Here is a 57,167-nt window from a genome sequence, read left to right as displayed (position 1 = left end):
GGCGCGGTACCGGGTGGGGCTGGTGTGCACGCACGCGGGGGGCGCCGAGCCCCGGACGCGGCCGCACCGGGTCGAGTACGACGACGTCATGGCCGACATCCTGCGGGTGACCGTGGGGCTGGCGGAGCGGGCCGTGTCGCTGGGGGTGCCCCGGGAGTCCGTGCTGATCGATCCCGGGCACGACTTCGGGAAGAACACGCGCCACAGTCTGGAGGCGACCCGGCGGCTGGGGGAGATGGTGGACACGGGGTGGCCGGTGCTGGTGTCGCTGTCCAACAAGGACTTCGTCGGGGAGACGCTGGACAGGCCGGTGAAGGAGCGGGTCGTGGGGACGCTCGCCACGACCGCGGTGTCGGCGTGGCTGGGGGCTCAGGTGTACCGGGTGCACGAGGTGGCCGAGACCAGGCAGGTGCTCGACATGGTGGGCGCGATCGCCGGGCATCGCGCTCCGGCGGTGGCCCGGCGGGGGCTGGCGTAGCGGTTCCGCCCGACCGGGAAGCGGAGGACGCGCCCCCGCTTCCCCCTCACGGGTGGGCGGGCGCGGTCAGCGGCCCGCCTCCTTCGACACCAGGGCCACCGCCTCGTCCACGTCGTCGGTGACGTGGAAGAGGGTCAGGTCCTTCTCCGCAGCCTTGCCCTGGGCGACGAGCGTGTGGGTGAGCCAGTCGACCAGGCCGCTCCAGTAGGACTCGCCGAAGAGGACGATCGGGAAGCGGGTCACCTTCTGGGTCTGGACCAGGGTGAGGGCCTCGAAGAGTTCGTCGAGGGTGCCGAGGCCGCCGGGGAGGACCACGAAGCCCTGCGCGTACTTGACGAACATCATCTTCCGGACGAAGAAGTAGCGGAAGTTGAGGCCGATGTCGACGTACGGGTTGAGGCCCTGTTCGAAGGGCAGCTCGATGCCCAGTCCGACGGATGTGCCGCCCGCTTCGAGGGCGCCCTTGTTGGCCGCCTCCATGGCCCCGGGGCCACCGCCGGTGATGACGGCGAAGCCCGCCTCCACGAGGCCGCGGCCGAGCCGGACGCCCGCCTCGTACTCGGGCGAGTCGACCGGCGTCCGGGCGGAGCCGAAGACGCTGATGGCGGCCGGGAGTTCGGCGAGCGTGCCGAATCCCTCGATGAACTCGGACTGGATGCGCAGGACCCGCCAGGGGTCGGTGTGGACCCAGTCCGAGGGGCCGCCCGCGTCCAGCAGTCGTTGGTCGGTCGTGCTCGCCTGCACCTGGGTGCGTCTGCGCAGCACCGGCCCAAGCCGCTGCTCCTCCGGTGGCTGGTTCTTGCCCTCGGGGTTGCCGGTCGCCATGTCCGCTCCCTCCGCCGTGCTGGTGGTTCGGTTCAGCGTAGATCCACGCGGGTCACGGACGGGGGACGCGAGCGTGTCCCCCCGCGATCCGTCACCGACGCGTTCCGATGCCCGCCGATATGCGGTGATTCATCTCCAGCGGTCCACCGGCCGAATCCCTGTGGCGCCTCACGCCGTGAGCCAGGCCCGCAGGCGCTCCTCCCCCGCGAGGATCTTGGCAGTCTCCACGCGCTCGTCCCGCTTGTGGGCCAGGTGCGGGTTGCCGGGGCCGTAGTTGACCGCGGGGACGCCGAGCGCGCTGAAGCGGGAGACGTCCGTCCAGCCGTACTTGGGCGAGGGGATGCCGCCGACCGCCTCGATGAAGGCGGCGGCCGCCGGGTGGGAGAGGCCGGGCAGCGCGCCGGGGCTGTGGTCGTCGACCACGAACTCCTCGACGCCGCAGTCGGCGAACACCTCGCGGACGTGGGCGACGGCCTCGTCCTCCGTACGGTCGGGCGCGTAGCGGAAGTTGACCGTGATCACGCACTCGTCGGGGATGACGTTGCCGGCGACGCCACCCGAGACACCGACCGCGTTGAGGCCCTCGCGGTACTCCAGGCCGTCGATGACCGGGTAGCGGGGCTGGTACTCGGCGAGGCGGGCGAGGATCGGGGCGGCCGCGTGGATGGCGTTGGAGCCCATCCAGCCGCGGGCGGAGTGGGCGCGCTCGCCCTTGGTCCGCAGCAGGACCCGCAGGGTGCCCTGGCAGCCGCCCTCGACCTGGCCGTCGGAGGGCTCCAGGAGGACCGCGAAGTCGCCCTCCAGCCACTCGGGGTGCGCCTCGGAGATGTGCTTCAGGCCGTTCAGCTCGGCGGCGACCTCCTCGTTGTCGTAGAAGACGAAGGTCAGGTCGCGGTTCGGGGACGGCACCGTGGCCGCGATGCGCAGCTGGACCGCGACGCCGGACTTCATGTCGCAGGTGCCGCAGCCCCACAGGACGCCGTCCTCGTCGAGGCGGGAGGGGACGTTGTCCGCGATGGGCACGGTGTCGATGTGGCCGGCCAGGATCACCCGCTCCGCCCGCCCCAGGTGCGTACGCGCGACGACGTTGTTGCCGTAGCGCTCGACCGTGAGGTGCGGCAGGGCGCGCAGCGCGGTCTCGATCGCATCCGCGAGCGGCTTCTCGGTGCCGCTCTCGGAGGGGAAGTCCACGAGCTGCGCGGTCAGCCGCGCGGCGTCCAGCGTGAGGTCAATCGGGGTCTCGGCCATGCCCTCGACCCTAACGCGCCGCCCCCGCGGTCCCGGCCGCCGACCGGTTCGGGCGCCCGCCGAGAGGTTGTCCACAACCCGGGGCGCGTTCCCGTTACCCTCCAGTACCTTGTACGGCGTGCCAGAGTCGTACACCGTTTCTCCTCATCCCGGCCCTCGTCGGCGCGGTGGCTGCTTCCTGCGTTTCGCGGCGGCGTTCGTCGTGCTGCTCGCGCTGGGGGCGTATCTGACCATGCAGTACCTGACCGGGGGCAACGGCACACCCAAGTGCAAGGTGGTGTCGGCCGACGACAGGAGGACGTCGTACGAGTTCACCCCCGAGCAGGCGGCGAACGCGGCGACGATCTCGGCCGTCGGTACCTCCCGCGACCTGCCCGAGCGGGCCGTGACGATCGCGCTGGCGACCGCCCTCCAGGAGTCCGGGCTGCGCAACATCGCGCACGGCGACCGCGACTCGCTGGGGCTGTTCCAGCAGCGCCCGTCGCAGGGCTGGGGCACCGAGCGGCAGATCCAGGACCCCGTGTACGCGGCGGGCGAGTTCTACGAGCACCTGGTGAAGGTCGCGGACTACGAGAAGCTGCCGCTGACCGTGGCCGCCCAGAAGGTGCAGCGCAGCGGCTACCCGGACGCCTACGCCAAGCACGAGCCGGACGCCGCGCTGCTGGCCGCCGCGCTGACCGGCCGGGCGGCGGCCACGCTGACCTGCGAGGGGCGCCTGGAGGCGTCCGCGACGGCGTACGGCGGCGGCCCCGAGGCGGTGCGCGGCGCCCTCGCGCGGGACTTCGGAAAGAAGATGTTCGAGACGGCCGGGGCCGTGGTGAAGTCCTCGGGCTCCGCCGCCTCCGCGACCGCCTCGGGTGCCTCCAGCGCCCCGCCGGCGGCCGGGGGCGGTCCGAGCCCGGCGGTCCCGGCACTGACGATCCCCGTCTCGGACGCCGGGGGCCCCGACGCCATGCGGCGGCGCGGCTGGGAGCTGGCGCACTGGGCGGTGGCGAACTCCTCCCGGCTGGGCGTCGAGCGCGTCTCCTACGCCGGGCGGGAGTGGGTCGCCGAGGGCCGGGCCGGCGCGTGGCGCAAGGCCGCGGCGGCGGGCGGCTCCACGGCCGAGGTCCGCATCGTCACCGGACGGTAGGGGTCCCGAGACCCCGGGACCCCTCTGGGCGGCGGGTCCGAATCGTCCCTGGACAGCGGGGGTGAGGGCTCACCCGTCGGGGGTATGCGCGGCGCGTCGGGTGGACGCGGCACGCGGGTTTTCCCCTGCTCGTCTCCGCCTCTTCGAAATCCTTGGGAGTACGGGGCCGTAAGGATTCGGCAGACAGTCGGACCGCATGCCGTTCATGCGCTTATGTCCGCATTCGATAATGCGACGCATTGCCAACTCTTTACGTCGGGCCGCCGCAACCTTCGCGGAGTTCGAGCGGTAGTCACTGCGTCCGAGCCCGGAACGATCACGCCGGCAGCCATTCGGCGGTCAACACCCGGGAACGGCCGGACACTTCACCGTTCTCTTCCGTCAAAGGAGCACCATGTCCCTCCCCCTGACCCGCCGGATCGCCAATGCCGCGCTGCTCACCGCAGCGGGAGCGGCCTCCGTGGTCGGTGCGGCCGGCTCCGCGAGCGCGGCGCCCGAACTCCCGGCCACCCCGGACCTGGGCGGTCTGTCCGCCGTGGACGGGGCGAACGCCGGCAACACCGTGGACGGCGCGACGCAGAGCGTCACCGGCGTCGCGAGCAACGTGGGCGGCAAGGCGGCCAAGGAGACCCTGCCGAGCGTGAGCAAGACCGGCGGCAAGACCGTCAAGAAGACGACCCCCGTGGCCCAGAAGACCGCCGGGGACACCGCGGGCACCGCCGGGGCGGCCCTGGGTGACGCGGCCAAGGGCGCGACGAAGGGCGGGCTGCCGACGGACTCCGTCGCGAAGGGCGGCCTGCCGACGGGCAAGCTGCCGGCCAAGAGCCCGCTCGGCTGACTCGGCGCCGACTGGGCCTGACACCCGCTCCAGCCGCCGAAGGGGCCCGGGGTTTCCCCCGGGCCCCTTCGGTCGTGCCGTGCGGGTTACGCCCCGGTGAGCCGGGCCACCGCCGCCGCGACCCGCTCGTCCGTGGCGGTGAAGGCGACACGGACGTGGTGCTCGCCCGCGGAGCCGTAGAAGTCACCGGGGGCCACGAGGACGCCCAGGTCGGCGAGGTGGGCCACCGTGGTCCAGCAGGACTCGTCGCGGGTGGCCCAGAGGTAGAGGCTGGCCTCGCTGTGCTCGATGCGGAAGCCGTGGCGCTCCAGGGCGTCGCGCAGGGCGGCGCGGCGGGCGGCGTAGCGGTCGCGCTGTTCGCGGACGTGGGCGTCGTCGCCGAGGGCGGCGACCACGGCGGCCTGGGTGGGGGCGGAGGTCATCATGCCGCCGTGCTTGCGGATCTGCAGGAGCGGGTTCAGGACGGCCGGGTCGCCCACCAGGAAGGCCGCGCGGTAGCCGGCCAGATTGGAGCGCTTGGAGAGGGAGTGGACGGCCACGATGCCCTCGTACGAACCACCGTTGACGTCCGGGTGCAGGACCGAGACGGGGTCCGCCTCCCAGCCCAGCTCCAGATAGCACTCGTCGGAGAAGAGCAGGACGCCGTGCTCGCGGGCCCAGGCCACGATCCGGGTCAGCTCCTCCTGCGAGAGGACCTTGCCGGTGGGGTTGGACGGCGAGTTCAGCCAGAGGAGCTTCAGGCCCTCGGGGTCGAGCTCCGTCGGGTCGTCGTAGACCTCGTACCCGGCGCGGGCGAGGCGGGCGCCCACCTCGTACGTCGGGTAGGCGAGGCGCGGGTACGCGACCCGGTCGCCGGGGCCGAGGCCCAGTTGGGTGGGGAGCCAGGCGACCAGTTCCTTGGAGCCGACGATCGGCAGGACGTGGCGGTGGGTGATCCCCCGGGCGCCGAGGCGGCGCTCGGCCCAGCCGGTGATCGCGTCCCGCAGCTCGGGGGTGCCCCAGACGGTCGGGTAGCCCGGTGAGTCGGCGGCGGCCACCAGCGCCTTCTGGACCAGCTCGGGCACCGGGTCGACCGGGGTGCCCACCGAGAGGTCGACGATGCCACCGGGATGGGCGGCGGCCGTCGCCTTGTACGGCTCCAGCTTGTCCCAGGGGAAGGTCGGGAGACGATCGCTGACTGCGGACACGGGATCTGGCTCACTTTCTCGTACGTACGTTCCCATGTGCTGGGACGTGGGCGTACGCACTGCTCGTACGGCGAACGCCTCGGTCCCGTACGGCGATCATGTGATCGGACCGTACGGGACCGAGGCGGCGCTGGGCGCGGGCCGCCGGCCGGGCGGGCCCGCGGCGTCGCTGCCTCAGGCCTGCGGCGGCAGGGCGGCGATGAAGGGGTGGTCGCGCTCGATCAGACCGAGCTTGCTCGCACCGCCGGGAGAGCCGAGCTCGTCGAAGAACTCGACGTTCGCCTTGTAGTAGTCCTTCCACTCCTCCGGAGTGTCGTCCTCGTAGAAGATCGCCTCGACCGGGCACACCGGCTCACAGGCACCGCAGTCGACGCATTCATCCGGGTGGATGTAGAGGGATCGCTGACCCTCGTAGATGCAGTCGACCGGGCACTCCTCGATGCACGCCTTGTCCTTGACGTCGACACAAGGCTGCGCGATGACGTAGGTCACGCTGTCGTTCCTCCTCGATAGGGCGCTGGCGGGCCTCCTCAGGCTCCGCCGCCTGGCGCGCGGGAGCGCGGCGTCGTCGATGCCCGCACCTAGTATCTCCGTTCCTGGGCATGATCCGAACAGGAGGGGTGAACTGACCTGTGGAAATCTCTGCCGGTGGACGTCTCGAGATCCGTGTCTCCGCCGCTGACGTGGGAAAACGCGTCTCCGTGCGGCGGGTTGCCGAGGAGGCCGTCGCGGGTCGGAAATTCACCGACACGGTTGGTGTTCTCACATCATGGGACGACGGCGTGCTGCTGATCACCCGCAGGGACGGGGAGCGCGTGCGGATCGAGGAGTCGTCGCTGGTGGCGGGGAAAGTGGTGCCCGCCGCGCCCGCCCGCCGACGGGGGCCCGCGGCCTCGTACGGGGAACTGGCGCGTGTCTCCGCGCGTGCCTGGCAGCCCGTCGAGCGGGAGACGCTCGGCGGCTGGGAGCTGCGGGCCGCCTCCGGCTTCACCCGCCGCGCCAACTCGGTGCTGCCCCTCGGTGACCCCGGCATACCCCTGGACGAGGCGCTGACGGCCGTACGCGGCTGGTACGCGGCCCGGGGGCTGCCCGCCTACCTTCAGCTCGCCACGGGCGCCGAGGGCACCCAGGAGCTGCTCTGCGCGGAGGTCGAGGACCGCGGGTGGACCCGGGAGGTCACCGCCGAGCTGTGGATCGGGGCGCTCGCGCCGGTCGCGGACCGGGAGGCGCCCGGGGTACGGCTGTCCCGGACGGCGGACGAGGCGTGGCTCGGCCGCTACCGGCGCAAGGGGGTCGGCGAGGTCGCGCTGAAGGTGCTCGGCAGCGGGCCCTCGGTGTGGTTCGCGACGGTGCCGGGGGCCGAGGGGGCCGCGCCCGCGGCGATCGGACGGTGCGTCGTGGACGGGCGGTGGGCCGGTTTCGCGGCCGTGGAGGTCGATCCGGCACGGCGCAGGGAGGGGCTCGCGACGACCGTGATGGCCGCGCTGGCCCAGCGGGCGCTGGACGAGGGGGCCTCGGCGGGCTGGCTCCAGGTCGAGACGGACAACGCGGGCGGGCGGGCGCTGTACGACGGCATGGGCTTCGCCGCGCACCATGCGTATCACCACTATCGGGCGCCGGGGGACGGCGCGACCGAGGGCGGGGCGTCCGAGGGGGCCGGGGGTAGGGCGCCTGAGGGGACCGGGGGCCGTTCCGATTCGTCCCGGCCGTCATGAGCGGGCAGCACCCCGACATGCGTGCGCCCCTGCCTCCGGAGCCGGAGCGGGCCGCCGAGGTGCTGCGGCGGTTCGCCACGGAGGCGCGGGCCGAGCGGCCCGACCTCGCGACGCTCTGTCTGCTCGTGGGCGCCGCGGGCGACGGGACCCTGGACGACGCCGGCCTCGACGCCGCGCAGATCGAACTCGACCGGCTCGCGGGGCTGCTGCCGTACCGTCCCGGCGGGCCGCGCGCGTGGGCGCTCGCGCTGGCGGGGCTGCTCGGGAACCGGTGCGGGTTCCGCGGCTCCGCCGCGGACTACCAGCGGCTGGAGTCGTCGCTGCTGCACCGGGTGCTGGACCGGCGGCGTGGCCTGCCGATCCTGTTGTCGGTGGTGTGGATGGAGGTGGCCCGGCGGGCGGGCGCTCCGGTGTACGGGGTAGCGCTGCCCGGGCACTTCGTCGTGGGGTTCGGGCCGGCCGAGGACCAGGTGCTGGCCGATCCGTTCGACGGGGGGCGGGTGCTCAGCGGGAGCGACGCGGAGACGCTCGTCGCAGGGGCGACGGGGGGTCCGCTGGAGCCGGGGATGCTGCGGCCGGCCGATCCGCTGGACGTGGTGCTGCGGGTCCTGAACAACGTGCGGGCGTGGGCCGCGGCCCGGCCGGAGCGGTCGGATGTGGCCCTGTGGGCGATCGAGTTGTCACTCGCCCTGCCCTCGCACCCGGCGCGGCTGCGGTACGAGTGGGCGCAGTTGCTGGTGCTGCGGGGGGACTTCCTGCGCGGCGCCGCCGAGTTGGAGGCGTACGCGGAGGTGGTGGCCGGGGTGGACGAGGCCGCGGCGGAGCGGGTGCGGCGGCAGGCGGGGGCGGCTCGGGCGCGGCTGAACTGAGGGGCCGGCTGAGGGCCGGGTGCGTGTCCTCGCCGTAGGGGCGTGGGTGCGTGTCCTCGCCGTTGGGGCGTGGGTGCGTTGACGGCCGCGGGTGCGTCGTGGCCGGCCGCGCAGTTCCCCGCGCCGCTGGGTGGCTGCCCCCGGCTGGCGTGGGAGAGGTGCAGGGTCTGGGGTCGATGCCCCGTTCGCCGGTCAGGACCGCGGCGTACGGCGTCGCGGCGGCAGTGCCGGCGGTCCTGTGGCCGCATGGCAGGAGTCATACCGGCAGGGGTGACACACAGGCAGGGGGCGCCCGGGGTCGCCGGGTGCCCCCTGCCTCGCGGGCTCCGTCAGGTCGGGTTCGTGTCGATCACGGCGACCCGGTCGGTCTTGCTCTTCAGGGCCAGGCGGAGGGCGCCGTAGACGTCCTTGGCGTTGACCGGGGTCTTCGCGCCGTTGGCCCGGGTGATCAGGACGCCGTCGAAGGTGCCGCCGTAGAGCTCCTCCAGGGCCTTCTCGTTGTAGGAGTCGACGAGCTTGCCGTCGACGGCCTTGACGGTGAGGAACTTCCACAGGGAGTTCTCGGGGCTCAGCCGGACGGCGTGCGCGGCGTCCGTCTGCACGGTCACGATGCCGGACATCGCGGGCTGCGCGAACTCCTTCATGAACCGGTCGACCTCGGCCTTGTCGACCGACGGCTCCTTGGCGGTGGTCGGCAGGCTCACGGCGGGCGTCGTACCGGTCTCGATCTGCGTGCGGTACGCCTTCTCGACGGCCTCGGAGGACTGGTCTACGGCGAGGCCCTTGCCGGCCTTGCCGTAGACGGCGACGGCCTTGCCCGGCTCGTACTTCACCGTGCCGTCGCTCGCCGAGCCGGAGCTGCCCGCGGCGCGCTCCAGCGCGGCCCGGAGCTTCTCCGCGTCTACCGGCATGACGGGCTCGACGACCCGCTTCTGCCCGAAGAGGGAGCCGATCACGGAGACCGGGTTGTAGTCGCTGACGGCGGCGACGCGGACCGTGTCCTGCATGTCGAACTGCAGTCCGGCCTGGTCCGGGCGGAGCGTGACCGTCCCACCGTCGACCGTGAGCTTCAGCTCCTTGTTCGTGTAGTCGCCGAAGGCCTTGTCCAGCTTGTTGACGGCCTCGTCTCGGGTGCCGCCGCCGATGTCGACGCCGAGGACGGTGGTGCCCTTGGGGACGTCGGAGTGGTTCATGAGGAGACCGGCGCCGTAGACACCGCCGGCGAGGACGACCACGCCGCCGCCGAGGAGCGCGAGCTTGCTGCGGCCCTTCTTCTTGGCCGGCTTCGCGGCCTTCGGGGCCTTGCCCCCGGCGGGCTTCTGCTGCTGGGCGCCGGGGTCGGGCAGCTTCGGCGGGGTGTGCCGGGTCGCGCCGTCGCCGCTGCCCGGGCCGAAGGGGGCGCCCTGCGCGCCCGGGGGCACGACGGGGATGCCGCTGGTCAGGGTGTGCCCGGACGGGTTGTCCAGGGGGCCGGGGCCGCCGTAGCCGGGGGCACCGGACCCGTCGACGGGACGCTGCGGGGTGAGGACCGCGGTGTCGTCGCTGAGTCCGCCGCCGGGGCGGGCGTAGTCCGCGCCGACCGGGGAGGTGAAGTCGGCGGCCGGGCCGAACGGGTCGTTCGGGTCCGCGGGCGGGCCGAGGGGGCTGTCACCGGTGACCGGGCCGCCGGTGGGACCGGACGGGCCGCCCGGCGCGGAAGGGCCGCGACCGGTGCCGTTGTCCGAGAAGTACGGCAGGTCCTCGCGGTCGGACGTGGCGGCGGCGAGCGCGGCCGACACGTCGAAGGAGCCGGTGCCGCCGCCGTGGCCGGGAGCCACCGGTCCGGCGCCGGTGGCACCGGGGAGCCCGGCGCCGTTCGTGCCGCCGGGTCGGGGGGCGCCGCTCGCGCCGGGGCGGGGACCGCCGCCGGGCTGGGCGGGGCCGGGGGTGCCGGCAGGCCGGCCCGCGCCGTTGCCGGCGCCGGGGCGGGGGGCCGGGCCGCCGGCCACGGCCGCCGCGCCGGCGGAGAATCCCGCGCCGTTGCTGCCGCCGCCGCTCGGGCCCTTCGGCGCGGGTGCGCTCTTGCGTGGCGCGAACCAGTCGCTCGTCGGCTTGTCGTCGGCCGCCGGGGCCGGCTCCGGCGCGGGCGCCGGGGTGTCCGTCAGCACGGGCATGGCCGTGGTGCCGGTGGTCTCCGACTCGGAGCCGGCGTCGTCCGCCGCGCTCTCGCCGTCACCGACCGGCTTGCGCACGACGACCGGCGGGATGGGCCGGGACCCGGGGATGTTGATCCGGACCCGCGTCGTCAGTGTGGTCTCGGTCTTGGGGCCGTCCGGCCGCTCGCCTGCGGCCGACCGGGCCGCGTCGGCACCGGCCTCGGTGGCCATGGGTGTGCCGTACGGCGGTGTCCCCGACGGGTACGCGGTGCTGCCGCGCCCATTGGCCCCGGAGGACGAAGTGTCAGTTTCACGACTCAAGGCAGGTTCTCCCGGTTTGCTCCGCCGCCCGTCACGACCTCAACTCAGCGGGCAGCTCGGCGGCGCGCACCACCATACTGGCCACTTCCGGCGCGTATCCCACGACCGCGTGGGAAACCCACACGGGACCCGCACCCCCCGACCGCGGCGAAGTGGTACGTCACTTCCCAAGTCGGGCGTCCGACCCGGCCGGTTGCCGCCCCCACCCAAGGGTGGCGCACATCACAGCCACAGCCATGCCGCCGAGCAGGAAGAGATACGAGCCGACTCCCGCGGCGAAGAGGAAGTCGCCCTCCGGCCGGGTGGAGGTCAGCAGCACCACGGAGATCATCCAGCCGGCGGCCGGCGCAACGGCCCCCGCCCTGCCGCCCGTCACCAGGGCCCCGCCCAGGAAGAGCCCGGCGGCGGCGATCAGCGCCAGCAGCAATCCGAGGGGGAACCAGGCCGCTTGGGCGAGCCCGCCGGCCACGCCGGTCACGGCTCCCAGCAGGAAGAGGCCCAGGTAGGCGGCGATCCGCGGGAGCGAGGGCAGGCTCAACGGCTGGGCGAGCATGCTGCCTTGTCCGCCCGTGGGCGGCTGGGTCGGCTTCATCGCGCGACCACCTCTCGGCCGTCGCGCGGAGACGCCACTCGTTCGTCATACACAGTCGTACGCATCACAGGCCCGTTCCGTTCTGGACTTCCTCGAAAGACCTGCCGCCGATCCCTGCGAACAAGTCGCTCTCCCGGCCGCCGCCTTCGCGTCCGCCGCGCACCAACTCGTAGTACTCCGTGGTGAGGAGGGGCTGTGCCAGCTCGTTGGAGAGGGCGAAGTAGGGTTCGGCGACCTCGATCTGGGTGGCGTGGGCGCGCATCGCGGCGGCCTTCGCCGCCGCGAAGCCGGTGCCGTCGATCTCGGTGGTGACGATGTGGTCGTCCACCACTCCCGGCACGTCGGTGACGGCGGCGGCCCGCTCGAACGGGAGCCGTCCGGGTTCGGCGAGATCGCGGTGGAGCCGGGCGAAGCCCTCGGCGACCACACCGCGCGGCACCCGGTTCCAGTAGACCTTGGCGATCTCCCAGGGGGCGCCCAGGTCGGGGCGGAAGCCGGGGTCGGCGGCCAGGTCGGCGGCGCGCATGGCGACGCGGTGGGCCTGGATGTGGTCGGGGTGGCCGTAGCCGCCGTCCGGGTCGTAGGTCACCAGGACCTGGGGGCGCACCTCGCGGATGATCTCCACGAGGTGGGCGGCGGCCTCGTCGACGTCGGCGGACCAGAAGGCGCCGGGCCGCTGGTTCTGCTCGACGCCCATCATCCCGGAGTCGCGGTAGCGGCCCGGGCCGCCGAGGAAGCGGTGGTCGGTGACGCCGAGTTCCTTCATGGCCTCGGCCAGCTCGCCCACCCGGTAGGGGCCCAGGGCGTCGTCGCGGTCGGGCGCGAGATGGGCGAGGTGGGGCGGGATGACCTCGCCCTCCTCGCCGAGGGTGCAGGTCACCAGCGTCACCCGCGCTCCCTCGGCCGCGTACTTGGCCATGGTCGCGCCGTTGTTGATCGACTCGTCGTCCGGGTGCGCGTGCACCAGGAGCAGTCGGCGAGCGGGCAGATCGGTCATGGGCCCACCCTACGAGGCGCCCGGTCCGTGGCCGCGCGGGGCGCGGGTGTTCACGGGAACGGGCGCGAGGGCGGGCCCGGGGCGGTCCGCGGTCTCAGAACTTGATGCTGCCGATCATGCCCGCGATGTTGGTGGTCAGCTCGCTGATCGTCGGCGCGATGGTCGAGGAGGCGAGGTAGAACCCGAGCAGGATGCAGATGATCGCGTGTGGTGCCTTCAGCCCTGACTTCTTGATCAGGATGAAGACGATGATCGCCAGCAGCACCACCGCCGAAATCGAGAGTGCCACGGCGGCTCACCTCCAAAAAGTTCCCTGGGACCTGGGGAGTGAAGCAGTTGTCGAACGGCGACGGTGAGGACGTCGTCGGACGATGACGCGGGTGACGCAGTTGTGAATCCGTACAGCGGCCAGCAGGTTCATACCCACTCAGCGGTAGTGATCATAACTATCCAAACGCGCGCATCGATCGGCGCACGGCCGCACAAGGGGGCGCATGGCCAATATGGTCGGGGCATGACGACCGAGCCCGAGTCCTTCCCCCGTCGGCACGCCCGGACACAGCGTTTCAGTCTCGGCGCGCCGCGCGCGTTCTCCGTCGCTCCCGATGGTTCCCGTGTCGTGTTCCTGCGTTCCTCGTCCGGTACCGACCGGGCCAACAAGCTGTGGGTACTGGACCTTCCGGACGGCGGTGGCGGGCAGGGCGGGACGGGAGTGCCCGCGACCGGGGGCCGGGAGAGGGTGGCGGCCGACCCGCGGACGCTGCTGCACGGGTCCTCCGAGGAGCTGTCGGCCGAGGAGCGGGCGCGGCGCGAGCGCAGCCGTGAGGGGGGCGCCGGAATCGTCGGCTATGCCACCGACGCGGCCGTGGAGTTGGCGTCTTTCGCCTTGTCAGGGCGGCTTTTCGTGGCGGAGTTGCGAGCCGGTACGGCGCGTGGACTCGACGTCCCCGGGCCGGTGATCGACCCGCGCCCCTCCCCCGACGGCCGGTACGTCGCGTACGTCGCCCGCGGCACGCTGCGGGTGGTGGGGGCGGAGGGCGGCGACGACCGGGCGCTCACCGAGGAGGGGACGGAGAACGTCACCCACGGTCTGGCGGAGTTCATCGCGGCCGAGGAGATGGGCCGTTCACGTGGTTTCTGGTGGTCGCCGGAGTCGGACCGGCTCCTCGTGGCGCGCGTGGACGACACGCCGGTGCGCCGGTGGTGGATCTCGGACCCCGCGGAGCCGGGCAGGGATCCGCGGCGTGTGGCGTATCCGGCGGCCGGCACCTGCAACGCGGAGGTCCGGCTCTTCGTGATCGACCTCTCCGGGACCCGGACGGAGGTCGTGTGGGACCGGGCGCGCTACCCGTATCTGGCGCATGTGCACTGGTCAGCGGCGGGTGCGCCCTTGCTCCTCGTACAGGCGCGGGACCAGCGCAGCCAGCTGTTCCTGGCGGTGGACCCGGACACCGGGGCGACCCGGATGGTGCATGCCGATGAAGATCCACATTGGCTTGATCTTTTCCCTGGGGTGCCCTCCTGGAGTCCGTCGGGACAGCTCGTGCGTGTCGCGGACGAGGGCGGCGCGCGGGTGCTGGCGGTGGGCGAACGCCCGTTGACGGGGCCGCAGTTGCACGTCCGGGCGGTGCTGGACGTGTCCGACGACGATGTGCTGGTCTCGGCGTCGGCTGGCGAGGCGGCCGCGGAGCCGGAGATCGGCCAGGTGCACGTCTACCGGGTGAACGAACTGGGGGTGGAGCGGATCTCCGAGGAGCCCGGGGTGCACTCGGCGGTGCGTTCCGGCGGTGTGACGGTCCTCGTCTCCGCCGTGCCGGACCGGGCGGGAGCCCTGGTGCGGGTACTGCGGGAGGGCAAGCAGGTGGCCACCGTGGCGACTTGCGCGGAGAATCCTGGTCTGTCCCCGCGCGTGCGGTTCACACAGGGGGGCGCACGCCGCGTACCGTGCGCCCTGCTTATGCCGAGGGACTACGACGGCGTCACTCCCCTGCCGGTCCTCATGGATCCCTACGGCGGTCCCCACGGCCCCCGGGTGCTGGCGGCGCACAACGCGCACCTCACCTCGCAGTGGTTCGCCGACCAGGGTTTCGCGGTGGTCGTCGCCGACGGGCGGGGCACGCCGGGCCGCTCCCCCGCGTGGGAGAAGGCGATCGACGGCGACTTGACGCTCTCCCTGGACGACCAGGTGGACGCGCTGCAGGACCTCGCCCGGTCGCACCCGCTGGACCTGTCGCGGGTGGCGATCCGCGGTTGGTCGTTCGGCGGCTGGCTGGCCGCCCTGGCCGTGCTGCGCCGCCCGGACGTCTTCCACGCCGGCATCGCGGGCGCCCCGGTCACCGACTGGCGGCTCTACGACACGCACTACACGGAGCGGTACCTCGGTGACCCCGCCGCGAGCCCGGAGGCGTACACGCGCAGTTCGCTGGTGACCGACGGCGGGCTCTCCTCGCCCGCGCCGTCACACCGCCCGCTGATGATCGTGCACGGCACGGCGGACGACAACGTCGTCTTCGCCCACGCGCTGCGGCTGTCCTCCGCGCTCCTCGCGGCCGGCCGGCCGCACGAGGTGCTGCCGCTCTCCGGGGTCACGCACATGACCCCGCAGGAACAGGTGGCGGAGAATCTGCTGCTGCTCCAGGTGGACTTCCTGAAGCGGTCGCTGGGTCTGGAGTAGCCCGGCGGGCAGCGGACACGGCAACGGGCCGGGGCGACATGGCGCGCCCCGGCCCGTTTACGGCACCCGCACGGCCGTACGCTGTTCAGCTTCGCCCGTCCGTATATCGGAACGACGTCAGCCAAGTTGCCTGCGTGTTAACGCGGTTGGTGTGCGTTTGTATGGTTATCCGGCCCCCTCGGCCCGATCGTCCAGCGGTTCCTCCGGCGGTACGACCTGCTTCTCCTCCGCGAAGTGACAGGCGGAGTCATGGGCCGCCGGGCCCGTGGTGTGCCGGAAGTCCGCCGGTACCGCGAGCGGGGGCACCTCCTGGGCGCACTTCTCCCGGGCCTTCCAGCAGCGGGTGCGGAAGCGGCACCCGGACGGAATGTTCGTCGGGGAGGGCACATCGCCGAAGAGGATGATCCGCTCGCGGTGTTCCCGGGCCTCGGGGTCGGGGACGGGCACGGCGGACAGCAGGGCCTGGGTGTAGGGGTGGGTGGGGTGGTCGTAGATCTCGGCGTCGCGGCCGATCTCGACGATCCGGCCCAGGTACATCACGCCCACCCGGTCGGAGATGTGCCGCACGATCGACAGGTCGTGCGCGATGAAGACGTAGCTCAGCCCGAACTCGCCCTGGAGCCGCTCCAGCAGGTTGATCACCTGGGCCTGGACGGACACGTCGAGGGCGGACACCGGTTCGTCGGCCACGATGATCTCGGGGCGGAGCGCCAGTCCGCGGGCGATGCCGATGCGCTGGCGCTGGCCGCCGGAGAACTGGTGCGGATAGCGGTTGACGTACTCGGGGTTGAGGCCGACCACGTCGAGGAGTTCCCGCACCCTGCGCCGCCGGTCCCCCTTGGGCGCGACCTCGGGATGGATGTCGTACGGCTCGCCGATGATGTCGCCGACGGTCATCCGGGGGTTGAGGGAGGTGTACGGGTCCTGGAAGACCATCTGGATGTTGCGTCGGACCGCCCTCAAGGCCCTGCCGGAGAGCCGGGTGAGGTCCTCGCCCTTGTACTTGATCGTTCCCGCCGTCGGCCGCTCCAGGTTGACCAGCATCCTGGCCACCGTCGACTTGCCGCAGCCGGACTCGCCGACGATGCCGAGGGTCTCCCCCGGGGCGAGCGTGAAGTCCACCCCGTCCACGGCCTTGACGGCGCCGACCTGCTTCTTGAACAGGATGCCCTGGGTCAGTGGGAAATGCTTGACCAGTCCGCTGACCTCCAGGATCGGCTCAACCGTCGGCATGGCCTTCGGCTCGGTCATCGACTCGGTCATCGAGGCACTCCCTCCAGAAGTGGCAGGCGCTCGCCCGGGGGCCGTCCGACGGGGTCACGTCGTACAGCGGGGGTACGTCGGTGCGGCACACGTCGCGGGCCATCGGGCAGCGCGGGTGGAAGGCACAACCGGGCGGGATGGCGGTGAGGTTGGGCGGGAGGCCCTTGATGGCGTAGAGCTCCTGGCCCTTCTGGTCCAGGCGCGGGATGGAGTCGAGCAGACCGCGGGTGTACGGGTGGGCCGGGGCCTTGTAGATGTCGTGGACGGGGGCGGACTCCACGATGCGGCCGGCGTACATGACGGCGATGCGGTCGGCGACGTCCGCGACGACGCCGAGGTCGTGGGTGATGAGGATGAGGCCCATGTCCAGCTCGCGCCGCAACTCCGCGAGGAGATCCATGACCTGGGCCTGGACGGTGACGTCGAGTGCCGTGGTCGGTTCGTCGGCGATGATCAGGGACGGTTCCAGGGCCAGCGCCATCGCGATCATGATGCGCTGGCGCATACCGCCGGAGAACTGGTGGGGGTAGTCCCGTACGCGGTCCTTCGCGGCCGGGATGCGGACCCGGTCCATCAGCTCGACGGCCTTGGCGCGGGCGTCCTTCTTCGACATGCCCCGGTGCACGACGAACATCTCGCCGAGCTGGTCGCCGACGTTCAGGACGGGGTTGAGGGCGGAGAGCGCGTCCTGGAAGATCATCGCCATCTCGGCGCCGCGGACCTTGCGGCGTTCGTCCTCCTTGAGCGTGAGCAGGTCCCGGCCCTTGAAGAGGATCTCGCCGCCGGTGATCCGCCCCGGCGGCATGTCGAGGATCCCCATGATCGCCTGCGCGGTGACCGACTTCCCGGACCCCGACTCCCCGAGCACCGCGAGCGTCTCCCCCGCGTCCACCGCGTACTCGACCCCGTTGACGGCCCTGGCGATCCCGTCCCGCGTCCTGAACTCCACCCGCAGATCACGCACGTCGAGCAGCATGACGACGGCTCACCTCAGTTTCGGGTCGAGGGCGTCGCGGACCGCGTCGCCGAGCATGATGAACGCCAGGACGGTGATCGCGAGGGCGCCGGAGGGCCACAGCAGGGCGTGCGGGGCGTTGCGGATGTAGGGCGAGGCGGCGGAGATGTCGATGCCCCAGGAGACGCTGGGCGGCTTCAGGCCCACGCCGAGGTAGGACAGCGTGGCCTCCAGGGCGATGTACGTGCCGAGCGCGATGGTGGCGACGACGATGACCGGGGCCACGGCGTTCGGGGCGATGTGCCGCAGCAGCATCCGGGAGTTGGAGGCGCCGAGCGCGCGGGCGGCCTGGACGTAGTCGTTCTGCTTGGCGGTGATGACGGAGCCGCGGGCGATGCGGGAGATCTGCGGCCAGCCCAGCAGCACCATGAACCCGATCACCGGCCAGACGCTGTTGCTGGTCACCACCGACAGCAGCACCAGACCGCCCAGCACCACCGGGATCGCGAAGAAGACGTCGGTGATCCGGGACAGGAACGAGTCGGAGATCCCGCCGAAGAAGCCGGCGAGCCCGCCGAGCACCGACCCGAGGAGCGCGACCCCGAGCGTGGCGCAGACGCCGACGGCGATGGAGATCCGCGCCCCGTACACGGTCCGCGTGTACACGTCGCAGCCCTGGCCGTCGAAGCCGAAGGGGTGTCCCGGCTGCGATCCCTCCTGGGCCTTGGAGAGGTCGCACTCGAGGGGGTTGCCGGAGGCGATCAGCGACGGCCACAGGGAGATGACGACCAGGAAGAGGATCACGAGCCCGGAGATGATGAAGACGGGGTTGCGGCGCAGATCCCGCCAGGCGTCCGACCACAGGCTGCGGGGCTTGCCGTCGGAGCCGCCGCCGTCCGGCCCCGGTCTCTTCTCCAAGGTCTCCCCCTCGGTGGTGGCGAGGTCCATCGCGCCGCCCATCCCGGTCGCGGCGATCGCTCCGTCCTCGGCGGCGCGGTCCCCGCCGGTCACATGCGGCCGCTGTCGCTCAGGCATAGCGGATCCTCGGGTCGAGTACGGCGTAGAGGAGGTCGACGAGCAGGTTGGCGAGGAGGAACACCAGGACGAGGACGGTCACGAAGCCGACGACGGTCTGGGTGTTCTGGCGGAGGATGCCCTGGTAGAGCTGGTAGCCGACGCCGTGGATGTTGAAGATCCGCTCGGTGACGATGGCGCCGCCCATCAGGGCGCCGATGTCCGTGCCGATGAAGGTGACCACCGGGATCAGGGAGTTGCGCAGCAGGTGCTTGCGGATCACCCGGTGCCGGGGCAGGCCCTTGGCGACGGCCGTGCGGACGTAGTCGCCGCGGGCGTTCTCCGCGATCGAGGTACGGGTCAGCCGGGTGACGTAGGCGAGGGAGACGGAGGCGAGGACGAGTCCGGGGACGATCAGCTCGTCGAAGGGGGCCTCGGAGGAGACCGACGGGCGGATCCAGCCCCACTCCACACCGAGCAGCAGCTGGAGCAGCAGACCGGTGACGAAGGTGGGGATCGAGATGACGACCAGGGTGGTCAGCAGGACACCGGTGTCGATGGGCCGGCCGCGCCGCAGGCCGGTGACGACGCCGAGCGTGATGCCGATGACGATCTCGAAGAGGATCGCGACGATCGTCAGCCGGATGGTGACCGGGAAGGCGGAGGCCATCAGCTCGGTGACCTCCTGCCCGTTGAAGGCGGTGCCGAAGTCGCCGGTGAAGACATTGCCCATGTAGGTCAGGTATTGCTGCCACACGGGCTTGTCGAGGCCGAACTCCCTCCGGAGCTGGGCGGCCGTGGCCGGGTCGCACTCCCGGTCGCCGCACAGGCCCGCGATGGGGTCGCCCATCACGTTCACCATCAGGAAGATCAGGAGGGTGGCGCCCACGAAGACCGGGATCATCTGCAGCAGGCGCCGGATCACATACCGTCCCATGCGGACTCCGGGGGTAGTGGGCGGGCGCCGGGGCGCCCGCCCGGACGGCTCAGCCGACCTTGATCTGGTCGTAGACCGGCACGCTGAAGGGGTTCAGGGAGACGTTGGACAGCCGCTCCGAGTAGCCGGCGCTGCCGTTCTGGTACCAGAGCGGGATGGCGGCCATGTTGTCCCGGACGACCTCCTCGGCCTGCTGGAACTTCTCCACGGCCTTCGCGGAGTCCTCCTCGGCGTTGGCCTCGTCGACGAGCTTGTCGAAGTCGGCGTTCGACCACTTGCCGTCGTTGGAGGAGGCGTTGGTGTAGTACAGCGGCTGGAGGAAGTTCTGGATGAGCGGGTAGTCCATCTGCCAGCCCGCGCGGAAGGGGCCGCTCATCTTCCGCTGGGTGATCTGGTTGCGGTAGTCGGCGAAGGTGCCGACGGGGTTGCCCACGCACGCCTTGTCGTTGTCGAGGGCGTTGTTGATGGAGTTGCAGACGGCGTCGACCCACTGCTTGTGGGAGCCGGTGTCCGCGTTGTACGTGATCTTGACCTGCCCGCCGGGGAGGCCGCCGCCCTCCTTGATCAGCTGCTTGGCCGCGTCCGCGTCGTACTGGCAGGCGTCGCCGCACAGCCCGTCCTTGAAGCCGCCCTCCTCGCCGAGCACGGGTGAGGTCCAGTCGGTGGCGGGGGTGCGGGTCTTCTGGAAGATGGTGTCGGTGATCTGCTCCCGGTTGATCGCGCGGGACAGGCCCTCGCGGACCTTCTCCATGCCGGGCTTGTTCCACGCCTTGTCGTAGAACGGGAAGGACAGGGTCTGGATGATGCCGGCCGGGGTGTTGATGTACCGGTCGCCGAGGTCGGCCTGGACGTTCTTCAGCTGGGCGGCGGGCACGTCGTCGACGAGGTCGAGGTTGCCGGCCATCAGGTCGGTGTAGGCGGTGTTGTTGTCCGTGTACACCTTCAGGTCGACGCCGCCGTTCTGGGCCTTGTCCTGCCCCGGGTAGTCGTCCCACTTGCGCAGGGAGAGCTGCGAGCCCTTGGTGTAGGAGTCGACGGTGTACGGGCCGTTGCCGACGGGCTTGCTCAGCCAGGCGTCGTGGTCGGTGAAGAACGACTGGGGCAGCGGGACGTAGGCGTTGTAGCCGAGGGTGTCGGGGAACGTCGAGAACTTCTGCGTCAGCGCGACGGTGAAGGTCTTGTCGTCGACGACCTTCAGCCCGGAGAGGGTGTCGGCGGTCTGCTTGCTGCCGTCGTCCGGGTGGGTCTTGTCGTAGCCCTGGATGTACTCGAAGAAGTAGGCGTTCTTCTGGTTGTTCTTCAGGCTGGCCCCGTAGTTCCACGCGTCCACGAAGGACTTGGCGGTGACCTTCTCGCCGTTGCTGAAGGTCCAGCCGTCCTTGATGGTGATCGTGAAGTTCTGCGAGTCCGACGTCTCGATCTTCTCGGCGAGCATGTCCTCGGCCTCGCCGCTCTTCGGGTCGTACTGCTTCAGCCCCCGGAAGATCATCGAGAGCACCTTGCCGCCCTGCACCTCGTTGGTGTTGGCCGGCTCCAGCGGGTTCTGCGGATCACCCCAGGAGGAGCTGAGCACCGCGCCGCTGTCCCCGCTGCCGCCGCTGCCGCCGCCGTCGTCCCCACCGCCGCAGCCGGTCGCGGCGAGCGCCACCGCGACCGCGCCCGCGGCCCATCTGGCATGCGTGGCTCCGCGCATCGAGTGCCTCCTCGTGAGTGGTCCCGTTACGGGCCAATATCGGCGGAGAGCACACAGGGCGCACGTCTGCGGGGGCCGTACGAGGAGGGGGCGCCCTCACGTCCCCGCGCCCTCACGTCCCCAACGATGAGGGGCTGGTGGTGAGGATCGTCGATCCTCACCACCAGCCCCTCACCCCGGTCACTCGACAGGAGCCGGTCCGGCGCCTCGCGTCAGTCCTTCGTGACGTGGCCGGTCTCGGCACCCTCCTCCAGCGCCTTCAGCGCCGGATCGAGCACGACGTCCTCGGCGCGGGCCTCCGTCGTCGGCTCCTCCGGGAAGTGGCAGGCGGTCAGATGGCCGTCACGGTTCCCGGAGAGCTGCACCAGAGGCGGCTCCTCCGTGGCGCACTTGTCCTGCGCCTTCCAGCACCGCGTACGGAAACGGCAACCGGACGGCGGCGAGATCGGCGAGGGAACGTCGCCGTAGAGGCGGATCCGCTCCTTGGCGTTCGCGTCGCTCTCCACCGTGACCTCGGGCACCGCCGAGAGCAGGGCGTGGGTGTAGGGGTGCCGGGGCCGGTTGTAGATCGAGTCGCGGTCGCCGACCTCGACCACCTTGCCCAGGTACATCACAGCGACACGCTGCGAGAAGTGCCGCACGATGGCCAGGTCGTGGGCGATGAACACGAAGGCGATGCCCAGCTCCTGCTGCACCTTCTGCAGCAGGTTCACCACCTGCGCCTGGATGGACACATCCAGCGCCGAGACCGGCTCGTCGGCGACGATCAGCTTCGGGTTCAGCGCGAGGGCCCGGGCCACGCCGATACGCTGCCGCTGGCCGCCGGAGAACTCGTGCGGGAAGCGGTTGTAGTGCTCCGGGTTGAGGCCCACGAGCTCCAGCAGCTCACGGACCTTCTTCTCCCGACCGCCCGCCGGCTCGATCCCGTTGACCTCCATCGGCGCCTTGATGATCGTGCCGACCGTCTGGCGCGGGTTGAGGGAGGAGTACGGGTCCTGGAAGATCATTTGGATCTCGGACCGTACCGGGGCGAGCTGCTTGCGCGAGGCGTGCGTGATGTCCTGGCCGGCGTAGGTGACGGAACCTCCGGTGGGCTCCAGCAGACGCGTGATGAGCCGGCCGGTGGTCGACTTGCCGCAGCCGGACTCGCCGACGAGGCCGACGCTTTCGCCGACACCGACGGTCAGATCGACACCGTCGACCGCCTGGACTGCGCCGACCTTCCGTTTGATGGGGAACCCACCGTAGATCGGGAAGTGCTTGGTCAGGCCCTTGACCTCGAGGAGAGTCTCCCTGGCGGTGTCGACAGGGCCCTGCTGTGCGGGGAGGGTGAGGTTGTCGCTCATGTCTCGGTTCTCCCTAGCGCAGCCTGGGCTGGATCTGGTCGATGAAGATGGTCTGCTTCTGCTCGGCCGTCAGGTGGCAGGCGGCGGCCCGGCCGTCGGCGAGCGGCGGCCGCGCGTCGGTGCAGAGGGTGCCCGGCACCTCGCTCTTGAAGGCGCAGCGCGGGTTGAAGGGGCAGCCCGAGGGCGGGTTGAGCAGCGACGGCGGGCTGCCCGGGATGGGCGTCAGCGCCTGGTGGATGTCGCTGTCCAGCCGGGGCATCGAGCTGAGCAGGCCCCAAGTGTACGGGTGCCGCGGATCGCCGAGCACCTCCTTCACACTGCCGCGCTCCACGGCCCGGCCCGCGTACATCACCAGCAGATCGTCGGCCATCTGCGAGATGACACCGAGGTCGTGGGTGATGAAGATGATCGCGGAACCGAACTCCTGCTGAAGGTCCTTCAGCAGGTCGAGGATCTGCGCCTGGACCGTCACGTCCAGCGCGGTGGTCGGTTCGTCGGCGATCAGCAGGTCGGGGTCGCACATCAGCGCCATGGCGATCATCGCGCGCTGGCGCATACCGCCGGAGAACTGGTGCGGGTAGTCGTCGAAGCGCACCTTGGGCTGCGGGATACCGACCTTCTCCAGCATCTGGACGGCCCGGTCCCGTGCCTCCTTCTTGGAGGCTCCCGTGTGCTTCATGTACGGCTCGGACAGCTGCCGGCCCACCGTGTAGTACGGCGAGAGCGCCGTCAGCGGGTCCTGGAAGATCATCGCCATCTTGTTGCCGCGGAGCTTCTCCAGCTCGTTCTCGCGGGCGGTGACGAGCTCCTGGCCCTCCAGCAGGATCTCACCGTCGATCGTGGCGAACTGCGGGTTGTGCAGACCGAGGATGGTCAGGTTCGTCACCGATTTGCCGGAACCCGACTCACCGACGATGCCGAGGGTCTTCCCCCGCTCCAGATCGAAGCTGAGCCCGTCGACGGCCTTGACGATGCCGTCCTCTGTCTTGAACTGGACCCGCAGGTCGCGCACGGAGAGAAAGGCCCCGGCGTCGGCCGAGGAGGGAGCCCCCGATTCCTTGGTCAGAGTGGTCACAGAAAGCTCCTAGGACAGCCGCACGCGCGGGTCGATGAAGGCGTAGCACGCATCGACGATGATGTTGAACAGAAGGATCATGGCGGCCGAGAACAGCATCACACCGAGCAGCAGGGGCAGGTCGCTGAAGTTCACCGACTCCACCGCCAGCATGCCGAGGCCCGGCAGACCGAAGGTGAACTCGGTGATGATCGCGCCGCCCAGCAGTGCGGCGATGTCGATACCGAAGATCGTCACGATCGGGATGAGGGAACCGCGCCAGGCGTAGCGGAAGAAGACGTAGCCCCGGGACATGCCCTTGGCGCGGGCCGTCCGCACGTGCTCCTCCTGCAGCTGTTCGATCATCGACGAGCGCGCCATACGAGTGTACTGAGCGGCGAAGATCGTCGAGAGCACGGCCCAGGGGAGGATGAGACCGGTGAACCAGGCGACGGGGTTGTCGGTGAAGTTCGTGTACTTCGGCTGGTCGATCAGGTGCATCTGGAAGACGAGGATGGCCATGGCGAGCGGGCCGAGGAAGTAGATCTGCATGGAGCTCAGCACCATCGACCCCGCGGTGAACGCCTTGTCGAGGAACGTACCCCGCTTCCAGGCAGCGATCAGGCCCGCGCCGAGGCCGACCAGCAGGAAGAGGACGGCGGCACCGACGGCCAGCGAGACCGTGGTCGGCAGACGGTCGATGAGGGTCGACCAGACGTTCTCGTTGGTGTGGTACGAGTAGCCGAAGCAGGGTGCGGGGCAGGGGCCCTGCGAGAAGTCGTCGCGGCCCATGACCAGGCCGCTGAGGAAGATCCAGAACTGCTCGGGGATCGACTTGTCGATGCCGAGGGTCTGGTGGATGTTGGCCAGCGCGTCCGGAGTGCAGGTCTTGCCGCACATCAGCAGCGCCGGATCACGTGGCATGCCGAAGAAGAGCAGGAACGCGACCACGGTCAGGAGGACCAGGATCACGGCGGCGCCGAGAGTCCGGCGGAGGATGAAGCGCAGCATCAGAAAGCAGCTTTCGGGCGTGGGAAGGCTGTGCGGGCCGGGGCGCCCCGTCGCGGGACGGGGCGCCCTTCAGCACCGGAGGGTGGGAGGTGTTACTTCACGAACAGCCTGCGCGGGTCGACGGCGCCGAGGACGTCGTCGTACACGAGGCCACCGATCTTCGAACCGGCGATCTGGGTCTGCTTGTAGTACGCCGTCGGGACGTTGGAGACCACGTCCTTCACGATGTACTCGTTGACCTTGTTCCACTCCTCAGCAGCCTTGACCGGGTCCGTGATCTTGTTGATCCGGTCGATGTCCGCGTTGACCTTCTTGTCGTTGATGTGCGAGTAGTTCGAGGCGCCGTCCTGGATCTGCCGGCCGTCGTACAGCGGCGGGATCACGGTCGAGGCGCTCGGCCAGTCGGCACCCCACGCGGTGTGGAAGATGTCGTAGTTGTTCTTGACCTTGCTGACCTGGTCGTAGTACGTCTCGGCCGGGATCTCCTGGCGCTGGACGTCGAACCCGGCCTTCTTCAGACCGGCCGCCATGGCGGTCGAGTACTGCTGACCCTCAGGGGTGTTGATGTAGCCGAAGGTGAGCTTCAGGTTCTCCTTGCCGGCTTCCTTCAGCAGCTGCCTGGCCTTCTCCGGGTCACCGGCCGGCTTCTTCTTCTTGCCGAACGGGTCGAAGTTGGCGTTGTAGCCGGAGACGGTCGGGCTGATCAGACCGCCGGCGACCTCCATGGCCTGCGCACCACCGTAGGCGCGGACGAAGGGCGTGATGGGCAGCGCGTACGCGATGGCCTCACGGACCTTCTTGTCCTGCATCGCCTTCTGGGACAGGTTGATGTTCATCTGGCCCACGTACGGCTGGTAGCCGGAGACCACGCGGCTCTTCAGCGAGGAGTCGGACAGCACCTTGGACAGGTTGCCCGCGTCGACCTGGTTGTTGAAGCTGATCGACGTCGCGTTCTCGCCCGAGTCGTCGAGCAGCGCCTTGGTGGAGTCCTCGTACTGCTTGTTGAAGACGAAGTTGAACTGGTCGACGTACTGGTGACGGATCGGGTCCGTCTTCGGGTCCCAGTTCTCGTTCTTGACCAGCGTCATGGACTTGCCGGACTTGAAGTCCTTGATCTTGTACGGGCCGGCCGTCATCGGGGCCTTGTCGTACTTCTGCTTCGTGTCCTTCTTCTCGGACACGATGCCGTAGCCCGCCATGGCGAGGGCGTAGGGCAGGTCCGGCTTCGCCTCCTTGAACTTGAAGACGATGGTCTTGTCGTCCGGCGTCTCAAGGATGCTGTCCGGCAGGTGCTTGCCCTTGTACGGGCCGTCCTTCAGGAGCTTGCGGTACGCCGCACCCGGGGTGTTGGCGAGCCACTGCTGGATGTAGGTCGGGCCGTTGGTGACGAACGGGGCGAAGAGCCGCTCGAAGGTGTGGCGCACGTCCTTCGACGTTATCTCGGAGCCGTCGGCCCACTTGACGCCGTCCTTGAGCGTGAACTTCCAGGTCTTGCCGCCGTCGGTGGTCGTACCGCTGTCGGTGGCCAGGTCGCCGACGACCTCGTGCTTCGAGCCGTCGTCGCTGGTCGCCTTGTAGCCGGTGAGACCGCGGTGGAGGATCGAGGACAGCGAGCCCTCGTCGGAAACGTAGATCTGGGCCGGGTCGAGGTGGGCGTAGCTGTCCCTCTGAAGGACCGTCACCGTCCCGCCGGGCTTGGCACCAGGCACGTCGGCGGCCGGGCCCATCGAGGCCTTGGCGTCGCCGAAGTCGATGCTGGACTGCTGGCGCTCGGCGTTCTCCTTGTCCTTGTTGTTGCTGGTGCCTTCCTTGCTGCCGCCTTCGCTGCAACCCGTGAGCGCAAGGGCTCCGGCCGCGAGCAAGGAGATGGCGGCGTACGCGTGGCGTCCACCCTTACCCATCACTTGGTTCCCACCCATCTATCTGTCACAAGTGCGATGAAATGAAGTGCCAGCCGATACCGCGACGCTGCCGCCCCGGCTGGTTCGGGCGAGGATGCCCATTCAGTCCCGGTCAGCGAGCCGTCTTCGGGTCGAAGGCGTCACGGACCGAGTCCCCGAGCAGGTTGAACGCCACGATGAAGATGATCATGGAGATACCCGGGAAGAACATGTAGGTGATGTCGTTCTGCATCACGAGTTCGGTCGACGCCTTGGAGAACATCTGTCCCCAGTCCGGCGTCGGCTCGACGATCCCCACACCGAGGAACGAAAGACCTGCTTCCGCCGTGACGAAGGCGGGAAGCATGTACGTCGACTGCACCAGGATCGGCGTGACGACGTTGGGGAGGATCTCCTTGCGGATGATCCGCCAGGGGGACGCCCCGCTCACCTTGGCCGCTTCGATGAACTCGCGCCCGGCGAGAGAGAGCGTGGTGCCGCGCAGGATACGGGCAAGACTCATCCAACCGAGGAACCACTGCACCGCGATCAACGCGACCACCCGGACGTAGACCGGCGTCTCGTCCTTGGGGTCCACGAAGAGCGAGACCACGACCGGCATGCTCGCGATGAAGAAGAGCTGCGACGGGAAGGCGAGCAGGAAGTCGACGACCCGGCTGATGGCGAAGTCGACCTTACCGCCGAGGTAACCCGCGGCGACGCCCAGGAGGACGCCGGTGAGCACGGTGGCGATGGTGACCGCGAGGGAGATGCCGAGCGAGTTCCTGATGCCGTAGAGCAGCTTGGTGAAGACGTCGTAGCCGTTGCCCGGCTCCAGGCCGAACCAGAACTCGCCGCTGATGCCGCCGTTGGGCTGAAGCGGAACGCCCGCGCTGTCGAAGAGCTCGGGGCGCTCGTCGGCGTAGACCGTGTACGGGTCCTTGCCGTAGAGCTTCGAGATGACCGGCGCGAGCAGGCCGATCACGATGAAGAAGAGGACGATGCAGGCGGATGTCACTCCTGCGCGGTCCCGCTTGAAGCGGATCCACATCAGCTGGCCGGGGGAGCGACCGACGAGTTCCTTGACCTGGACGGTCTCGGTCGTCGCCGCCAGTTCGGGGTCCAAAGCGACCGCGGGCCCGGAGCCCTCGGCCTTGGTTGGACTGGTCATGTGTGTTCTTCCCCCGGGGGGTTGGAGAGTTGAGCGCAGCACAGATCCGACTACCGGCGGGTTCTGCGTTTTGGGGGAACTTTCGCCAAGTGAGTCAACGCGCGTCAAGGGCGGAAGACATAGGGATCTCCCTACCGTCCATATTTTGAGCAAAAATTGCAAAGATTGACACCTGGTCGCGCTTGACAGGTGAGACGAGAAACCGGCGAACCGGACATTCGGTGAAGGATTTTTGTTTACATGTCCGAAACTTGATCGCTGGAACACCGATATGCGAACAGTGCTTCACGGCACACAGACAGCCTGGGCGCCACCGGTTTTCCCCGGATGCGGGCACACCTCGGGCCCGGCCCGCCGCTGTGCGGTGGACCGGGGCCTCGGGGACCGCGGGTGACGGTCTGTCAGCCGTGCTTGGCGCGGCTGGCGGCGCGGGCGCGCTCGCGGGCGTCCAGGTTGACCTTGCGGATGCGCACGGCCTCCGGGGTCACCTCGACGCACTCGTCGTCCCGGCAGAACTCCAGGGACTGCTCCAGCGAGAGCTTGCGGGGCGGGACGATGGACTCGGCGACGTCAGCGGTCGAGGACCGCATGTTCGTCAGCTTCTTCTCCTTGGTGATGTTGACGTCCATGTCGTCGGCGCGGGAGTTCTCACCGACGATCATGCCCTCGTACACCTCGGTGCCGGGCTCCACGAAGAGCACACCGCGCTCCTGAAGGTTCGTCATCGCGAACGCGGTGACGGCACCGGAGCGGTCCGCGACGAGCGAGCCGTTGTTGCGGGTCTGCAGGGTGCCGAACCAGGGCTCGAAGCCCTCGTGGATGGAGTGCCCGATGCCCGTGCCGCGGGTCTGCGTGAGGAACTCGGTACGGAAGCCGATGAGACCGCGCGAGGGCACCACGAACTCCATGCGGACCCAGCCCGAGCCGTGGTTGGACATGTTGTCCATCCGGCCCTTGCGGACGCCCATGAGCTGCGTGACGGCACCCATGTGCTCCTCGGGCACGTCGATCGTCATGCGCTCGACCGGCTCGTACGTCTTGCCGTCGATCTCCTTGGTGACCACCTGCGGCTTGCCGATGGTCAGCTCGAAACCCTCGCGGCGCATCTGCTCGACCAGGATGGCCAGCGCCAGCTCACCGCGGCCCTGCACCTCCCAGGCGTCGGGGCGCTCGGTGTCCAGCACGCGCAGCGAGACGTTACCGATCAGCTCGCGGTCGAGGCGGTCCTTGACCTGGCGGGCGGTGACCTTGCGGTCCTTCACGGCCGCCTTGGCGTCCGCGCCCTTGCCGGTGCCGCCGCGGCCGACCAGCGGGGAGGTGTTGGTGCCGATGACCATGGAGATCGCGGGCTCGTCGACCGTGATGAGCGGCAGCGCGACCGGGTTCTCCACGTCGGCCAGCGTCTCGCCGATCATGATGTCGGGGATACCGGCGACGGCGCAGATGTCACCGGGGCCCGCCTTCTCGGCCGGCTTGCGGGTGAGCGCCTCGGTCATCATCAGCTCGGAGATGCGCACGTTGGTGACGGAGCCGTCGCGCTTCATCCAGGCGACGGTCTGCCCCTTCTTCAGCTCGCCCTGGTGGACGCGGAGCAGCGCGATACGGCCGAGGAAGTTGTCGGCGTCGAGGTTGGTGACGTGGGCCTGGAGCGGGGCGGCGTCGTCGAACGTCGGCGCGGGGATGTGCTCCAGGATCGTCGAGAAGAACGGCTCCAGGCTGGTGGAGTCGCTCGGGACGGTGCCGTCGGCGGGCTTGGTCAGCGAGGCGACGCCGTCACGGCCGCAGGCGTAGACGATCGGGAACTCGATCTGGTCCTCGTCGGCGTCCAGGTCCAGGAACAGGTCGTAGGTCTCGTTGACGACCTCGTCGATCCGGGAGTCCGGGCGGTCCGTCTTGTTGATGCACAGGATGATCGGCAGCCGCTGCTGGAGCGCCTTGCGCAGCACGAAGCGGGTCTGCGGCAGCGGGCCCTCGGAGGCGTCGACGAGCAGCACGACACCGTCGACCATCGACAGACCGCGCTCGACCTCGCCGCCGAAGTCGGCGTGGCCGGGGGTGTCGATGATGTTGATCGTGATGGGCTCCCCGCCGTCCTTCGGGTGGTACTTGACCGCCGTGTTCTTGGCGAGGATCGTGATGCCCTTCTCACGCTCCAGGTCGTTCGAGTCCATCATGCGGTCGTCGACGGAGTCGAGCTGGTGCGCGGCGAAGGCACCGGCCTGCTTCAGCATGCCGTCGACGATGGTCGTCTTGCCGTGGTCGACGTGGGCGACGATGGCGACATTGCGGATGTCGTGACGTGTGGTCACAGCCATATTGCGGCGTTCTCCCGGAGAGTGAGGACGGCCCTGCTGCGTACGTCTGTGTTACGCGGGCCCTGCCGGGCTGGACACGCCACGGCCTCACCCCATGGTACGGGCCCGCGACGGCAGGGGCTGCCCGGGCCGTGCGGCCCCCGCTCCACCCCAGCTCAGACGCCCTTGACGGCGGGAGAACCCACCGGACACCGCCTCTAGGCGGCCGACCCCGCCCCCCCCGTCCGGGGTCGGCGCCCCGGTCTCGGACGGGCCGGCGAGCGGCTCCTCGACCTTCAGCCGCGTGCCCCGGCGCCCGATCACGCCGGCCTCGGTGGTTCACGCCGGGGTGCCAGTGACCGCTGCCGGACACCGGACCCGGTGCAGGTGCCGTCGACGCCGACGGAGGCCCCGTGTGTCCGGGCCTGCGGCATCGTCGGGGCCGCTGGTGCGGGCCGGCGCGCCGGCAGTCAGGAGCAGCGCGGGCACGCCCATCCGCCCGGAGCCTCTGTGCCGAACCCCACATCGTCCCCCCATACGCCGACCGCCGCCCCCGGGCGTGCGGGGCGGCGGCCGGAGCGCGGAGGAACGGTGATCATCTGTTCGCGGGGCTCGTCGCCGACGCCCCCTTCTCCAGGAAGCCCATGTCCTCGTAGACGGGGGTCTGGAAGCCGAAGGCGCCGGCGTTCGCCAGGTGGGGGCGGGCGGCGTAGAGCTGGGGCCGCTGGTAGAGGGGGATCGAGCCGGCCGCGGCCCAGATGCGGGCGTCGGCCTTGCGGATCAGGGAGCGCGTCTCGGACTCGTCGAGGGTGGAGATCGCCTGGTCGAAGAGCTGGTCGACCTGGTTGGTGCCGACGCGGGTGTAGTTCTGCTCGACGCTCAGGGAACCGTCGGCCGCGGGGACCGGCTTGGCGTAGATCGGGCGGGCGTCGGTGGCGGGGAACGCGGAGGTGGGCCACGAGTACAGGGCGAGGTCGTACTGCCCGTTCGCGATGTGGTCCTTGAAGTAGCTCTGGTCGGACACCTTGGAGATCTGCGTGCGGATGCCGACCTCCTCCAGCATCACCGCGATCCGTTCGCCGACGGTCCGCAGCGACTCGGTGCCCGGTCCCGACGGCAGGACGAAGCGGAGGGTGAGCGGCTTGCCGTTCTTGGCGAGCGGTGCCCGCGCGGCGTCGGCGGGCGCGCGCGTGCCGCGCGGCGCGTAGGCGCCGGGGGCGTTCTGCCTGCCGTCCTGGGCGAGGTGGCTGTCGTCGTCGGTCTCGTACGGCTTGTTGTCGTCGCCGACGACGTACGTGTCCTCGTCGCCGGTCTTCTTCTCGGACTTCTTGTCGGACTTCTTCTCCTTCTTCTTCTCGGGCTTCTCCTCGTTCGACCCGGCGGCCTTCTCGCCCTCCGCCCCGGCGGCCTTCTCCGTCTCCCGGAGCGGGCCGCCCTCCTCCCAGCCGGCGTCGGCGAGGAGGGCGCGGGCCTCCGCGATGTCCTGGCCGCCGAGGGCGCCGCTGCTGTCGGCGTAGGCGGCCTGGCCGGAGAGGGCGAGGTGGCTGCCGACCGGGACGGCGGGCAGGCCCAGGGGCTTCAGGACGAGGGCGGCGAGCTCCTCGCGGTCGAGCGCGCGGGCCACGGCGCGGCGGACGCGCTCGTCGGCGAGGGGGCCGTCGGCGCCGTTGAGGGCGAGCTGGGTGAAGGCCGGTTCGAGGGAGCGGCGCACCTCGAAGCCGCTCAGGGCGGACTGCTGCGCGGTGTACTCGGCGAGCGCCGCGCGCCGCTTCTTACGGGCGCGGGTCTCCTTGCCGGCGGCCTTCTCGTCGGAGCCGTGGGCGACCGCCCAGGACCGCAGCGCCTTCGCGGCCGTCAGCTCGGTACCGGGCCCTTGGGCGAGGATGCCGCCGGACCCGGCGAGGGGCCCGCCGAGGCCCTGCGCGCCCCGGGCGTCCGACGAGCCGTGCGGGGCGGCGGAACCCCCGGGCCCCGCGGAGCCCTCGGGGCCGCGGGCCTGCTCGGCGGCCAGCATGACCCGCTCCGCCTGGGAGGAGTCGACCTCGGCGATGTCCACCTGGTCCTTGGCGAGCGCCTCGGCCCGCTTGTCGCGCGGTACGGCGCGCAGCACCAGCTCCGACAGCTTGGCCTGGCGGCCCCACCAGCGGGGGTTGCGGGTGAGGGTGACCTTGCCGCCCTTGCGGTCGACGTCCTTGAGCGCGAAGGGACCGGCGGTGACCTTGAGCTTCTTGCGGGCGCCGTCGTTGAAGGCGTCGGGGGTGCCCGTCACCTGCTTGGGGTAGAGCGGGGAGAACAGCGACTTCCAGTCGGCGTAGGGGCGGGCGAAGGTGACGCGGACCTCCAGGTCGTTGCCGCCGCGTTCGACCTTCTCAATGCGCTCGTACCCGGCGTTCCTGGCGGTCCAGTACGCGGAGTCCTTGCCGGCCAGGGCCCGCCACTGGGCGACGAAGTCGGCGGCGCCGATCTCCCGGCCGTCGCTCCACACCGCCTCCTGGTGGAGCTTGTAGAGCACGACCTGCCGGGGTTCGCGTTCGACGATCTTGGCGGACTCCAGGTAGTCGGAGTCAACCTGGGGCCGCCCGGCGGCGTCGAGGCGGTACATCGACGGCAGGACGGCGTCGGCGATGCGCGCTGTGGTGGGGTCGGCGTCCGCCTGGAACGTGTTGAACGTCTCCGGTACGGCGTCCACGGCCCAGCGCAGGGTGCCGCCGTCGGCGATCCGGTCACGGGCGGCCGGCGCGATGTCGGGGCCGGCGGCCGGCTTGCCCGCGGGGTCCTCCTCGCCGCAGGCGGTGAGCAGGGGCGCCGCGAGCACACCCGCGGTGAGGAAGGCGACCGAGCGCATCACCGCACGCGGTCCGACGCCGTGGTGGGACATCACTGCTACCTCCGGAGGACCGCACCCTCCACCAGGAGGGCGTTATGATCACTTTTGGGTGCATATGGAGCTGATCACATCTACGGCCACACACTGAAGAGGAAGGGGTTCACCGACCGATGGAGACACGGCGACGGGGAGCGAAAAGCCACCCGTGCGGCGGAACGCGCCGTACCTGATCCCCGGCGCACACCGAGCGTGCGGAGGCGTGCACGGGAGGCCCGCAATCCGCCAATCGACGCACATCCCTTCCCAGCGCAACGTGTGACGCGCAACACTCGCAGGCGCATGAACGTTGCCGCCTCGGTCATCGACGATCCGCGGAAGTGAGGGCAAGTCATGTCCGTGCAAGATGAACTGACATCGGTCCAGCGCTGCCTCGACGACCTCTACCGGTCGGTGGGACGCCTGGAACAGCAGATCGGCAGCGGTGGGCTCGACATGCGCCGGGTCCGCGCCGACGCCGATCACCTGCGCGAGAGCGTCGCGCTGCTGCGCGAGGGGGCCGTCGCCCGCTCGTCCGCCAAGCACCCCGAACTCGTCTCCATCCCCGACACGCCGTACGACGACTCGCTGTGGACGGACTCGGACGACGAGGGACTCGGCGCCCGCGACCGCCGCGCCCCCTGACCCCGAGCACCCGGTACACCGAGCGCTCGACTGACGAAAAGAACCGACCGGGAGTCCCCGTTGGCCACTGGTACGGAACCTCCAGGCACAGAAGCCCATCCCCCGCGCGGCGGCGTCCACAGCGGTACGCGCGCCGCGATCACCGCACCACATCTGCGGACCGACCGCTGGTGGCTGGCCCCGGCCGGCACCGCGGCCGGTCTGCTCGCCTTCATCGTGTACTCGACATGGCGGGCCTTCTCGGACGCGCACTACTACGCGGCCCCCTATGTCTCGCCGTTCTACTCCCCCTGTCTGGCGGAGCGCTGCGAGCCGATGCGGGCGGGACCCAACTGGGAGATCTTCGGCAGCTGGTGGGGCATCTCACCGGCGATCATCATCCTGATCTTCCCGCTGGGCTTCCGCCTGACCTGCTACTACTACCGCAAGGCGTACTACCGCGGCTTCTGGGCGTCCCCGCCCGCCTGCGCGGTGGCCGAGCCGCACAAGAAGTACACCGGCGAGACCCGCTTCCCGCTGATCCTGCAGAACATCCACCGGTACTTCTTCTACGCCGCGATCGTCGTCGCCGGGATCCTGACGTACGACACCGTCCTCGCCTTCCGCGACGAACACTACGAGTGGGGCCACATGGGCCTCGGCACGCTCGTCTTCCTGATCAACATCGTGCTGATCTGGGCGTACACGATCTCCTGCCACTCGTGCCGGCACATCGTCGGCGGCAAGCTCAAGCACTTCTCCAAGCATCCCGTGCGCTACCGGATGTGGCAGTGGGTCGGGCGGCTCAACGCCCGCCACATGCAGCTGGCCTGGGCGTCCCTGGTGAGCGTGGCGCTCGCCGACTTCTACGTGTATCTGCTCGCGTCCGGCGCGTTCGACGACCCGACCCTCTTCTGACCGACCCTCTTCTGACGACAAAAGGTGCTTGCGATGTCCGTGGTCGAACGACAGGAGTGGGACGTCGTCGTGGTCGGCGCCGGCGGGGCCGGGCTGCGCGCCGCGATCGAGGCCCGCGAACGGGGCGCCCGTACGGCGGTGATCTGCAAGTCGCTGTTCGGCAAGGCCCACACGGTGATGGCCGAGGGCGGCATCGCCGCCGCGATGGCGAACGTCAACTCCGGTGACAACTGGCAGGTCCACTTCCGCGACACCATGCGCGGCGGGAAGTTCCTCAACCAGTGGCGCATGGCCGAGCTGCACGCCCGCGAGGCCCCGGACCGGGTGTGGGAGCTGGAGACCTGGGGCGCGCTCTTCGACCGTACGAAGGACGGCCGGATCTCGCAGCGCAACTTCGGCGGCCATGAGTACCCGCGGCTCGCGCACGTCGGGGACCGCACGGGACTGGAGCTGATCCGCACGCTCCAGCAGAAGATCGTGGCGCTCCAGCAGGAGGACCACAAGGAGACCGGGGAGTACGAGTCCCGGCTGAAGGTCTTCCAGGAGTGCACGGTCACCCGGGTCCTCAAGGACGGCGGCCGGGTCTCCGGGGTCTTCGCCTACGAGCGCGAGTCGGGCCGCTTCCTCGTCCTCGAAGCGCCTGCCGTCGTCATCGCCACCGGTGGCATCGGCAAGTCCTTCAAGGTGACGTCGAACTCGTGGGAGTACACGGGCGACGGGCACGCGCTGGCGCTGCTCGCGGGGGCACCGCTGCTGAACATGGAGTTCGTGCAGTTCCATCCGACGGGGATGGTCTGGCCGCCGTCGGTGAAGGGCATCCTCGTCACCGAGTCGGTGCGCGGCGACGGCGGGGTCCTGAGGAACTCCGAGGGCAAGCGGTTCATGTTCGACTACATCCCGGACGTCTTCAAGGAGAAGTACGCGCAGTCCGAGGAGGAGGGCGACCGCTGGTACGAGGACCCGGACCACAACCGGCGGCCCCCTGAGCTGCTCCCCCGTGACGAGGTGGCCCGCGCCATCAACGCCGAGGTGAAGGCGGGCCGGGGCTCCCCGCACGGCGGGGTGTTCCTGGATGTGTCCACGCGCATGCCGGCCGAGGTGATCCGCCGCCGGCTGCCCTCGATGTACCACCAGTTCAAGGAGCTGGCCGACGTCGACATCACCGCGGAGGCCATGGAGGTCGGCCCCACCTGCCACTACGTGATGGGCGGCGTCGCGGTCGACTCGGACACGGCGGCGGCGCGCGGGGTGCCGGGGCTGTTCGCGGCCGGGGAGGTGGCCGGCGGGATGCACGGCTCCAACCGGCTGGGCGGCAACTCGCTGTCCGACCTGCTGGTGTTCGGCCGCCGGGCCGGGCTGCACGCGGCCGAGTACGCGACGGGCCTCGCCGCGGCGCGGCCCCCGGTGGACGACGACCAGGTCGACGCGGCCGCCGCCGAGGCGCTGCGCCCGTTCTCCGCCGAGGGCGAGGGGCGGGCGGAGGGGCAGCCGCCGGAGAACCCGTACACCCTGCACCAGGAACTCCAGCAGGCCATGAACGACCTGGTCGGCATCATCCGCCGCGAGGGCGAGATGGAGCAGGCACTGGAGAAACTGGCCGACCTCAGGGTGCGGGCGCGCCGGGCCGGGGTCGAGGGGCACCGGCAGTTCAACCCCGGCTGGCACCTCTCCCTGGACCTGCGGAACATGCTGCTGGTCAGTGAGTGCGTGGCGCGGGCCGCGCTGGAGCGCACCGAGTCGCGCGGCGGCCACACCCGCGAGGACCACCCGGCGATGGACCGCGACTGGCGCCGGATCAACCTGCTGTGCCGGCTCACCGACCCGACGGGCGGGCTCGCGGCCACCGATCCCGTCGCGGGCCAGATCTCCCTGACCCGGGAGACCACCGAGCCCATCCGACCGGACCTGCTCGCCCTCTTCGACAAGGAGGAGCTGGTCAAGTACCTCGCCGAAGAGGAGCTGTACGAGTGAGCAGCCACGAGGAGCCACGGTCATGAGCGGCTACACGGCCCACTTCAAGGTGTGGCGGGGCGATGTCGGGGGCGGCGGCCTGGAGGACTTCAAGGTCGAGGTCAACGACGGCGAGGTGGTGCTGGACATCATCCACCGGCTCCAGGCGACCCAGGCCCCGGATCTCGCCGTCCGCTGGAACTGCAAGGCCGGCAAGTGCGGTTCGTGCTCGGCGGAGATCAACGGCCGCCCCCGGCTGATGTGCATGACCCGGATGTCGGTGTTCGAGCGGGACGAGACGATCACGGTCACCCCGCTGCGGGCCTTCCCGGTCGTACGGGATCTCGTCACGGACGTCGGCTTCAACTACCAGAAGGCGAGGGAGGTTCCGGCGTTCGTGCCGCCGGAGGGGCTCGGTCCGGGCGAGTACCGCATGATGCAGGAGGACGTGGACCGGCCGCAGGAGTTCCGCAAGTGCATCGAGTGCTTCCTGTGCCAGGACACCTGCCATGTGGTCCGCGACCACGAGGAGAACAAGCCGGCCTTCGCCGGGCCCCGCTTCCTGATGCGCGTCGCCGAGCTGGACATGCATCCGCTGGACGCGGCCGAGGACACCGGCCTGGACCGCAAGCGCACCGCGCAGGACGAGCACGGTCTCGGCTACTGCAACATCACCAAGTGCTGCACGGAGGTCTGCCCCGAGGGCATCAAGATCACGGACAACGCGCTCATCCCGCTGAAGGAGCGGGCCGTCGACCGCAAGTACGACCCGCTCGTCTGGCTGGGCTCGAAGATCAGGCGGCGCTCGACGGCGGACTGAGGGGGCCGGCAAGGACGCGGCGCGGCAGGGTCCTCGCAGACACCTTCCTCCTTCCCGGTCGCGACCCGGCGGGTCCGGCCATACGCTCCCAAATGTGACGTCGCGTTCGAGGAGGAACCGGTCGCGCGGCGCCACGTCGCACATAGGTGTGCGGGTGGCGCACGCCGCGTTCGGCGGGATGACCGCCCTGGTCTGGCTGCTGCTGGTCCCGTTGACGGACTCGCCGGGCCCGCTGGACCCGGGCCGTCGTGTGCCCGTGGCCGCGGCCCCGGTCCCGGCCGCGGGCGCTTCCGTGGCCGTCGTCGGTGTGGGCGACGCGGCGCCCGGCGACGACGAGAGTTCGGCGACGGATCTGATCCTGCCGATCGCGGTCGCGGGAGTGGTCGTCGGGTTCGCCGCGTACTCACTCGTCCGGCGCAGGCGGCGTGCCGCACTGCGGACGACGCCGACCGGGTCCTTCGAAGAGCACCTCCCCCCGCCGGCCGACCTGCACCAGCGGGGTCGGCGCCTGCTGGTCGAGACCGACGACAGCGTCCGTACCAGCGCGGAGGAGCTTCGTTTCGCGGTGGCCCGGTCGGGCCCCGCGGCGGCCCAGCCGTTCACCGACGCCCTGGAGGACGCGCGCCGCGAGGTCGAGGCGGCCTTCCGGTTGCGCCAGCGGCTGGACGACGACGCCGGCACGCTCCCGCCCGACGAGGAGCGGGCCCTGCTGGAGGAGATCCTCGCCCGCTGCACGATGGCCCAGCGCCGTCTCGACATCGCCGCCCCCGCCTTCGACCAACTCCGCGCCCTGGAACGGGACGCGGTTCCGGCCCTGGAGAGCGCGGAGGCCCGCTTCCGTGAGCTGACCGGCCGTACGGCGACGGCGGCCGCCACCCTCGCCGGGCTCCGCGAGCGGTACGCCCCCGCTGTGGTCCGCCCCGTCACCGGCCACGCCGAACAGGCCGAGGACCGCCTGGTGTTCGCGACGGCCGAGCTGAACCGGGCCCGTCAGTTCACCTACTCGGGTGATCCGCTCACGGCCGCCGTGCACCTGCGGGCCGCCGAGGGCGCCATCGAGCAGGCGGACGTCCTGGTGACGGGGGTGGAGCGGCTGGCGGCCGAGGTGGCGCGGGCCGCCGGGTCCGTGCGGCAGGGGGCGCCGTCCGAGGGCGGCGATGACCCCTTCGCCGCCTTGTGCGACCAGGCCCGCTGGCTGCTCCCGGCCCGCAGCGCGGTGGCCGCCACGGCGGACTACGTCATGACGCATCGCGGCGCGGTGGGAGTGACCGCGAGAACCCGCCTCGCGGAAGCGGAACGCCAGGTGGAACGCGCCGAGGCGGCCGCACTCCGCCCCGGAACCGAGGAAGCGGACCGCGCAGGCGGCCCCGAGGGCAGCGGGGCGGCGGAGGGGCCGGACGGGGCGGAGCGCGCGGGCGGGGCCACCGAGAAGTTCCCTCCGGCCGACGGGACCGACGACACCTTCACCCGCGGTCAGCCGGCACAGGCCGACGAAGCGGTGCACGACGCGGACGCCGTCGGCGAGCCCGCGCGGGCCCACGACGAGACCACCGACCCGGAGAGCGCGCGTCGGGCGCACTCCCTCGCCCGGGAGGCCCGGCGGCTGGCCGAGCAGGACGTACGTGACTACGGCGAGCCGTACGAGGGGCCGGTCGGCGACGGGATGGCCGGGGCGCTGCTGGGCGGCGTCATCCTCGGGGACACCCGGGAGGGCGGCCGGATCACCCCACGGGGCCCGGCCTGCTTCGGCGGCACGACGACCCGCGGCCGCAGGGCGGCGAGACCCGCACAGGACGGCTGAGGGCGACACGGGCGCGCCCCCCTAGAACAGGCTCAGCAGCGCCTCCGCCGGGTCCGTCAGGCCGCCCTCCTCTCCGGGGAGCGGCAGTTCGAACCACACCGTCTTGCCGCGGGGCGTGCGGCGGGAGCCCCACGCGGCCGAGAGCAGGCCGACGAGTTGCAGGCCCCGGCCGCCCTCGTCCGTGTCGCGGGCCCGGCGGCGGCGCGGCTGGACGAGGCCGGCGTCCCAGACCTCGCAGACGAGGGTCCGGTCGAGGAGCAGCCGCAGCCGTATCTCGCCCTCGCCGTAGCGCAGCGCGTTGGTGACCAGCTCGCTGACGAGCAACTCGGCCGTGTCGACCAGGGGTTCCAGATCCCAGCTGAGCAACTGGCCCCGGGCGTACTCCCGGGCGCGGCCCACGCTGCGCGGCTCGCGCGGCAGGGTCCAGTCGCCGACGGAGTCGGACGGCAGCCCCTGGACACGTGCCATCAGAAGCGCGATGTCGTCCTCGCCGTGATGTGTGTCGAGGGTGTTGAGGACGTGGTCGCAGACGTCCTCCAGCGACCGGGGGCTCTCGGAGCGCCCCGCGGTGGGCGGCTGGGCGGGGTCGGTGAGGGCGCCGACGAACGCCTGGAGGCCCTCGTCGAGGGGATGGTCGCGCGATTCGACCAGTCCATCCGTGTAGAGCGCCAGCAGCGCGCCTTCGGGCAGTTCGACCTCGACCTCCTCGAACGGCTCGCCGCCGACACCGAGCGGCATGCCGGGCGGCACGTCGAGCATCAGCGCGCTCTCGCCGGGTTCGACCAGCACGGGCGGCAGATGGCCCGCGTTGGCGAAGGTGCAGCGGCGGGTCACCGAGTCGTAGACGGCGTACACACAGGTCGCCAGGTACACCTCGGAGAGGTCCTTGTCGCGGGGGCGGCTGGCGGCCGTGCGGGACGCGGACTGGACGCCGCCGGGGTTGCCGAGGCCGCGGGCGATCTCGTCGAGGGCGGAGAGGACCTCGGCGGGTTCGAGGTCGAGCAGGGCCAGGGTGCGTACGGCGGTGCGGAGTTCGCCCATGGCGACCGCGGCGCGCAGGCCCCGGCCCATGACGTCGCCGACGACGAGTGCCGTGCGGTGGCCGGGGAGTTCGATGACGTCGAACCAGTCGCCGCCGACCTCGGTCGCCGCGTTGCCCGGCAGATAGCGGCAGGCGATGTCGAGCCCCGATGCCTCGGGGTCGCCCGGCGGCAGCAGGGAGCGCTGCAGGATGAGGGCGCGTTCGTGTTCGCGCCGGTAGAGACGGGCGTTGTCGATGCAGACGGCGGCGCGCGCGGCGAGTTCCACCGCGAGGGCCCGGTCGCGCTCCCCGAACGGCTCGCTGCCCTTGGTGCGGGAGAACTGCACGAGTCCGACGACGGTGTCGTGGGCGACCATCGGCACGGCGAGCGTCGTCCGGATGAGGTTGCCCTCTTCGGGGACCTGCTGGGGGCGGGCGGTGCGCAGGGCGTCCGCGCAGGGCGAGTTGAACGGGTAGTGGTGGACGGCGCCCACCCGCACCGGGGCGGGACCGCCGACGAAGGGCGCGTCGGAGACGGCGCTGGCGAAGGCGACCCGGCGCAGTTCGGCGCTGCCGTCGGCGAGTCCGGGCGGGGTCTCGTCGCCGACGAGGAGGCCCTGGTAGAGGTCGACGGCGGCGAGGTCGCAGAAGTTGGGGACGACCACGTCGAGGAGTTCGCGGGCGGTGGTCTCCAGGTCGAGGGAGTTGCCGATGCGGGACCCGGCCTCGTTCAGGAGGGCGAGATTCCGCCGTGCGGCGGCGGCCTCCCGGGCGGCGGCGCGGCGGGCCGTCACATCGATGCCCAGCCAGGCGATGCCGATGGGGCGGCCGGTGCCGCTGTGCACCCGGTAGAGGTTGACGGACCAGTGGCGGCGTTCCTCGGAGCCGGGCACGAACCCGGAGATGTGCATGTCCGTGATGGAGTCGCCGGTCTCCAGGACCCGGCGCAGGGTCGCCTCGACCCGCTCGGCCTCCGGGGACCGGAGGTAGTCGTGGACGCCCCGGCCGCGGTGGTCGTCGACATGGCCGCCGTAGATGGAGGCGAACCGCTGGTTGGCGCGCCGCACCCGGAGGTCGGTGTCGATGAGCAGAAAGCCGAACGGAGATTGGCCGAATATCGCCTGCGAGGCGGCGAGGTCGGTCTCGATCCGGCGCAGGGTGCGCACATCCACCACGATGCACACGGCGGCCCGTTCGCCGCCCTCGACGGTGGTGGGCATCACATAGACCTCGGCGAGCCCCTCGGTCCCCTCGGGGCCCGGCACCCGGAAGGGCACCACGCCGGTCCACTCCCGGCCGTCGAGGACCTCGGCCATCTTCCGCTGGCCCTCTTCGCGGCGGTCGGGGTCGACGAACGCCTCGATGGGGTCCATGCCCACGGCCCGCGCGGCCGAGATGCCGAACAACTGCTCGGCGCGCAGGCTCCACTGGTCGACGAGGCCGTCCGGGCCGATCGAGAACGAGGCCACCTTGATGTAGTCGTACATCGATCCGGGCGGACTGGTCTGCCACATGGGGTCGCCGGGTCCCTGACCGGCCATGACCCCGGCGGAAGCGCTTCCGCCCTCGCGCGTGACGGCATCGCCGCGTGTGGTGCGGCCCAGGCCGGGATCGTCCGCGGCCTCGGGCCTCCCGCGGTCCGACGGGCCGTTCGGCTCCGTGGACTCCGTGGCCTTCGCTGGTATCTCGCTCACGCGAACCGTCCCCTCCAGCTCACCGCGTCCGGCTTCGGTCACCAGGGGCGGCTGCCCGCAGTATCCAGCACTACGGCGCCGCGCAACACGGTGTTCACGATCACAGCACGGTCCCGATCGTTTTTGGACCGGCTGGGACATACTCCCAAGTCTTCTAACCAGGCGTTGCCCGCTCGAACCAAAGACTCCAGCCAGCGCTACTGGCTTGAACCGATCGGTCGCACGCGCGCCCCGGGGAGCCGCCCCTTGCCCGGTCCGTACGCCGTGGACGCCGGTCGTGCACCAGGACTTTCACCTCGTACGCCCACGGGTCCGGTCAGTCGGGAACCGTCAACTCGAACCAGACTGTCTTGCCCGATTCACCGGGTCGGGTACCCCATGCCCGTGCGGAGCAGGCCACGAGGCGCAGTCCTCGGCCGCTCTCGTCGTCCGCGTCGGCGGCCCGCTCGCGTGGCGGGTCGGGCAGCGGGTCGGAGACCTCGACGAGCAGGGTGCCGGGCGAGCCGCCGGAACGTACGAGCCGTACGCCGATGGGTCCGGTGGCGTGCCGCAGGGCGTTGGTCACCAACTCGCTCACCAGCAGTGCGGCGATATCCCCGACGGAGTCGAGGCCCCAGGCGCGCAGCCGGTCGCGCACCACGGCCCGAGCGGTCCGCACGGCGCCGGCCTCCGCAGGGAAGGTCCACTCGGCGCAGTCGTCTCCGTTGTCGATCACGCCGATCACTTCCCAGTCAGAAGCGGACCCTGTCCGGTTTCATGGGGTTAATGGGCACATACCCGATATCCAACCCCGAGTACCGCGCATGAGGGCGCACTGTGGCACAAACAGCGCAGGGAGCGCATCCCCCCGCACACGACATGCCGGAAAGGGGCGCGCGGACCCGTACGGCGGGCCGCGCCGAAGAAGCATCGAAGGAGGTCTTCGGAACAGGGGCACCCAGAGGCCAGCCCCGAAAGCAGGGCAGTCCGGACACCCCGAAGCGGGGGTACTCAGACGCCGCCGGGACCCCAGGCCAGCCGTACGGTCTCCATCACGGCCGGAACGTCCTGGTCGAGCCAGTCGACGTCCCACACCTCGTCCGCGCTGAGCCAGCGCAGCTCGTCGTGGTCCTCCAGCGGCCGGGGCTCCCCGGAGAGGAGGTGCGCGATCCAGACGCGCAGTACATGGCCCGGGCCCACCGGCCATTCCCCCGGCACCCGCTCGGCGGATTTCGCCTCGACGCCGAGCTCCTCGCGCAGCTCCCGCACGAGGGCCTGCTCGGGGGCCTCGCCTGGCTCCACCTTGCCGCCGGGCAACTCCCAGCGTCCGGCCAGCTCGGGCGGCGCACTGCGTCGCGCGGCGAGCAGCCTGCCTTCCTTCAGCAGGGCGGCACCCACCACGACGATCGGTTCGGTCATGCGCGGGAGCCTACGGGAGCGGGCGGACGCGTCGGACGGGGGTGGATCACTTGCTCCCACTCTGACCGTTCTGCCCGATGCGCTCGACCCAGTAGAGCTGCTTGTGGCCGCGACTGTCGAGGCTGTCCGCGATCTTCTGCGCCTCGGCGCGGGTCGCGTATCTGCCGACGCGGTAGCGATTGCCGTTGTCGTCCTGCCGTATGACGAGCCAGGGGAGAGTGATCGTGCTGTCGTTCATCGACCCCCACCGCTCCTTCCCGCCTCGGCCGATCCGAGTCCCGTCCCCGGATTCCGCCGCGCCCCGCCACCTAAGGAAACCGCAATCCGCATATGCCTGAGCGTACGCCTAACCTTTACGCAGCGAATCCGCCTTTTCACAAAGAGGTACGCAACAAGCCAAGATGAGAGGGGCGCACCCCGCCGAACGCGCCGTCGCTCACCACCCGTGCGCCTTTCCGCGCCTCAACGAGCAGCCCCCCAGCGCCCTTCAGACGCATCGGGACGCCACCGGGAGACAGGACCGCCCGTCAGCAAGAACGACCGAATTCGAACTGTGTTCGGATGCCCCCCGAACGCCACGGCGACTCCAACTTCCCTCAGGCACAGGCCACTTGACCCATGCCCGCGTCACCGTCCGATACACACGGAATCTATGGATTTCCCCTACGGGCGGACCGCGCCGCTCACTTGACCGGCAGGTGGTAGGAGACCCGGTACCGGTCCGCGGGAACCACCACGTCCGCCGTCTCCACCGGGCGGCCGGAGGCGAAGTACGTCCGCTGCACGACCAGGACGACATGTCCGGGGACGCCGCCGAGGGCGAGGAGTTCCTCCGCGAGGCCGGGGCGGGCGCCGACCTCCTCCGTGACGTTGTCCACGATGATGTCGATGGCGGCCATGCGCTCGACGACTCCCATCCCGCCGAGGGGGCCCTCCTCGGGCAGCATCACGGGGGTGCGGCCGGTGAGGGCCAGGGGCTCCCAGGAGGTGGAGATCATCATCACCTCGCCCGCGTCCCGGAAGGTGTACTTCGTGCACATCACCCGGTCGCCGGGCTGGATGGCCAGCCGCTCCGCGATCGCGCCGCTCGCCTCGACCTGCTCGCTGCGGGAGTCCCAGGTGCCGCGGGCGGCGGCGTCGGCCTGCTCCTGCCGGAAGGGCGTGGCCCCGCCGACCGGACGGAACCCGGAGCGGACCACCCGGCGCGGCACCGGCCGCTCCCGCACATAGGTGCCCGATCCGGAGCGGCCCTCGACCAGACCCTCGGCCATGAGCACCTTGCGCGCCTCCAGCGCGACCGTGTCGGAGACGCCGTACTCCTCGCGGATCCGTGCCTGGGAGGGAAGACGGGTGTGCGGTGGCAGCGATCCGTTCACGATCTTCTTGCGGAGATCACCCGCGACACGCAGGTACGCCGGCTGCTCACCGAAAGTCACTGGCCGCTCCCATCAGGCTGTACAGACAGCAACAGCCTGGCAACCGTGGGTTGTGCCATGCAAGCAAAGGCCAAGGAATCACTCGATGTGATGACATGTGCCCGGGGAAGCCTTTACGCAGGCACTTTCTCCCCGCTATGGGCGTCCTCACACCTGCGCGCGGGGCTCGTCCCTGCCGTCGCCCTCGCCCGTGTCCCCCTCGTCGCCGATCTCCGGAGTGGTGGCCAGCCCCAGAGCCTCGCGCGCCGTGACCGCCTTCGGGCCGTCGGTCAGCCGGTGCGCCCTGTCCCAGTGGTCGCTGAACTCGTCGGCGTCCTTCGCGTCGGCGGCGCCCTGCCACTCCTCGCGGGCCCTGTCCAGGGCCTCGGCGTAGGCGGTGACCGCCTTCTCGGCGCCGGGCTCCCAGTGGTGCGCCCGCAGGGCCGCCGCCTGCTCCTCCAGGGCGTCCACCACATCGGGCGCCCACGCCTTGTGGGCGGGCAGGTCGTCACTGACGTAGTCGGTGTCGGGCAGGCCCTCGAAGGCGTCGTTCAGGAGGGCGTCGGCCTGCAGGAACGCGAACTGGTCGGCGTCGAGGGTGGTCTCGTCCCGCCGCAGCGAGCCGGTCAGGCCCGCCTCCGCGTCCTCGTTGCCGAACACGCAGGCCACCTGGCGGTCGCCCTGCCGCCAGCTCTGCCGGGTGGGCGTGAAGTAGTACACGTCGACATCGGCCGGCATCGCCCAGGTGTCCATGACGTATGCGCCGGACAGGTCGTAGCACCGGTCGTCGGCGGCGTCCTCGACCTCGTCGTCGCCCGGGTACTCCCCGTCCGGCAGCCGGAACTCGGCGAACACCTCGACGTCGTGCCTCACTTCGCAGGGCACAGCGTCGACGCCGTAGGCGTAGCCTCCCAGGGACCCGTCCGGCACGTCGAAGCACTCGCCCTTCTTCACGGAGAAGGTGGTGCCCGCGCCGCTCGCCGCGTCCCGGAAGCCGTCCCACGCGTCGCGCGCGCCGCCCGTGGTGAGCGCGAGCGTCATCAGCAGCGCGCCGATCGCCGACAGTGCGATCCCGGCCACGGCCATGCCCTTGCCGCGCTCCCCCTTCCGTTTGATCTGCACCAGGGCGAGGACACCGAGGACCAGACCCGCGCCCGGCAGCAGGCACACGACGCCCAGGACGAGCGCGGCGATCGCGAGCCCGTTGACCGGCGGGACCGGCCGCGCCGCCGGGTGGGCCCGGCCCCACGCCTGACCCCAGGGTGGGGGCGGTGCGGGGTAGGGCCGCCCCGGCGCGGAGTGCGGCTGCCCCGGAGGCGGGTACGGGCCGCCCTGGGGCGGCTGGGCCCCGGGGGGCGGGGGTGTGGCCACGGGTCGCGTGCTCCTTGCGCCGGAGAGGGGAACTGGCGTACGACTGTCGTACGGCTTGGCGCATGGTAAGCACGGGTCGGGCGGGGGCGACACACGGGGAGCGAACCCAGGGGGTCGCGCGTCCGTCGGTGTCACCCCCGCCCACCCGGCGGTCGAGCCGGGGACCGGAACGGTCAGGCGGGGCTCAGAACTGGAGCGCCCACGCGTCGATGCGACCCGTGTCCTGCGCCGCGTTGTCACTCACCCGGAGCTTCCAGACCCCGTTGGCGACCTCCGAGGAGGCGTTCACCGTGTACGTGGTGTTGATGTTGTCCGCGCTTCCGCCGGTGCCGTACGCCTTCAGCGTGTACGCGGTGCCGTCGGGAGCGACCAGCTGCACCTGGAGGTCACCGATGTAGGTGTGGACGATGTTCACGGGCACGCTGAGTGAGGACGGCGCGTTGCCGGAGACACCGCTGACGGTGATCGGCGACTCCGCGGTGGAGTTGTCGTTGACCGCGTAGTCGGCCGTGTTCTCGAAGCGCGGGCCGGGCGGCGGCGTGGTCCCTCCGCCGCCCACGTTGAGCAGACGGTTGGGCGAGCCGGTGCCGGGGCTGGTGACGACTCCGGTGGTGGCGGCGTTCACCAGGGCGGTCTGGACGGCCGCCGGGGTGGCGGTGGGGTTGTCCGCCAGGTACAGCGCGGCGGCACCGGCGACATGCGGGCTCGCCATCGACGTACCGGAGATGGTGTTGGTCGCCGTGTCGTTGGTGCGCCAGGCCGAGGTGATGGAGGAGCCGGGGGCGAACAGGTCCAGGACGGTGCCGTAGTTGGAGTAGCTCGCCTTGGCGTCGGAGCTGGTGGTGGCGCCGACCGTGATGGCCTCCGTGACCCGGGCCGGGGAACGGGTGGAGGCGTTGGTGGTCTCGTTGCCTGCCGCGACGGCGTAGGTGACGCCGGAGGCGATGGAGTTCCGGACGGCGGTGTCGATCGCGGAATCGCCCGGGCCGCCGAGGCTCATGTTGGCGACGGCCGGCTTGACGGCGTTGGCGGTCACCCAGTCGATGCCCGCGACGACCTGGGCGGTGGTGCCCTGGCCCGAGTTGTTCAGGACTCGGACGCCGACGATCGTGGCCTTCTTGGCGACGCCGTACGCGGTGCCGCCGACGGTTCCGGCGACATGGGTGCCGTGGCCGTGGCCGTCCTGGGCGGTGTTGTCCTTGTCGACGGCGTCGTAGCCGTCCTTGGCACGGCCGCCGAAGTCACTGTGCGTCACGCGCACGCCGGTGTCGATGACGTACACGGTGACGCCCTCGCCCGCGGTGTCGTCGTAGCTGTAGCTCTGGTTGAGCGGCAGCGCCGACTGGTCGATGCGGTCCAGGCCCCAGGAGGGCGGGTTGGGCTGGGTCGCGGAGATGCGGACGATGCGGTTCTGGACGACGGAGACGACGTTCGGGTCGGCGGCGAATCGTTTCGCCTCGGCTTCGGTGGCCTCGACCTCATAGCCGTTGAGCGCCTTGGTGTACGTGCGCTCGATCTCGGCGCCGTACCGGTCGGCCAGGGCCCTGCCCTTGCCGGAGCCGGCCCGGGCGTCCGCCTTCAGGGTGACGATGTAGCTGTCCTTGACGGCGTCGGCCGAGCCGGCGTACTGGACGCGGCCCTCCGGCGCGGCGGTGGCGGGGAGGGCGGAGACGAGACCGGAGGCGAGCGCCGCGGTGGCCGCCGCGCTGATCACGGCCAGTCTTCGCCGGTTCTGACGCATCACTGCCATCTGAGGATCCTCCTCAATCGGTGGTGCGCTGGTGGGGGATGACGCACGCACACACGCGAACGCGGACGCGAAGAAGGGCACGAAAAAATCATGCCCATGTCAAACATCGGCGGGGTTCCTGTGCGTCAGCCGAAAGATTGATGCCTCTGAAGGAATTGCACAAGGCCCCTGCACACACGGAACGACGGCCGCGTCACGGGGTCATGCCACTGCCATGACACACCGTCATACGACAGCCTCACCGACGGCTCCACTTACTCTGCGTGCATGACACCTCTGCCGGATCGCTTCTGCCCGACGGACGGCACCCGCGTCCCCGCCGCCTCCCTCGCCTGGTGCTGCCCGACCTGCCGCGGTCCCCTGGACCTCGACTTCGCGCCCACCCCCGCGCCCCTCAAGTCCCTGGCCGGCCGGGTCAACTCCCTCTGGCGGTACGCCGAGTGCCTCCCTCTCGCCGCGCCGTCGATCTCCCTCGGCGAAGGCCGCACCCCGCTCGTCGGCCTCAAGGACGGCATCTCCGCGAAGCTCGACTACCTGATGCCGACGCTGTCCTTCAAGGACCGGGGCGCGGTCCTCCTCGCCGAGCTGGCGCTGCGGCTCGGGCCGAGCCGGGTCGTCGCCGACAGCAGCGGCAACGCGGGCACGGCGGTCGCCGCCTACTGCGCGCGGGCCGGACTGCCCTGCACGGTGTACGTCCCCGCCGGCACCTCGGCCAAGAAGCTGGAGCAGATCGAGGCGCACGGCGCACGCCTCCGGATCGTCGACGGCGACCGCGAGGCGGCGGCGACCGCGGCCCGTGAGGCGGCGGACGAGGAGGGCGTCTTCTACGCCTCGCACGTCTACAACCCCTACTTCCTGCACGGGACGAAGACCTACGTCCACGAGTTGTGGGAGGACCTCGGCGGCCGTCTCCCGGACGTCCTGGTCGTCCCGGTCGGCAACGGCACGCTGCTGCTCGGCGCCGCCCTCGCCGTCACCGAACTCCACGCGGCGGGCCTGATCGACCGCCGCCCCGCCCTGTACGCCGTCCAGTCGGCGGCCGTCGCCCCCCTGGCCCACGCCTGGGCCGAGGGCGCGGATGACCTCGTCGGCACCACGCCCATGGCGTCGACCCACGCCGAGGGCATCGCGATCCCGCGCCCGCCCCGGGCCCGCCAGATCCTGCGGGCCGTCCGCGACTCCGGCGGCAGGTTCCTCACCACCACCGAGGACCAGCTCCGCCACGCCCAGCACGACCTCGCCTCCCAGGGCCTGTTCGTCGAGGCGACGGGAGTGGCCTGCTGGGCGGCCGTACGGGAGGGCGCCCTCGGAGGCCGCTCGGCGGTGGTGCCGTTGTGCGGGGCGGGGTTGAAGTCGGGCGTGGCGAAGGGCTGAGAGCAGGGCCTAGCGGGGTGGTCTTACCTCGCGGCGTTGGACGGCCGCGGTGCCGCCGAGGTCGTCGAGGAGGTCGGCGAGCAGGGCGCGGGCGGCGTCGAGGGCCTGGGCGCCGAAGCGCTGCCGGAGGCGCTCCTCCAGCGCCGCCCGGGCGCGACGGGCGGCGGCGACGGCTTCCTGACCACGTGGGGTGAGCGTGACACGCCGGATGCGGGCGTCGAGAGGGTCGTGGAGGCGTTCGGCGTAGCCGAGGCGCTCCAGTTCGGCGACCGCCTTGGAGGCGCCCTGCTGGGTCATGTCGAGCTTCCCGGCCAGGTCGCCGATGGTGGGCCGGGCGTGGAGGAGGTGCTGGAAGACATAGCCGTGGGACATGCGCAGGTCGGGGAAGCCGGCGCCGGCGAGTTCGTCCTGGACGGCGGACGCGGCGGCGAGGCCCACGAAGAGGGCGAGGGTGCCGGTGTCGAGGTCGTGCGGGTCGAGTGGGTGCTGCATGGGCCCACTCTGCCATTGAACAACCTTGGTTGTGCAACTACGGTTGTGGATATGGCGAGATTCCCTGAGCACCCCGATGTCCGCACCGCCGTCCGCTACCACGAGGCCGTGTCCCGCTTCGCACCGGACGAGGAACTGGCCGCCTTCTTCCACCCGGACGCGGTCCACACCCAACTGCCCAACGCCCTCTTCCCGGACGGCACCGTCCGCCGCCTGCCGGACCTGGTCGCCGCCGCGCGGCAGGGGCGCGCGCTGCTCGCCGATCAGCACTTCGAGGTGATCAACGCGGTCGCCGCCGAGCCCCAGGTCGCCCTGGAGGTCACCTGGTCCGGCACCCTGGCCGTCCCCGTCGGAGACCTGGCCGCGGGGCAGGTGCTGCGCGCCCACATCGCGGCGTTCCTGGAGTTCCGCGAGGGCAGGATCATCGCGCAGCGCAACTACGACTGCTACGAGCGGCTCCACGCCACGGAACCGTCCGGGGAGGGCGAGGAGGGGACGGCCTGAACCGTTCACCCACTGACGCACCGACTCACTCGGTCACCCGGTCACCCGGTCACCCGGTCACTCGTCGAACGCCGTCGCGCGCGTGCGCTTCTCCCAGGTCAGGACCTCCTCGCGCACGCCGTCCAGGTGCTCCAGGATCGTGGTCACGCTGTCGTCCCCGAGCGGCAGCCGCAACGGGGTGCGCTCGGCCTCCAGCGCGGCCAGGATCAGCGCCGCCGCCTTGGCGGGGTCCCCGGGCTGCGTACCGTCCCCGCCCTCCACGAACCCCCTGGTCGCGTCGACCTTCCCGTACACCCCGCTGTCCGCGCTCACCCCCGCCCGACCGTTTTCGAACAGCGCCGTGCGGAACGCGCCCGGCTCGACGATCAGCACCTTGATCCCGAACTCGGCCACCTCGTCCGCGAGCGCCTCGGACATGCCCTCCAGCGCGAACTTCGTGCCGCTGTACGCGGAGAACCCGGCGAACGACCCCTGACCGCCCACACTGCTCATCTGCACGACGGCTCCCGAGCGCCGGTCCCGCATGGACGGCAGCACGGCCCGCGTCAACGCGGCCGGCCCGAACACATGCAGGTCGAACAACGCCCGCAGCTCCGCGTCGGTGGTCTCCTCGAAGGCCCCCACATGGGTCCGCCCCGCGTTGTTGACCAGCACGTCGATCCGCCCGTGCCGTGACAGCACGTCCCGTACGGCGGCCTCGGCCGCCGCCGTGTCGGTGACGTCGAGGGCGAGCGCCTCCATCTGGTCGGGGTACGCGGCCACCAGGTCGTCCAGCGCGCCGGTGCGCCGGGCCGCGCCGATCACCACGTCGCCGTCCGCCAGCGCCGCCTCGGCGATCGCCCGCCCGAAACCGCTGCTCGCCCCGGTCACCAGCCACACCTTGTTCATGACGCTCCCCGTTTCACGCTTCGTGTTTCACGCTTCGTGTCTCATGCTCATCCGCGGCCACTGGCACCGATCCGCGCCGGTGGCTGCTCTGACACCGCCAAGCCTGCGGCGAACGGTGGTTGTGCGTCCAAGACCTTCGGTGATAGCCGATGGTTATGACCATGGACGTACACGGCCGGGATCTGCGGTACTTCGTTGCCGTCGCCGAGGAACTGCACTTCACGCGCGCCGCCGAGCGCCTCTATGTCTCCCAGCCGGCGCTGAGCAAGCAGATCCGCGCGCTGGAGCGCCAGTTGGGGGTGGAGCTGTTCCGGCGCGAACGGCGGGGCGCGGCGCTCACCCCGGCGGGCGCGGCGCTCCTGCCGTACGTCCGGCGGGTGTTGGCGGCCTGGGAGGAGGGCGCGGCGGCGGTCGAGGAGGTGCGCACGGCGCAGCGGAGCACGCTGGTGGTGGGGATGAGTACGAGTCCCGGCCGCGGGGGCCTGCTCCCCGCCGTCCGGTCCCGTTTCACGGCGGCCCACCCGGAGGCCGTGATCCGGCTGCGCCAGGTGAACTGGGAGGACCCGACGGCGGGTCTGGCGGACGGTGACGCCGACCTGGCGTTCATCTGGCTGCCCGTCCCCGACCAGGACCGTTACGCGTGGACGGTGATCGCCGAGGAGCCCGTGCAGGTGGCCCTCCCGGACACGCACCCGCTGGCCGGCCGGGCCGAGATCGACTTCTCCGACCTCCTGGACGAGCCGTTCCTGGCCCTGCCCGAGAGCACCGGCCCGCTGCGCGACCACTGGCTCGCCCTGGACGCCCGTGACGGCCGGCCGCCCCGTGTCGGCGCGGAGATCTCCGGCACGGAGGAGACGTACGAGGCCCTCGTCGCGCGCCTCGGCATCTGCCTCGTCGCCACGGGCAACGTGCCCCTCCTCACCCTGGGCGGCGTCACCACCCGCCCCGTGCGGGGCGTCCCCCCGAGCCGCTACGTCCTGGCCTGGCGCAAGGAGGACGCCCGCCGCCCCCTGGTCCAGGCGTACGCGGCGGCATGCCGGGCGGCGACCCAGGGCGGACCCGAGGTGACGGGCCGCGCCGAGGGCCCTTCTGATGGGTCTCCGCGGCTCTAGAACGCCACGAACCACAACAAGGCGAGTGCCCCCGCCCCGGCTGCCGTCATCAGCATGTTGCTCCGCTTGTGGCCCAGCCACAGCAGCAGCACCGCGGCGGCGACCGCGAGCACCCGCGCCTCACCGTTGAACACGAGCAGCACCCCGAGAACCGCCAACGCGACCCACATATGTCCCCCTCCCCCGGCCTTCCGGCCCCCTCCTCAAGAGCTGCCCGGGCGGCGAGATCGACATCCCCCGAACCACCACGAGCCGGACAAGACGCCGGACACCGCCCTTCGGGACCCGCGGGGGCAGTGGGGGTCGCGCGGTGGCGGCCCTCCTCGCCAGGAGTGCCGGCACCCGTGGAGGATGGCGGGGCGAGCCCGCAGTCCTCGCCGCCGGCGGTGACAGCCGGGCTGAACACCAGGGAAAGGCCGCACGTGAGAACGGGTATGACCTCTTCACTCCCCGCGACGCCCCGGCCGGCCGCGTCCGGTGCGTCGCGGCTCGGCTGGCTGGACGCGCTGCGCGGTATCGCGGCGCTCGTCGTGGTGTTCGACCACTCGTCGTACTCCTTCATGGCGGAGTTCCGACGGGAGCTGATGCCGGAGTTCAACACCAGCCGCTACGGCATCATGGTGTTCTTCCTGGTCAGCGGCTACATCATCCCCGCGTCCCTGGAGCGCCGGGGCTCGGTGGGAACCTTCTGGACCGGCCGCTTCTTCCGTATCTACCCGCTGTGCGCGGCCGTCGTCGCCGGTCTTGTGCTGGCCGACCATCTGGGCGTGGCGGAGATCCGTGAGTTCCACGGCCAGAGCCTCGCCTCGGTGGCGGTGGCCCATCTCACCCTGTTCCAGGAGCTGTTGGGCACCCCCAACCTGCTGCTCGTCCTGTGGACGCTCTCCTACGAGATGGCCTTCTACCTGCTGGTCGTCGGGCTTTTCACGGTGCGTCAGCACCGGCGGTCCGGCGCGGTCGCCGTCACCCTGGCGGGGTTCGCCGCGCTGAGCGTGGCGGCGGGGTTCGCCCTGCCGGCGTCGGCGCTCTCGGAGGAGTTCGGCACCGGTCGGCTGATCGCCATCGCGGCGGTCGTGATGGTCGTCGCCATCTGCTGCGCGAGCACCGGGTCGGCCGTGCTGCGGGTGTGCGGGGGCCTGCTGGGCGGAGGGCTCGCCCTGGCCCTGGTCGCCCTCAACGGCACGGTCCCGGTGTGGGAGGGGCTGGTGATCCTCGCCGTGATGTTCCTCGGTACGGCCGTGTACCGGGCCGACACCGGGCAGAGCAGTTGGGCGTGGGCGGGGTGCGCGGCGGCCCTGGTGGTCGCCTGCGCGGTCGGGAGCGCGTATGTCGACGGTGACGGTGGGCACTTCACCCGGCGCGCGTGGATCGTGTCCTTCCTGCTGGCCGTGGTCACGTTCGGCATCGGGCTGGCGCTGCGCCGCCGGCGGATCCCGCGTCTGCTGACGTTCCTGGGCACGATCAGCTACTCGGTCTACCTCGTGCATCCGCTGCTGCTGGCGGTGAGCGACGGCACGATCGGCCGCCGCCGCCACGACGACCTCGTCCTCGAAGTGGCCTTCTACGCGGTGCTGTTGCCGGTGTGCGTCCTGACGTACTACTGCGTCGAGGCACCGGCCCAGAAGTGGGGCCGACGTCTCAGCCGCCGCCTGACACGCCGCGACGCCCCGGACCGGGTGGGGTCCGGGGCGTCGTCCGAAGTGGCGCGGGTTTAGATCCGCTCCTCTGCCGCAGGAAGCCCCGCCGCACTCGGGCGGGGCTTCCCCTTTTTGTGCTTGTTCCTACCTGGCGAGCCAGGCCAGTGTGTCCTCGTTCTCAGCGGCTGATCGGTAGGGCTTCCCGACGCTCAGACGGGCGACCTCCCGGAGAGACCGCACACGGGCAGGCTCGGGGAGAGCCGCGGTGCCGATGCTGTCCTGCCACACCGTTCCCTGCACGAAGACCGATCCGTCGAGAGCGGCCATGACGAACGCGGGGAAGCCGTATCGGCTCCCGGTGACACCGGCCGCACAACCCGCGCCCATGATGTCCCAGTCGTCCAGGAGCTCGACAAGCCCCCAGACGCCTTCGACATCCGTCTCGTCGACCGCGTCGGGGCGCGGCATGCTGACCGAGAGCAGGAACTGGCGGTCGGCGGAGAACAAGCCGCACTCCGTCGCCAGTTCGAACCAGCCGGCGTTCGCCTTCGGAACCCGGGCGGGGTCGTCGAGCGCGGCGGTCCGGTCCCGGCGGCCGTCGTCGGGGTGGCATGACGTGACCATCCCGGCGATGTAGGGAGGGATACCCGTTCCACGCCTGAAGCCCAGGAAACGCAGACCGGCGTCCTTCATCGCCTGCGTCAGCATCTCGGTATTCACGGCCATGTACCTCCTCCCACCTCAGTCGCAGCCAGGGATGTTCATGAGCTTTCCGTAGAAATGCCCTGCCCCCTTGGCGTTCCCCTTCGGGCCCACCCACCTGTACTGGCCGTTTTTCTCGAGGATGCGGTAGTCATTGTTGTTCGGATCCGGCGCATAGATCTTCGCACCCACCCACCAGTTGTTTCTCCTGTTGTTCTCATGGTTCTGGAAGAAGTCCAAGGAGCCGTCGGGGTTTCTCCGCTGCTGCAGCGTTCCGTCCTTGATCTGCTGCACACCGCGCAGAATGACGTTCGGCGTCGCCGGATTGTTGCCGGCATTGTGAACCAGGACCGGCGTCTCGCCCGCCAGCACATAGTACGTGTGCATGTCGGCCACGGTGAGGTTGTGCACGGTGGCCGACTCGGTCCAGTGGCGGATGCCGGTGATCCGGACCACGGCTCCGGACGGGGTGGCGAGTTCCTCGCCGACCGTCAGGTCCGTGGCGTCCACCCAGGCACCGATCTCCGGCACCCAGAAGGGGTGTTCGGCTGTCGCGGTGATCGAGGTGGCCCGCTTCCCGCCGTCGGTCTCCACCGACAGCGTGAGCTTGACCAGGTGCTTCCGGCCCTGGCCGAGGATCTCGGCAGTGACCGTCTTGACCTCGGTGCGGCCGGTCTTCGGGTCCCTCGCGAGGACCTTGTCCCCGGCCTTCACGTCCTCGATGGCCTTGGTCGTGCCGTCGGCCATGAGGACCTGGGTGCCCGGAACGAAGCTGTTGCAGGGCGTTGCACCCCGGCGACCCATGCCGGCCGCGCCGCCCAGATAGGCCATCAGCCCCGTGTAGACGATCTCCTTGATGACGTTGCCCCGGGCGACGGCCGCGGCCTTCTCGTTGCATTCGTCGGCGTTGTAGACGCAGTAGGTCGCCGCGATCTCCTTGGCGGTCTCGACGTCGGCGACCTCACCTCGTTTGTCCATGCCCAGCACGTAGAGGTACGCCTGGCGGCAGCCCTCCCGGCCGAAACACGCCTGACCCTTCTCAGCGCTCTCGTAGACCGGGTTGTCCCAGAAGTCGTTCGAGAACTCCCCGATCATGCTTCTGGAGAAGTAGTCCCCCAGTCTGTCGATGTCGTTCGACACCGGGGTGTTCGCGGCCACCCAGTGCTTCTTCGCCGCCTGGGATCGCTTGTAGATGTTGCCGCGGCGGTAGTCGGTCGTGCCCGACTTCGCGTCGTAGCCGACCTCCTTCTGGGTCTTCTTGCTGCAGTACTTGAGGTCGTACTGGCAGGAGTTGGGCTTGGAACCGATCTCCGTGCCCGCCGGGTCGGAGTGGGTCAGCGGGTTGTTGTTGGCGTAGGTGTAGCCGTGCATCTGCTGCGGGTCGCTGTCGGTGAAGACCGGGTCGACCGACAGGAAGCGGCCCAGGTCGGGGTCGTACTCGCGGGCCCCGAGGTGGGTCAGGCCGGTGGCCTTGTCGATGGTGCCGCCGACGAAGCCCCTGGTGCCGGCGAACGAGGTCGGCCGGGTGCCGCGCGGGCCGCCGAAGGGCAGGGTGCGGCGCTGGTTCAGGGCCTGCGTGGTGGCGTCCACGGACAGCTGGGCCGTGCCGTGGTGGTCGGCCAGGGTGAAGGAGATCTTCCCGTCGTTGGCCTGGACGGCGGTGTGACCGCCGCCGAGGTCGAAGTAGCGGGTGGCCTTGGGCGCTGTGGACCCCTTGGCCAGGGTGATCTCCGTCGGGCCGAGGTACAGCGTCGTCTCGGTCGGCGTCCGGCCGATCAGCCGGTTGCCCGCCGAGTCGTACAGGTACTCGGTGACCTTGTCGCTGCCGCCCTCCACGGGTTCGGTGACCTTGGTCAGATGGCCCTCGGTGTCCCAGTCCAGCGTTTGGGAGGTGCCGTCGCTCAGCACTCGGGTGCGCGTGTTGCCGGCGTCGTCGTAGGTGAAGCTGTCGCGGGACTTGACGGTACCGACGGTGTTGTCCACCGAGGTCAGCGCGTGCGGGCGCACGGCACCCGGGTCCGGGTAGTGGTACTCCCGCTTGGTGTCGGAGCCGCCCGACGTGGTCGCGTGCTGGGTCTCGGTGAGGCGGTTGCCGACCTTGTCGTAGGTGTAGGACGTCCAGTACGGGGCCGGTCCGCCCACCGCGTCCGGGGCGGGAGTGGCGACACAGCCGGTGGTCGACTGGGCCCAGGCCTCCTTCACCCGTCCGAGGTGGTCGTAGCTGAAGCACTGGTTGTCGGTGCCGGAGCGGGAGGTGTCGGAGACGGACAGGACATTGCCCGCCTCGTCGTAGGTGTAGGTGTTGAGCTGGTCCACACCCGCGATGTCCTGGCGGTCCACCCGCGAGGTGGCCAGCCGCTGGGTGCCGAATTCGTAGGTGTTGGTCTCGTACGTCGCCTTGCCGCCGTTCGCTGCCATGGAGTACTGCAGCGGCTTGCCGGTGAGGCTGTACTTGGTGCTCGCGGTCAGGTTCAGCGGGCCGCTGAGCCCGACGGGCCGCAGCGTGCCGTCCTCGTAGGTGTAGGTGACCGTGTTGGCGGCCAGGTCACCGGCCTTGGGGTAGCCGACGCCCTCCACGGCGCCCGACGCCTTGTACGTGGTCGCCGAGAGGTAGGTGCCCTGGAGGTCCCCCTCGGAGGACGGGATGGTGACGGAGGTGCGCAGCGGGCGGTACAGCCGGTCGTAGGCGACCACGCTCGACTTGTACTCCTGGCCGCCGCTGAAGCGGGAGCTGGAGGCGAGCTGCCCCTTGGCGCCGCTGATGGTGTCGTAGACCCACTTGGCGCGCAGCGTCCCGGACGAGGAGGTGTCCCGCATCTCGGTCTTGCGGCCCAGGCCGTCGTAGACGTACGCCAGGACACCCTTGGCGTTCCGGGAGAGGGTCAGCAGGGACCGGTCGTCGTACTCCAGGTGACCGGCGCCCTTGTCCGGGTCGGTGGTGTCGGTGAGCCGGCCCATCAGGTCGTACGTCCACGTCCAGGCGTTGCCGGCCGGGTCGGTGACCTTGGTCAGCTCACCGCGCGGCGAGTAGTCGTACGACGTGGTGTCGTAGGCGGCGTCGGCGGAACGGGAGTGCAGCAGACGCAGTTCGGTGGTGCGCCCGCGGGCGTCGGTGACGGCGGTCTGCGCCGTGCCGCCGACGGGTGGGATGACCGTGGTGCGGTCGCCGCCGTAGAGGGTCTTCGTGACGCCGAGGACCTTTCC

47 protein-coding genes (2 of these 47 cut by a window edge) are annotated in these 57,167 nt (G+C 70.8%); 15 read left to right on the top strand and 32 right to left on the bottom strand.

Annotated elements, in window-relative coordinates:
- On the top strand, positions 1–478 hold the 3' portion of the coding sequence (gene folP, locus ACZ4Z2_RS10950; RefSeq protein ID WP_468074536.1) for a dihydropteroate synthase. The gene continues 383 nt to the left of window position 1, outside the view; 478 of the gene's 861 nt are visible here — the last part of the coding sequence; its start codon lies beyond the left edge, outside the window; its stop codon occupies positions 476–478.
- 66 nt (positions 479–544) lie between these two features.
- Here the strand turns inward: folP and ACZ4Z2_RS10945 are convergent, their stop codons facing one another.
- A complete protein-coding gene (locus tag ACZ4Z2_RS10945) occupies positions 545–1,303 on the bottom strand; it encodes an LOG family protein (RefSeq protein WP_055520441.1) in 759 nt (252 codons plus the stop codon).
- Between the two features lie 168 nt (positions 1,304–1,471).
- A complete protein-coding gene (gene dapE / locus ACZ4Z2_RS10940; protein WP_468074534.1) occupies positions 1,472–2,551 on the bottom strand; it encodes a succinyl-diaminopimelate desuccinylase in 1,080 nt (359 codons plus the stop codon).
- 118 nt (positions 2,552–2,669) lie between these two features.
- Between dapE and ACZ4Z2_RS10935 the strand changes: the two genes are divergently transcribed.
- Entirely contained in the window at positions 2,670–3,683 is a 1,014-nt protein-coding gene (locus ACZ4Z2_RS10935) for a VldE C-terminal domain-containing protein (RefSeq protein WP_468074532.1), read from the top strand.
- A gap of 394 nt (positions 3,684–4,077) precedes the next feature.
- A complete protein-coding gene (locus ACZ4Z2_RS10930) occupies positions 4,078–4,521 on the top strand; it encodes an ATP-binding protein (RefSeq protein ID WP_468074530.1) in 444 nt (147 codons plus the stop codon).
- A gap of 86 nt (positions 4,522–4,607) precedes the next feature.
- Here ACZ4Z2_RS10930 and ACZ4Z2_RS10925 read toward each other — a convergent pair whose 3' ends face one another.
- Together ACZ4Z2_RS10925 and fdxA are read right to left on the bottom strand one after the other, a co-directional pair.
- Positions 4,608–5,708: a bifunctional succinyldiaminopimelate transaminase/glutamate-prephenate aminotransferase gene (locus ACZ4Z2_RS10925; RefSeq protein ID WP_468074528.1), complete on the bottom strand. Its 1,101-nt coding sequence runs from the start codon at positions 5,706–5,708 to the stop codon at positions 4,608–4,610.
- Positions 5,709–5,882: 174 nt separating this feature from the next.
- A complete protein-coding gene (gene fdxA, locus ACZ4Z2_RS10920) occupies positions 5,883–6,200 on the bottom strand; it encodes a ferredoxin (RefSeq protein ID WP_004926152.1) in 318 nt (105 codons plus the stop codon).
- 140 nt (positions 6,201–6,340) lie between these two features.
- On the opposite strand from fdxA, the gene ACZ4Z2_RS10915 reads away from it, so the two are divergent.
- Positions 6,341–7,423, top strand: coding sequence for a GNAT family N-acetyltransferase (locus tag ACZ4Z2_RS10915; protein ID WP_468074526.1), 1,083 nt, complete (start codon positions 6,341–6,343; stop codon positions 7,421–7,423).
- The gene (locus ACZ4Z2_RS10910; RefSeq protein ID WP_468074523.1) at positions 7,420–8,292 is read left to right on the top strand and encodes a transglutaminase-like and tetratricopeptide repeat-containing protein; all 873 of its coding nucleotides are present in this window, start codon (positions 7,420–7,422) and stop codon (positions 8,290–8,292) included. Before ACZ4Z2_RS10915 ends, ACZ4Z2_RS10910 begins: the two co-directional genes overlap by 4 nt.
- A gap of 329 nt (positions 8,293–8,621) precedes the next feature.
- Here ACZ4Z2_RS10910 and ACZ4Z2_RS10905 read toward each other — a convergent pair whose 3' ends face one another.
- The 4 genes from ACZ4Z2_RS10905 to ACZ4Z2_RS10890 form a co-directional block, all read right to left on the bottom strand.
- The gene (locus ACZ4Z2_RS10905; RefSeq protein ID WP_468074521.1) at positions 8,622–10,748 is read right to left on the bottom strand and encodes a hypothetical protein; all 2,127 of its coding nucleotides are present in this window, start codon (positions 10,746–10,748) and stop codon (positions 8,622–8,624) included.
- Between the two features lie 160 nt (positions 10,749–10,908).
- Positions 10,909–11,340 (bottom strand): DUF6113 family protein, encoded by a 432-nt coding sequence (locus tag ACZ4Z2_RS10900; protein WP_468074519.1) that lies wholly within the window; start codon positions 11,338–11,340, stop codon positions 10,909–10,911.
- 64 nt (positions 11,341–11,404) lie between these two features.
- On the bottom strand, positions 11,405–12,337 hold the full coding sequence (gene mshB / locus ACZ4Z2_RS10895) for an N-acetyl-1-D-myo-inositol-2-amino-2-deoxy-alpha-D-glucopyranoside deacetylase (RefSeq protein ID WP_468074517.1): 933 nt from the start codon (positions 12,335–12,337) through the stop codon (positions 11,405–11,407).
- Between the two features lie 94 nt (positions 12,338–12,431).
- Positions 12,432–12,626 carry a hypothetical protein gene (locus tag ACZ4Z2_RS10890; RefSeq protein ID WP_005480627.1) on the bottom strand — a complete coding sequence of 65 codons (195 nt, stop codon included), beginning with the start codon at positions 12,624–12,626 and terminating at the stop codon, positions 12,432–12,434.
- Between the two features lie 225 nt (positions 12,627–12,851).
- Between ACZ4Z2_RS10890 and ACZ4Z2_RS10885 the strand changes: the two genes are divergently transcribed.
- Positions 12,852–15,011, top strand: a complete 2,160-nt coding sequence (locus ACZ4Z2_RS10885; protein ID WP_468074515.1) for a S9 family peptidase — start codon at positions 12,852–12,854, stop codon at positions 15,009–15,011.
- A gap of 165 nt (positions 15,012–15,176) precedes the next feature.
- Here the strand turns inward: ACZ4Z2_RS10885 and ACZ4Z2_RS10880 are convergent, their stop codons facing one another.
- From ACZ4Z2_RS10880 to ACZ4Z2_RS10825, 12 genes are all read right to left on the bottom strand, one after another.
- Positions 15,177–16,274, bottom strand: a complete 1,098-nt coding sequence (locus ACZ4Z2_RS10880; RefSeq protein ID WP_468074514.1) for an ABC transporter ATP-binding protein — start codon at positions 16,272–16,274, stop codon at positions 15,177–15,179.
- The gene (locus ACZ4Z2_RS10875; RefSeq protein WP_468074513.1) at positions 16,231–17,250 is read right to left on the bottom strand and encodes an ABC transporter ATP-binding protein; all 1,020 of its coding nucleotides are present in this window, start codon (positions 17,248–17,250) and stop codon (positions 16,231–16,233) included. Before ACZ4Z2_RS10875 ends, ACZ4Z2_RS10880 begins: the two co-directional genes overlap by 44 nt.
- A gap of 9 nt (positions 17,251–17,259) precedes the next feature.
- A complete protein-coding gene (locus ACZ4Z2_RS10870; RefSeq protein WP_468074511.1) occupies positions 17,260–18,264 on the bottom strand; it encodes an ABC transporter permease in 1,005 nt (334 codons plus the stop codon).
- A complete protein-coding gene (locus ACZ4Z2_RS10865; RefSeq protein WP_468074510.1) occupies positions 18,257–19,180 on the bottom strand; it encodes an ABC transporter permease in 924 nt (307 codons plus the stop codon). Before ACZ4Z2_RS10865 ends, ACZ4Z2_RS10870 begins: the two co-directional genes overlap by 8 nt.
- A gap of 49 nt (positions 19,181–19,229) precedes the next feature.
- The gene (locus ACZ4Z2_RS10860) at positions 19,230–20,873 is read right to left on the bottom strand and encodes a peptide ABC transporter substrate-binding protein (RefSeq protein ID WP_468074508.1); all 1,644 of its coding nucleotides are present in this window, start codon (positions 20,871–20,873) and stop codon (positions 19,230–19,232) included.
- Positions 20,874–21,085: 212 nt separating this feature from the next.
- On the bottom strand, positions 21,086–22,219 hold the full coding sequence (locus tag ACZ4Z2_RS10855; protein ID WP_468074506.1) for an ABC transporter ATP-binding protein: 1,134 nt from the start codon (positions 22,217–22,219) through the stop codon (positions 21,086–21,088).
- Positions 22,220–22,232: 13 nt separating this feature from the next.
- Positions 22,233–23,294: an ABC transporter ATP-binding protein gene (locus tag ACZ4Z2_RS10850; protein WP_468074504.1), complete on the bottom strand. Its 1,062-nt coding sequence runs from the start codon at positions 23,292–23,294 to the stop codon at positions 22,233–22,235.
- A 9-nt stretch (positions 23,295–23,303) separates the two neighbouring features.
- Positions 23,304–24,284, bottom strand: coding sequence for an ABC transporter permease (locus ACZ4Z2_RS10845; protein WP_468074502.1), 981 nt, complete (start codon positions 24,282–24,284; stop codon positions 23,304–23,306).
- A 92-nt stretch (positions 24,285–24,376) separates the two neighbouring features.
- Positions 24,377–26,185, bottom strand: coding sequence for an ABC transporter substrate-binding protein (locus tag ACZ4Z2_RS10840; RefSeq protein WP_468074500.1), 1,809 nt, complete (start codon positions 26,183–26,185; stop codon positions 24,377–24,379).
- 112 nt (positions 26,186–26,297) lie between these two features.
- On the bottom strand, positions 26,298–27,335 hold the full coding sequence (locus ACZ4Z2_RS10835; protein WP_468074498.1) for an ABC transporter permease: 1,038 nt from the start codon (positions 27,333–27,335) through the stop codon (positions 26,298–26,300).
- Positions 27,336–27,736: 401 nt separating this feature from the next.
- Positions 27,737–29,644: a translational GTPase TypA gene (gene typA / locus ACZ4Z2_RS10830; RefSeq protein ID WP_468074695.1), complete on the bottom strand. Its 1,908-nt coding sequence runs from the start codon at positions 29,642–29,644 to the stop codon at positions 27,737–27,739.
- A gap of 580 nt (positions 29,645–30,224) precedes the next feature.
- Entirely contained in the window at positions 30,225–32,507 is a 2,283-nt protein-coding gene (locus ACZ4Z2_RS10825) for an ABC transporter family substrate-binding protein (protein WP_468074496.1), read from the bottom strand.
- A 339-nt stretch (positions 32,508–32,846) separates the two neighbouring features.
- Between ACZ4Z2_RS10825 and ACZ4Z2_RS10820 the strand changes: the two genes are divergently transcribed.
- The 5 genes from ACZ4Z2_RS10820 to ACZ4Z2_RS10800 all read left to right on the top strand — a co-directional run bounded on the left by ACZ4Z2_RS10820 (position 32,847) and on the right by ACZ4Z2_RS10800 (position 38,605).
- Complete coding sequence (locus ACZ4Z2_RS10820; protein WP_468074494.1) at positions 32,847–33,137, top strand: hypothetical protein; 291 nt, start codon at positions 32,847–32,849, stop codon at positions 33,135–33,137.
- A gap of 60 nt (positions 33,138–33,197) precedes the next feature.
- Positions 33,198–34,034, top strand: coding sequence for a hypothetical protein (locus tag ACZ4Z2_RS10815; protein ID WP_468074492.1), 837 nt, complete (start codon positions 33,198–33,200; stop codon positions 34,032–34,034).
- A gap of 33 nt (positions 34,035–34,067) precedes the next feature.
- Positions 34,068–36,005, top strand: coding sequence for a fumarate reductase/succinate dehydrogenase flavoprotein subunit (locus ACZ4Z2_RS10810; RefSeq protein ID WP_468074490.1), 1,938 nt, complete (start codon positions 34,068–34,070; stop codon positions 36,003–36,005).
- A gap of 22 nt (positions 36,006–36,027) precedes the next feature.
- On the top strand, positions 36,028–36,804 hold the full coding sequence (locus tag ACZ4Z2_RS10805; RefSeq protein ID WP_468074488.1) for a succinate dehydrogenase/fumarate reductase iron-sulfur subunit: 777 nt from the start codon (positions 36,028–36,030) through the stop codon (positions 36,802–36,804).
- Positions 36,805–36,898: 94 nt separating this feature from the next.
- Positions 36,899–38,605 carry a hypothetical protein gene (locus tag ACZ4Z2_RS10800; RefSeq protein WP_468074487.1) on the top strand — a complete coding sequence of 569 codons (1,707 nt, stop codon included), beginning with the start codon at positions 36,899–36,901 and terminating at the stop codon, positions 38,603–38,605.
- 21 nt (positions 38,606–38,626) lie between these two features.
- Here the strand turns inward: ACZ4Z2_RS10800 and ACZ4Z2_RS10795 are convergent, their stop codons facing one another.
- The 7 genes from ACZ4Z2_RS10795 to ACZ4Z2_RS10765 form a co-directional block, all read right to left on the bottom strand.
- Positions 38,627–41,320 (bottom strand): SpoIIE family protein phosphatase, encoded by a 2,694-nt coding sequence (locus ACZ4Z2_RS10795; RefSeq protein WP_468074485.1) that lies wholly within the window; start codon positions 41,318–41,320, stop codon positions 38,627–38,629.
- 316 nt (positions 41,321–41,636) lie between these two features.
- Positions 41,637–42,044 (bottom strand): ATP-binding protein, encoded by a 408-nt coding sequence (locus ACZ4Z2_RS10790; protein ID WP_468074483.1) that lies wholly within the window; start codon positions 42,042–42,044, stop codon positions 41,637–41,639.
- Positions 42,045–42,310: 266 nt separating this feature from the next.
- Complete coding sequence (locus tag ACZ4Z2_RS10785; RefSeq protein ID WP_468074481.1) at positions 42,311–42,718, bottom strand: (deoxy)nucleoside triphosphate pyrophosphohydrolase; 408 nt, start codon at positions 42,716–42,718, stop codon at positions 42,311–42,313.
- 46 nt (positions 42,719–42,764) lie between these two features.
- The gene (locus tag ACZ4Z2_RS10780) at positions 42,765–42,956 is read right to left on the bottom strand and encodes an SPOR domain-containing protein (RefSeq protein ID WP_468074479.1); all 192 of its coding nucleotides are present in this window, start codon (positions 42,954–42,956) and stop codon (positions 42,765–42,767) included.
- A gap of 445 nt (positions 42,957–43,401) precedes the next feature.
- A complete protein-coding gene (locus ACZ4Z2_RS10775; protein ID WP_468074477.1) occupies positions 43,402–44,154 on the bottom strand; it encodes a GntR family transcriptional regulator in 753 nt (250 codons plus the stop codon).
- A 147-nt stretch (positions 44,155–44,301) separates the two neighbouring features.
- Positions 44,302–45,504: a DUF4190 domain-containing protein gene (locus ACZ4Z2_RS10770; protein WP_468074475.1), complete on the bottom strand. Its 1,203-nt coding sequence runs from the start codon at positions 45,502–45,504 to the stop codon at positions 44,302–44,304.
- Between the two features lie 184 nt (positions 45,505–45,688).
- The gene (locus tag ACZ4Z2_RS10765; protein ID WP_468074473.1) at positions 45,689–47,254 is read right to left on the bottom strand and encodes a S8 family peptidase; all 1,566 of its coding nucleotides are present in this window, start codon (positions 47,252–47,254) and stop codon (positions 45,689–45,691) included.
- A 267-nt stretch (positions 47,255–47,521) separates the two neighbouring features.
- Between ACZ4Z2_RS10765 and ACZ4Z2_RS10760 the strand changes: the two genes are divergently transcribed.
- On the top strand, positions 47,522–48,628 hold the full coding sequence (locus tag ACZ4Z2_RS10760; protein ID WP_468074471.1) for a threonine synthase: 1,107 nt from the start codon (positions 47,522–47,524) through the stop codon (positions 48,626–48,628).
- A 9-nt stretch (positions 48,629–48,637) separates the two neighbouring features.
- Here the strand turns inward: ACZ4Z2_RS10760 and ACZ4Z2_RS10755 are convergent, their stop codons facing one another.
- Positions 48,638–49,120 (bottom strand): MarR family winged helix-turn-helix transcriptional regulator, encoded by a 483-nt coding sequence (locus tag ACZ4Z2_RS10755; RefSeq protein WP_468074469.1) that lies wholly within the window; start codon positions 49,118–49,120, stop codon positions 48,638–48,640.
- 51 nt (positions 49,121–49,171) lie between these two features.
- On the opposite strand from ACZ4Z2_RS10755, the gene ACZ4Z2_RS10750 reads away from it, so the two are divergent.
- Positions 49,172–49,624, top strand: coding sequence for a nuclear transport factor 2 family protein (locus ACZ4Z2_RS10750; protein WP_468074467.1), 453 nt, complete (start codon positions 49,172–49,174; stop codon positions 49,622–49,624).
- A gap of 57 nt (positions 49,625–49,681) precedes the next feature.
- On the opposite strand, the gene ACZ4Z2_RS10745 is transcribed toward ACZ4Z2_RS10750, so the two are convergent.
- Positions 49,682–50,512 (bottom strand): SDR family NAD(P)-dependent oxidoreductase, encoded by an 831-nt coding sequence (locus tag ACZ4Z2_RS10745; RefSeq protein ID WP_468074465.1) that lies wholly within the window; start codon positions 50,510–50,512, stop codon positions 49,682–49,684.
- A gap of 155 nt (positions 50,513–50,667) precedes the next feature.
- Here ACZ4Z2_RS10745 and ACZ4Z2_RS10740 point away from each other — a divergent pair, with 155 nt between their 5' ends.
- On the top strand, positions 50,668–51,624 hold the full coding sequence (locus tag ACZ4Z2_RS10740; RefSeq protein WP_468074464.1) for a LysR family transcriptional regulator: 957 nt from the start codon (positions 50,668–50,670) through the stop codon (positions 51,622–51,624).
- Here the strand turns inward: ACZ4Z2_RS10740 and ACZ4Z2_RS10735 are convergent.
- Positions 51,621–51,794, bottom strand: coding sequence for a hypothetical protein (locus ACZ4Z2_RS10735; RefSeq protein ID WP_468074462.1), 174 nt, complete (start codon positions 51,792–51,794; stop codon positions 51,621–51,623). The genes ACZ4Z2_RS10740 and ACZ4Z2_RS10735 overlap by 4 nt on opposite strands.
- A 264-nt stretch (positions 51,795–52,058) precedes the next feature.
- Between ACZ4Z2_RS10735 and ACZ4Z2_RS10730 the strand changes: the two genes are divergently transcribed.
- Positions 52,059–53,339: an acyltransferase family protein gene (locus ACZ4Z2_RS10730; RefSeq protein ID WP_468074460.1), complete on the top strand. Its 1,281-nt coding sequence runs from the start codon at positions 52,059–52,061 to the stop codon at positions 53,337–53,339.
- A 66-nt stretch (positions 53,340–53,405) separates the two neighbouring features.
- On the opposite strand, the gene ACZ4Z2_RS10725 is transcribed toward ACZ4Z2_RS10730, so the two are convergent.
- On the bottom strand, positions 53,406–53,987 hold the full coding sequence (locus ACZ4Z2_RS10725; RefSeq protein WP_468074458.1) for a hypothetical protein: 582 nt from the start codon (positions 53,985–53,987) through the stop codon (positions 53,406–53,408).
- 15 nt (positions 53,988–54,002) lie between these two features.
- On the bottom strand, positions 54,003–57,167 hold the 3' portion of the coding sequence (locus tag ACZ4Z2_RS10720) for a polymorphic toxin-type HINT domain-containing protein (RefSeq protein WP_468074456.1). Its footprint extends 3,678 nt past the window's final position; 3,165 of the gene's 6,843 nt are visible here — the last part of the coding sequence; its start codon lies beyond the right edge, outside the window — the gene reads right to left on this strand; its stop codon occupies positions 54,003–54,005.

This window comes from Streptomyces sp. NPDC030183 (assembly GCF_055573455.1).
The sequence above is the reverse complement of the archived record's forward strand: the minus strand, read 5'-3'. Positions and strand labels throughout refer to the sequence as shown.

What these genes read in the sequence shown, in the direction of transcription:
- ACZ4Z2_RS10785 (WP_468074481.1), bottom strand. Translation starts at nt 42,718, where the DNA reads ATGACCGAACCGATCGTCGTGGTGGGTGCCGCCCTGCTGAAGGAAGGC.
- ACZ4Z2_RS10805 (WP_468074488.1), top strand. Translation starts at nt 36,028, where the DNA reads ATGAGCGGCTACACGGCCCACTTCAAGGTGTGGCGGGGCGATGTCGGG.
- ACZ4Z2_RS10930 (WP_468074530.1), top strand. Translation starts at nt 4,078, where the DNA reads ATGTCCCTCCCCCTGACCCGCCGGATCGCCAATGCCGCGCTGCTCACC.
- ACZ4Z2_RS10900 (WP_468074519.1), bottom strand. Translation starts at nt 11,340, where the DNA reads ATGAAGCCGACCCAGCCGCCCACGGGCGGACAAGGCAGCATGCTCGCC.
- ACZ4Z2_RS10725 (WP_468074458.1), bottom strand. Translation starts at nt 53,987, where the DNA reads ATGGCCGTGAATACCGAGATGCTGACGCAGGCGATGAAGGACGCCGGT.
- ACZ4Z2_RS10745 (WP_468074465.1), bottom strand. Translation starts at nt 50,512, where the DNA reads ATGAACAAGGTGTGGCTGGTGACCGGGGCGAGCAGCGGTTTCGGGCGG.
- ACZ4Z2_RS10740 (WP_468074464.1), top strand. Translation starts at nt 50,668, where the DNA reads ATGACCATGGACGTACACGGCCGGGATCTGCGGTACTTCGTTGCCGTC.
- ACZ4Z2_RS10855 (WP_468074506.1), bottom strand. Translation starts at nt 22,219, where the DNA reads ATGAGCGACAACCTCACCCTCCCCGCACAGCAGGGCCCTGTCGACACC.
- ACZ4Z2_RS10765 (WP_468074473.1), bottom strand. Translation starts at nt 47,254, where the DNA reads ATGGCAGTGATGCGTCAGAACCGGCGAAGACTGGCCGTGATCAGCGCG.
- ACZ4Z2_RS10910 (WP_468074523.1), top strand. Translation starts at nt 7,420, where the DNA reads ATGAGCGGGCAGCACCCCGACATGCGTGCGCCCCTGCCTCCGGAGCCG.
- ACZ4Z2_RS10735 (WP_468074462.1), bottom strand. Translation starts at nt 51,794, where the DNA reads ATGTGGGTCGCGTTGGCGGTTCTCGGGGTGCTGCTCGTGTTCAACGGT.
- ACZ4Z2_RS10880 (WP_468074514.1), bottom strand. Translation starts at nt 16,274, where the DNA reads ATGACCGAGTCGATGACCGAGCCGAAGGCCATGCCGACGGTTGAGCCG.
- ACZ4Z2_RS10750 (WP_468074467.1), top strand. Translation starts at nt 49,172, where the DNA reads ATGGCGAGATTCCCTGAGCACCCCGATGTCCGCACCGCCGTCCGCTAC.
- ACZ4Z2_RS10945 (WP_055520441.1), bottom strand. Translation starts at nt 1,303, where the DNA reads ATGGCGACCGGCAACCCCGAGGGCAAGAACCAGCCACCGGAGGAGCAG.
- ACZ4Z2_RS10810 (WP_468074490.1), top strand. Translation starts at nt 34,068, where the DNA reads ATGTCCGTGGTCGAACGACAGGAGTGGGACGTCGTCGTGGTCGGCGCC.
- ACZ4Z2_RS10760 (WP_468074471.1), top strand. Translation starts at nt 47,522, where the DNA reads ATGACACCTCTGCCGGATCGCTTCTGCCCGACGGACGGCACCCGCGTC.
- ACZ4Z2_RS10755 (WP_468074469.1), bottom strand. Translation starts at nt 49,120, where the DNA reads ATGCAGCACCCACTCGACCCGCACGACCTCGACACCGGCACCCTCGCC.
- mshB (WP_468074517.1), bottom strand. Translation starts at nt 12,337, where the DNA reads ATGACCGATCTGCCCGCTCGCCGACTGCTCCTGGTGCACGCGCACCCG.
- ACZ4Z2_RS10730 (WP_468074460.1), top strand. Translation starts at nt 52,059, where the DNA reads ATGACCTCTTCACTCCCCGCGACGCCCCGGCCGGCCGCGTCCGGTGCG.
- ACZ4Z2_RS10845 (WP_468074502.1), bottom strand. Translation starts at nt 24,284, where the DNA reads ATGCTGCGCTTCATCCTCCGCCGGACTCTCGGCGCCGCCGTGATCCTG.
- ACZ4Z2_RS10885 (WP_468074515.1), top strand. Translation starts at nt 12,852, where the DNA reads ATGACGACCGAGCCCGAGTCCTTCCCCCGTCGGCACGCCCGGACACAG.
- ACZ4Z2_RS10780 (WP_468074479.1), bottom strand. Translation starts at nt 42,956, where the DNA reads ATGAACGACAGCACGATCACTCTCCCCTGGCTCGTCATACGGCAGGAC.
- ACZ4Z2_RS10835 (WP_468074498.1), bottom strand. Translation starts at nt 27,335, where the DNA reads ATGACCAGTCCAACCAAGGCCGAGGGCTCCGGGCCCGCGGTCGCTTTG.
- ACZ4Z2_RS10840 (WP_468074500.1), bottom strand. Translation starts at nt 26,185, where the DNA reads ATGGGTAAGGGTGGACGCCACGCGTACGCCGCCATCTCCTTGCTCGCG.
- ACZ4Z2_RS10870 (WP_468074511.1), bottom strand. Translation starts at nt 18,264, where the DNA reads ATGCCTGAGCGACAGCGGCCGCATGTGACCGGCGGGGACCGCGCCGCC.
- ACZ4Z2_RS10865 (WP_468074510.1), bottom strand. Translation starts at nt 19,180, where the DNA reads ATGGGACGGTATGTGATCCGGCGCCTGCTGCAGATGATCCCGGTCTTC.
- ACZ4Z2_RS10820 (WP_468074494.1), top strand. Translation starts at nt 32,847, where the DNA reads ATGTCCGTGCAAGATGAACTGACATCGGTCCAGCGCTGCCTCGACGAC.
- ACZ4Z2_RS10875 (WP_468074513.1), bottom strand. Translation starts at nt 17,250, where the DNA reads ATGCTGCTCGACGTGCGTGATCTGCGGGTGGAGTTCAGGACGCGGGAC.
- ACZ4Z2_RS10825 (WP_468074496.1), bottom strand. Translation starts at nt 32,507, where the DNA reads ATGTCCCACCACGGCGTCGGACCGCGTGCGGTGATGCGCTCGGTCGCC.
- dapE (WP_468074534.1), bottom strand. Translation starts at nt 2,551, where the DNA reads ATGGCCGAGACCCCGATTGACCTCACGCTGGACGCCGCGCGGCTGACC.
- ACZ4Z2_RS10860 (WP_468074508.1), bottom strand. Translation starts at nt 20,873, where the DNA reads ATGCGCGGAGCCACGCATGCCAGATGGGCCGCGGGCGCGGTCGCGGTG.